Source organism: Mariniphaga anaerophila (assembly GCF_900129025.1).
GTDB classification, from domain to species: domain Bacteria; phylum Bacteroidota; class Bacteroidia; order Bacteroidales; family Prolixibacteraceae; genus Mariniphaga; species Mariniphaga anaerophila.
In genome coordinates, this window is the sequence record NZ_FQUM01000002.1 from 403,700 (window position 1) to 461,370 (window position 57,671).

The 57,671-nt window shown below is 42.8% G+C and carries 53 protein-coding genes and 2 tRNA genes (2 of these 55 running past the window's edge); 29 read left to right on the plus strand and 26 right to left on the minus strand.

Annotated elements, in window-relative coordinates; genetic code table 11:
* The 7 genes from BUB08_RS04805 to BUB08_RS04835 all read right to left on the minus strand — a co-directional run.
* Nucleotides 1-1,104, minus strand: partial view of a hypothetical protein gene (locus BUB08_RS04805; protein ID WP_072999421.1) — the 5' portion only. The gene continues 69 nt to the left of window position 1, outside the view; 1,104 of the gene's 1,173 nt are visible here — the first part of the coding sequence; it begins with the start codon at nt 1,102-1,104; its stop codon lies off the left edge, out of view.
* Between the two features lie 3 nt (nt 1,105-1,107).
* Complete coding sequence (locus BUB08_RS04810) at nt 1,108-1,791, minus strand: CAP domain-containing protein (protein WP_072999423.1); 684 nt, start codon at nt 1,789-1,791, stop codon at nt 1,108-1,110.
* 4 nt (nt 1,792-1,795) lie between these two features.
* Nucleotides 1,796-2,482, minus strand: a complete 687-nt coding sequence (locus BUB08_RS04815; protein ID WP_072999424.1) for an ABC transporter ATP-binding protein — start codon at nt 2,480-2,482, stop codon at nt 1,796-1,798.
* Nucleotides 2,483-2,519: 37 nt separating this feature from the next.
* Complete coding sequence (locus BUB08_RS04820) at nt 2,520-3,740, minus strand: ABC transporter permease (RefSeq protein WP_072999426.1); 1,221 nt, start codon at nt 3,738-3,740, stop codon at nt 2,520-2,522.
* Between the two features lie 140 nt (nt 3,741-3,880).
* The gene (locus tag BUB08_RS04825; protein WP_072999428.1) at nt 3,881-5,101 is read right to left on the minus strand and encodes an ABC transporter permease; all 1,221 of its coding nucleotides are present in this window, start codon (nt 5,099-5,101) and stop codon (nt 3,881-3,883) included.
* 60 nt (nt 5,102-5,161) lie between these two features.
* Nucleotides 5,162-5,905: an outer membrane lipoprotein-sorting protein gene (locus BUB08_RS04830; protein WP_072999430.1), complete on the minus strand. Its 744-nt coding sequence runs from the start codon at nt 5,903-5,905 to the stop codon at nt 5,162-5,164.
* A 10-nt stretch (nt 5,906-5,915) separates the two neighbouring features.
* Entirely contained in the window at nt 5,916-6,503 is a 588-nt protein-coding gene (locus tag BUB08_RS04835) for a TetR/AcrR family transcriptional regulator (RefSeq protein WP_072999432.1), read from the minus strand.
* A 223-nt stretch (nt 6,504-6,726) separates the two neighbouring features.
* Here BUB08_RS04835 and BUB08_RS04840 point away from each other — a divergent pair, with 223 nt between their 5' ends.
* From BUB08_RS04840 to BUB08_RS04880, 8 genes are all read left to right on the plus strand, one after another.
* Nucleotides 6,727-8,040, plus strand: a complete 1,314-nt coding sequence (locus BUB08_RS04840) for a Gfo/Idh/MocA family protein (protein ID WP_072999434.1) — start codon at nt 6,727-6,729, stop codon at nt 8,038-8,040.
* A 255-nt stretch (nt 8,041-8,295) separates the two neighbouring features.
* Nucleotides 8,296-8,367 (plus strand) — tRNA-Gly (locus BUB08_RS04850).
* A gap of 264 nt (nt 8,368-8,631) precedes the next feature.
* Nucleotides 8,632-9,429 carry a toxin-antitoxin system YwqK family antitoxin gene (locus tag BUB08_RS04855; RefSeq protein ID WP_072999438.1) on the plus strand — a complete coding sequence of 266 codons (798 nt, stop codon included), beginning with the start codon at nt 8,632-8,634 and terminating at the stop codon, nt 9,427-9,429.
* 68 nt (nt 9,430-9,497) lie between these two features.
* Nucleotides 9,498-11,147, plus strand: coding sequence for a S8 family serine peptidase (locus BUB08_RS04860; protein WP_072999439.1), 1,650 nt, complete (start codon nt 9,498-9,500; stop codon nt 11,145-11,147).
* Nucleotides 11,148-11,151: 4 nt separating this feature from the next.
* The gene (xseA, locus tag BUB08_RS04865) at nt 11,152-12,585 is read left to right on the plus strand and encodes an exodeoxyribonuclease VII large subunit (protein WP_072999441.1); all 1,434 of its coding nucleotides are present in this window, start codon (nt 11,152-11,154) and stop codon (nt 12,583-12,585) included.
* Between the two features lies 1 nt (nt 12,586).
* Nucleotides 12,587-12,787 carry an exodeoxyribonuclease VII small subunit gene (xseB, locus tag BUB08_RS04870; protein WP_072999874.1) on the plus strand — a complete coding sequence of 67 codons (201 nt, stop codon included), beginning with the start codon at nt 12,587-12,589 and terminating at the stop codon, nt 12,785-12,787.
* 11 nt (nt 12,788-12,798) lie between these two features.
* Nucleotides 12,799-13,476, plus strand: coding sequence for a deoxyribose-phosphate aldolase (gene deoC / locus BUB08_RS04875; protein WP_072999442.1), 678 nt, complete (start codon nt 12,799-12,801; stop codon nt 13,474-13,476).
* 57 nt (nt 13,477-13,533) lie between these two features.
* Nucleotides 13,534-14,664, plus strand: coding sequence for a chorismate transformation FkbO/Hyg5 family protein (locus tag BUB08_RS04880; RefSeq protein ID WP_072999443.1), 1,131 nt, complete (start codon nt 13,534-13,536; stop codon nt 14,662-14,664).
* 163 nt (nt 14,665-14,827) lie between these two features.
* On the opposite strand, the gene BUB08_RS04885 is transcribed toward BUB08_RS04880, so the two are convergent.
* Complete coding sequence (locus tag BUB08_RS04885; RefSeq protein WP_072999444.1) at nt 14,828-15,196, minus strand: hypothetical protein; 369 nt, start codon at nt 15,194-15,196, stop codon at nt 14,828-14,830.
* A 484-nt stretch (nt 15,197-15,680) separates the two neighbouring features.
* Here BUB08_RS04885 and BUB08_RS04890 point away from each other — a divergent pair, with 484 nt between their 5' ends.
* From BUB08_RS04890 to BUB08_RS04900, 3 genes are all read left to right on the plus strand, one after another.
* Entirely contained in the window at nt 15,681-16,382 is a 702-nt protein-coding gene (locus BUB08_RS04890) for an ABC transporter ATP-binding protein (protein WP_072999446.1), read from the plus strand.
* Nucleotides 16,383-16,392: 10 nt separating this feature from the next.
* Complete coding sequence (locus BUB08_RS04895; protein WP_072999447.1) at nt 16,393-16,953, plus strand: cob(I)yrinic acid a,c-diamide adenosyltransferase; 561 nt, start codon at nt 16,393-16,395, stop codon at nt 16,951-16,953.
* 88 nt (nt 16,954-17,041) lie between these two features.
* Nucleotides 17,042-17,263: a DUF2795 domain-containing protein gene (locus BUB08_RS04900; protein WP_053183863.1), complete on the plus strand. Its 222-nt coding sequence runs from the start codon at nt 17,042-17,044 to the stop codon at nt 17,261-17,263.
* A gap of 58 nt (nt 17,264-17,321) precedes the next feature.
* Here BUB08_RS04900 and BUB08_RS04905 read toward each other — a convergent pair whose 3' ends face one another.
* Both BUB08_RS04905 and BUB08_RS04910 read right to left on the minus strand, forming a co-directional pair.
* Nucleotides 17,322-18,092 (minus strand): SDR family oxidoreductase, encoded by a 771-nt coding sequence (locus tag BUB08_RS04905; protein ID WP_072999449.1) that lies wholly within the window; start codon nt 18,090-18,092, stop codon nt 17,322-17,324.
* Nucleotides 18,093-18,101: 9 nt separating this feature from the next.
* On the minus strand, nt 18,102-18,632 hold the full coding sequence (locus tag BUB08_RS04910; RefSeq protein ID WP_072999451.1) for a YkgJ family cysteine cluster protein: 531 nt from the start codon (nt 18,630-18,632) through the stop codon (nt 18,102-18,104).
* 112 nt (nt 18,633-18,744) lie between these two features.
* On the opposite strand from BUB08_RS04910, the gene BUB08_RS04915 reads away from it, so the two are divergent.
* Nucleotides 18,745-21,357 (plus strand): glycoside hydrolase family 3 C-terminal domain-containing protein, encoded by a 2,613-nt coding sequence (locus BUB08_RS04915; RefSeq protein ID WP_072999876.1) that lies wholly within the window; start codon nt 18,745-18,747, stop codon nt 21,355-21,357.
* A gap of 36 nt (nt 21,358-21,393) precedes the next feature.
* Here BUB08_RS04915 and BUB08_RS04920 read toward each other — a convergent pair whose 3' ends face one another.
* Nucleotides 21,394-23,484: a TonB-dependent receptor gene (locus BUB08_RS04920; protein ID WP_072999453.1), complete on the minus strand. Its 2,091-nt coding sequence runs from the start codon at nt 23,482-23,484 to the stop codon at nt 21,394-21,396.
* A gap of 184 nt (nt 23,485-23,668) precedes the next feature.
* Nucleotides 23,669-24,367 (minus strand): SGNH/GDSL hydrolase family protein, encoded by a 699-nt coding sequence (locus tag BUB08_RS04925; protein WP_072999455.1) that lies wholly within the window; start codon nt 24,365-24,367, stop codon nt 23,669-23,671.
* Between the two features lie 153 nt (nt 24,368-24,520).
* Between BUB08_RS04925 and BUB08_RS04930 the strand changes: the two genes are divergently transcribed.
* The 6 genes from BUB08_RS04930 to BUB08_RS04955 all read left to right on the plus strand — a co-directional run bounded on the left by BUB08_RS04930 (nt 24,521) and on the right by BUB08_RS04955 (nt 31,835).
* Complete coding sequence (locus BUB08_RS04930) at nt 24,521-27,145, plus strand: glycosyl hydrolase (RefSeq protein ID WP_072999457.1); 2,625 nt, start codon at nt 24,521-24,523, stop codon at nt 27,143-27,145.
* 87 nt (nt 27,146-27,232) lie between these two features.
* On the plus strand, nt 27,233-28,534 hold the full coding sequence (gene fucP, locus BUB08_RS04935; RefSeq protein WP_072999459.1) for an L-fucose:H+ symporter permease: 1,302 nt from the start codon (nt 27,233-27,235) through the stop codon (nt 28,532-28,534).
* A 33-nt stretch (nt 28,535-28,567) separates the two neighbouring features.
* Nucleotides 28,568-28,915, plus strand: coding sequence for an L-rhamnose mutarotase (locus tag BUB08_RS04940; RefSeq protein ID WP_072999461.1), 348 nt, complete (start codon nt 28,568-28,570; stop codon nt 28,913-28,915).
* 140 nt (nt 28,916-29,055) lie between these two features.
* On the plus strand, nt 29,056-29,457 hold the full coding sequence (locus tag BUB08_RS04945) for a putative signal transducing protein (protein ID WP_072999463.1): 402 nt from the start codon (nt 29,056-29,058) through the stop codon (nt 29,455-29,457).
* A 131-nt stretch (nt 29,458-29,588) separates the two neighbouring features.
* The gene (dinB, locus tag BUB08_RS04950) at nt 29,589-30,668 is read left to right on the plus strand and encodes a DNA polymerase IV (protein ID WP_072999877.1); all 1,080 of its coding nucleotides are present in this window, start codon (nt 29,589-29,591) and stop codon (nt 30,666-30,668) included.
* Between the two features lie 159 nt (nt 30,669-30,827).
* Nucleotides 30,828-31,835: an alpha/beta hydrolase gene (locus BUB08_RS04955; RefSeq protein WP_072999464.1), complete on the plus strand. Its 1,008-nt coding sequence runs from the start codon at nt 30,828-30,830 to the stop codon at nt 31,833-31,835.
* On the opposite strand, the gene pgl is transcribed toward BUB08_RS04955, so the two are convergent.
* From pgl to mutY, 6 genes are all read right to left on the minus strand, one after another.
* On the minus strand, nt 31,828-32,559 hold the full coding sequence (pgl, locus tag BUB08_RS04960) for a 6-phosphogluconolactonase (RefSeq protein WP_072999466.1): 732 nt from the start codon (nt 32,557-32,559) through the stop codon (nt 31,828-31,830). The two genes, BUB08_RS04955 and pgl, sit on opposite strands and share 8 nt — an antisense overlap.
* 43 nt (nt 32,560-32,602) lie before the next feature.
* Nucleotides 32,603-34,102: a glucose-6-phosphate dehydrogenase gene (gene zwf / locus BUB08_RS04965; protein ID WP_072999468.1), complete on the minus strand. Its 1,500-nt coding sequence runs from the start codon at nt 34,100-34,102 to the stop codon at nt 32,603-32,605.
* Nucleotides 34,099-34,758 (minus strand): 4'-phosphopantetheinyl transferase family protein, encoded by a 660-nt coding sequence (locus BUB08_RS04970; protein ID WP_072999470.1) that lies wholly within the window; start codon nt 34,756-34,758, stop codon nt 34,099-34,101. Before BUB08_RS04970 ends, zwf begins: the two co-directional genes overlap by 4 nt.
* Entirely contained in the window at nt 34,749-35,336 is a 588-nt protein-coding gene (gene gldD, locus BUB08_RS04975) for a gliding motility lipoprotein GldD (RefSeq protein WP_083570591.1), read from the minus strand. Before gldD ends, BUB08_RS04970 begins: the two co-directional genes overlap by 10 nt.
* 299 nt (nt 35,337-35,635) lie before the next feature.
* Nucleotides 35,636-36,094, minus strand: a complete 459-nt coding sequence (locus BUB08_RS04980) for a single-stranded DNA-binding protein (protein ID WP_072999473.1) — start codon at nt 36,092-36,094, stop codon at nt 35,636-35,638.
* Nucleotides 36,095-36,167: 73 nt separating this feature from the next.
* A complete protein-coding gene (gene mutY / locus BUB08_RS04985; protein WP_217651561.1) occupies nt 36,168-37,220 on the minus strand; it encodes an A/G-specific adenine glycosylase in 1,053 nt (350 codons plus the stop codon).
* Nucleotides 37,221-37,344: 124 nt separating this feature from the next.
* Here mutY and BUB08_RS04990 point away from each other — a divergent pair, with 124 nt between their 5' ends.
* From BUB08_RS04990 to BUB08_RS05005, 4 genes are all read left to right on the plus strand, one after another.
* Complete coding sequence (locus BUB08_RS04990) at nt 37,345-37,629, plus strand: HU family DNA-binding protein (protein WP_072999475.1); 285 nt, start codon at nt 37,345-37,347, stop codon at nt 37,627-37,629.
* A 211-nt stretch (nt 37,630-37,840) separates the two neighbouring features.
* Nucleotides 37,841-39,391, plus strand: a complete 1,551-nt coding sequence (locus BUB08_RS04995) for an Rne/Rng family ribonuclease (RefSeq protein ID WP_072999477.1) — start codon at nt 37,841-37,843, stop codon at nt 39,389-39,391.
* A gap of 162 nt (nt 39,392-39,553) precedes the next feature.
* Entirely contained in the window at nt 39,554-41,494 is a 1,941-nt protein-coding gene (locus BUB08_RS05000) for a protein-disulfide reductase DsbD family protein (RefSeq protein ID WP_072999479.1), read from the plus strand.
* Nucleotides 41,495-41,630: 136 nt separating this feature from the next.
* Complete coding sequence (locus BUB08_RS05005; RefSeq protein ID WP_072999481.1) at nt 41,631-42,272, plus strand: cysteine hydrolase family protein; 642 nt, start codon at nt 41,631-41,633, stop codon at nt 42,270-42,272.
* Here BUB08_RS05005 and BUB08_RS05010 read toward each other — a convergent pair.
* Both BUB08_RS05010 and BUB08_RS05015 read right to left on the minus strand, forming a co-directional pair.
* On the minus strand, nt 42,269-42,964 hold the full coding sequence (locus BUB08_RS05010; RefSeq protein WP_072999483.1) for a TrmH family RNA methyltransferase: 696 nt from the start codon (nt 42,962-42,964) through the stop codon (nt 42,269-42,271). The two genes, BUB08_RS05005 and BUB08_RS05010, sit on opposite strands and share 4 nt — an antisense overlap.
* Before the next feature lie 78 nt (nt 42,965-43,042).
* A complete protein-coding gene (locus BUB08_RS05015) occupies nt 43,043-43,315 on the minus strand; it encodes an HU family DNA-binding protein (RefSeq protein ID WP_072999485.1) in 273 nt (90 codons plus the stop codon).
* A 272-nt stretch (nt 43,316-43,587) separates the two neighbouring features.
* Here BUB08_RS05015 and BUB08_RS05020 point away from each other — a divergent pair.
* A tRNA-Ser gene (locus BUB08_RS05020) sits at nt 43,588-43,672 on the plus strand.
* Nucleotides 43,673-44,587: 915 nt separating this feature from the next.
* Here BUB08_RS05020 and floA read toward each other — a convergent pair.
* The 4 genes from floA to BUB08_RS05040 are packed head-to-tail and all read right to left on the minus strand — an operon-like array spanning nt 44,588 to nt 47,820.
* The gene (gene floA / locus BUB08_RS05025) at nt 44,588-45,565 is read right to left on the minus strand and encodes a flotillin-like protein FloA (protein ID WP_072999486.1); all 978 of its coding nucleotides are present in this window, start codon (nt 45,563-45,565) and stop codon (nt 44,588-44,590) included.
* Between the two features lie 5 nt (nt 45,566-45,570).
* The gene (locus BUB08_RS05030; RefSeq protein WP_072999488.1) at nt 45,571-46,038 is read right to left on the minus strand and encodes an NfeD family protein; all 468 of its coding nucleotides are present in this window, start codon (nt 46,036-46,038) and stop codon (nt 45,571-45,573) included.
* A complete protein-coding gene (locus BUB08_RS05035; RefSeq protein ID WP_072999490.1) occupies nt 46,035-46,322 on the minus strand; it encodes an ATP-dependent Clp protease adaptor ClpS in 288 nt (95 codons plus the stop codon). The genes BUB08_RS05030 and BUB08_RS05035 overlap by 4 nt, the downstream gene beginning before the upstream one ends.
* Nucleotides 46,312-47,820, minus strand: a complete 1,509-nt coding sequence (locus BUB08_RS05040; protein WP_139249620.1) for an SPOR domain-containing protein — start codon at nt 47,818-47,820, stop codon at nt 46,312-46,314. The genes BUB08_RS05035 and BUB08_RS05040 overlap by 11 nt, the downstream gene beginning before the upstream one ends.
* 165 nt (nt 47,821-47,985) lie before the next feature.
* On the opposite strand from BUB08_RS05040, the gene bcp reads away from it, so the two are divergent.
* The 4 genes from bcp (at nt 47,986) to BUB08_RS05060 (ending at nt 53,218) form a co-directional block, all read left to right on the plus strand.
* Complete coding sequence (gene bcp, locus BUB08_RS05045) at nt 47,986-48,450, plus strand: thioredoxin-dependent thiol peroxidase (RefSeq protein ID WP_072999493.1); 465 nt, start codon at nt 47,986-47,988, stop codon at nt 48,448-48,450.
* Between the two features lie 12 nt (nt 48,451-48,462).
* The gene (gene recA, locus BUB08_RS05050; RefSeq protein ID WP_072999495.1) at nt 48,463-49,491 is read left to right on the plus strand and encodes a recombinase RecA; all 1,029 of its coding nucleotides are present in this window, start codon (nt 48,463-48,465) and stop codon (nt 49,489-49,491) included.
* A gap of 83 nt (nt 49,492-49,574) precedes the next feature.
* Nucleotides 49,575-51,998: a bifunctional aspartate kinase/homoserine dehydrogenase I gene (gene thrA, locus BUB08_RS05055; protein ID WP_072999497.1), complete on the plus strand. Its 2,424-nt coding sequence runs from the start codon at nt 49,575-49,577 to the stop codon at nt 51,996-51,998.
* An 11-nt stretch (nt 51,999-52,009) separates the two neighbouring features.
* Nucleotides 52,010-53,218 (plus strand): cofactor-independent phosphoglycerate mutase, encoded by a 1,209-nt coding sequence (locus tag BUB08_RS05060; RefSeq protein WP_072999499.1) that lies wholly within the window; start codon nt 52,010-52,012, stop codon nt 53,216-53,218.
* Between the two features lie 180 nt (nt 53,219-53,398).
* On the opposite strand, the gene BUB08_RS05065 is transcribed toward BUB08_RS05060, so the two are convergent.
* Complete coding sequence (locus BUB08_RS05065) at nt 53,399-53,971, minus strand: DUF3575 domain-containing protein (RefSeq protein ID WP_072999501.1); 573 nt, start codon at nt 53,969-53,971, stop codon at nt 53,399-53,401.
* Nucleotides 53,972-54,099: 128 nt separating this feature from the next.
* Nucleotides 54,100-54,981 carry a TIGR01777 family oxidoreductase gene (locus BUB08_RS05070; protein ID WP_072999503.1) on the minus strand — a complete coding sequence of 294 codons (882 nt, stop codon included), beginning with the start codon at nt 54,979-54,981 and terminating at the stop codon, nt 54,100-54,102.
* A gap of 701 nt (nt 54,982-55,682) precedes the next feature.
* On the opposite strand from BUB08_RS05070, the gene BUB08_RS05080 reads away from it, so the two are divergent.
* Nucleotides 55,683-57,488: a chloride channel protein gene (locus BUB08_RS05080; protein WP_072999506.1), complete on the plus strand. Its 1,806-nt coding sequence runs from the start codon at nt 55,683-55,685 to the stop codon at nt 57,486-57,488.
* 41 nt (nt 57,489-57,529) lie between these two features.
* Nucleotides 57,530-57,671, plus strand: the start of a protein-coding gene (locus BUB08_RS05085) for a glycosylasparaginase (RefSeq protein WP_072999508.1). The gene runs 857 nt beyond the window's last position; only the first 142 of its 999 coding nucleotides appear in the window; the start codon lies at nt 57,530-57,532; its stop codon lies off the right edge, out of view.

Genomic DNA, 57,671 nt, shown 5'->3' on the forward strand with positions numbered 1-57,671 from the left:
CAGAAATAGCTGGCTGGTGAGCATTAATTCCAGGTTATTCCCCAGCGAGTAGGTAAGCGAAGGACTCATAAACGACGAACCGTCAAACGGATTTAACATGCCGGCGAAACCGCCCGAAAACAGCGGCGTAAAAGGGTAGGAGAGTTGTCCGAATACATTACAACGACCGAGCGAAAGCATTTTTGCCGAAATGTCAAGGTCGAAAAAACTGCGCCCACCGGCATTTCCGGTTACACCCAGGCTATTGTACAACACAGCAGCGTGGGCGTATAAACTGTTTTTAAACGTATAATCGCCCGAAACAGCCGCTACCAAAGCTTCCTGACTGTCGCTGTTTTTTGGAATAAACCACGAGAGTTCTCCCCTGAAACCACCGCCTTTGATATCTCCCATCCATCCACCGCCAATAACGTAGTCTTTGGGCATCCATCCACCAATAAACTGAAAGTCGTATTTGAATTTTGAAAAACGGTATCTCCCGGCAAACGTGGACTGTGTTTCATCTTTAGGATTGTTCCGGTCTACTTTTAAAACCATTTCTGCCGAAGAAGTAACGCCTGTGTAATACATTACTTTTAGCGCATCGGAGCCGGGCCGCTCCTCGTAATCGAAATCGAAATAATCGAACGTGTTGAAAATATCGTTGGGATTCCACACCAGGTTGATTCCCCAGTTTACACGTTGCCGACCTGCAACAATCTGCCATTTCCCTTTGGTGAAATCCAGCCACGCCCGGTCAATCATCGAATGCAGGAACCACCCACTGCCCGACATAACCACTTCCGATAAATTGAAATATCCGGGGTCTGCATCAACAAAATTTTTATAAAGAGGGAATTTTCGCACCAGTTGTCCGCAGAATATTCGGTTTCTGGCTTCAATGCCAAGTGTAAGTTCATCTGTTGCGTACCATCTGAAATTAAGCCGGTTGTGGATGAGGTTGGAAGAGAGGTGGCTGACGTCGAGTCCTTCAATCGGCTTTCCTGTATTGTAATACATGTACATGTCTTTTACATAGCCATTTATCGTGACTTTTTCCAGTTGGGCACTCCCTTCAAACCAGAGCAGAAGGAAAAGCGGTAAAACGTATTTTAATCGGTTCATTTTTTAATTGTTTTTGAATCCTCCGGCAAAGTCCATTACGCTCATAATGCCGTATTCGGGATGGTCTCCGGTTGCTACCCCGACCATTCTGAAATCGGGGTTCAGAAAATTAATACGGTGGCCGCGGTTTCGCACTCCGTCGTCAATGAGCAGGTAAACCACAATTTGTTGTGCGGTAACTCCTCCGTAAGCAATATTCTCTGCAATGCGTACTTCCCATTTTCCGTAGCGTTCAATACGATCGCGCATGCTGCTTTTATCGCCGCCCACATGGCCGGTGCGACCGGATTTCGACTGGTCTTTTACATGGTCGCGGGCAGCCAGCGTAAGCCCCGGGCTGGGGTGGACAATTGAAAGTGGTTGTTGCCTTTTTAAATCGCGAACACATTCGTACAGCGCATTAACACCTTCTTTTGTGAGCAATGGTTTATCGCCGGGATAATAGAGCAGACGGCGATTGTAGCGTTTTGCCAGGGGCGAAATATAAGCTTCGGCGTAACCTTTCGGGTTTGTTCGCAGCTTATTAATTTCCAGAATAATTTCTTTCTCTAACGACGAAAGGTAACTTGCTTCGGCTGCTGTGTCAAGCGCAGATATTTCCCATTTGGGAGCTGTTTTTTCCACCGGTAAATTTGCAGAAATGGCTTGAAAAAGCAGGATGAATGTAATCGTTACCTTTGTTATCATGTAATTAGCTTTTTGTGATGTCGCTTTTTATTTTTCCGTCTTCCAGCGTAACCACACGCCTTGCCTTGTTAACCACGCGCTGGTCGTGCGTCGAAAATATAAACGTAATTTTTTCTTCTTTATTAAGTTGCTCCATAATATCCAACAGATTTTCTGTTGATTTGGAGTCGAGGTTGGCAGTTGGTTCATCGGCCAGCACAAATTTGGGTTTCGATGCCAGCGCTCTGGCAACAGCTACGCGCTGCTGCTGTCCTCCCGAAAGTTTCGATGGCCGGCGGTCCATCATTTCTCCCAATCCAACGGCTTTTAGTAACTCCGTTGCCCGGGCTTCGCGATGCTCTTTTTTTGCGCCCTGCAAGTGCATCACAAATTCTACATTTTCTTTTGCCGTAAAAACAGGAATCAGGTTGTAGGCCTGAAAAACAAAACCGATGTTATTCATTCTGAAATCGGTGAGTTTTCGGGATGAAAGCCGGTTGATTTCTACCCCGTTAATGGTAACCGTTCCTTCGGAGGCGTCATCCAACCCGCCGATAATATTCAGCAGCGTGGTTTTTCCCGATCCCGAAGGCCCGACAATAGCTGTAAATTCGCCTTCTTCGATGGATAAACTAACCCCGTTAACAGCATGTACCGGGATGGAATTGTCCTCGTATGTTTTCTTTAGATTTTTGATTTCTATTATTTTCATCTGTTTTAATTTTTTGTTTTTTCAGTTTTATTTTTTTTTATTCTGCCCGCGTTGCTTCTGCCGGGTTTAGTTTTAACGCTTTCCGGGCAGGCCACAGTGCCGAGAGTAATCCGGTTATTACCACCAGAATGGCGATGGTTACGAGGGTGTCGCCACGCAGCGAAGTGTAGATTTGTGATGCAAATCCGTAACTCTCCAGCCCTTCTGAAAACATGGTGAGGTTTATGGGGCGGGTTTCAAAGAATTTTGTAACCGCCGATCCGAGCAGAATTCCCAACGCGCCTCCGGTAACAGTAAGCATTACCGATTCGAGAATAATCATAAAAAATATCCTGCGCTTGTTCATTCCCACTGCCATTAGCATCCCGATTTCTTTTACCCGCTCCAGAACCGACATCAGCATGGTGTTGATAATTCCGAAACAGAGCGCCAGAAGAATAATCAGGATAAAAACATACATGTACTGGTCCATTGAATCGGTGAGTAGCGACATTTCAGGACTGAGCTCTTTCCAGGTTTGGACTTTGTATCCGGCGGCCAGCTTTTCGACCGAAGGTTTAACAGCGGTTGCTTCGTTTCCGTTGTCGAGCAAAACAGCAATTTCGTGAGCTGTGTTGTCTTCCATTCCCAGTTGCGCTTTTAAATCGTCGAATTTTACAAACAGCGTTGATTCGTCGTAGGCAGTATTGGTTGTGCGGTAAATTCCGCTCACGCGATATCCTTTCATGGAAAGGTCGCCGCTGCGATCAATCATTTGCACATTAATTCGTGTTCCTACTTTCAGCCGCAATCGTTTAGCCAGTTTTTCCCCGATAACTACGGGAGGCATCCGGCTTTCGTGTTCCAGATATTCCCCGTCGATTATCTTTTCCCAAATGTCTGTTACCTTTTTTTCCTGTTGGGGAACAACCCCAATTAGTTTGCCGCCGCCTGTTCCGTGTGCTGCCATAATAAAAGGCTCCGCAATCAACCGTTCGCTTGCTGCAACAACCGAATCGAGCGCCTCAATATTGCGAACCATTTCGTTGGCCTTTTCAATTTTTAATGCGATGTCGTTATTTGCCAGAAAATCTGGTGCATGAACCTGCAAATGTGCCAGTTCTGTTTTTGTGGCCGACTGAATTCGGGCATCAACCGCACCCTGCATAAAAGCCATGGTAAACACCCCGGCAAACAAACCGAGCGCAATGGCCGCTATCATAATAATGCTGCGAAGTTTATTGCGCCAAACGTTTCTCCATGCAATTGACCAAATCATATTTTAAAGTTTTAGTTGGAAGCCGGAAAACCTGAAGTAGTACTGCCTATTAACTTCTGCTTTATCCATGCTTTTTTGTTTTTATTCTTTGTTTTCAATACCTCGTCTTTATCAGATTTTTTGCAAAAACGAATGCTGTTTCAGGCTCTTAAAGCGGAGGTTATTTTCAATCGGAAAATGCTAATAACCGGGAAAATGGCAATAAAGAGGCTGATGAAGAATACCAGAATCATCTGGTTATAAAACAGCGAAGGCTGGATGGAGAAAAACATGAAAGGTTCCATCCCGTATTGTATGGTGGCAGTAGCCATTTCTCCGGTTAGCGGGATGGGATGGAAATAGAACCAGAGGCAAAACAGATAGCTCACAATCAGCCCCACACTGCACCCGATTATTCCGATAAAAAGTGTTTCGAATAAAACTACGACAGCCATTTTCCGTTTCCTCATTCCCACGGCATGAATAACTCCGAATTCGCGCCTGCGTTCTTTCACCATCATCATAATTACGCTAAACATACCAAAGGCAATTACAAGGTAAAGTATGCCCAGCATAATAATTCCGCTTCCTCTGTCGCTTTGTATCAGTTGCTCAATTTCTGGTTGCATCTCGGCCCAGGTGAGAACTGTATTTTTTGGAGAAAGTAAGTTTCCAATGTCTGTTTTCAGGTGATTTACCTGGTAGTGGTCACCTGTCATTACCACAAGTGCCGTGGATAATCCGTATGCCGAATAGAAATCCCGAGCCGCATTAATGTCCATAAGAACCAGCCGCTTGTCGAAATCCTGGTTGGGGTGCTTTATTATTCCTTTAACAGGAAACAGTCCGTTTGCACTAACTCCGTGGTACCCCTGCCCAATCATCACCAGGGTGTCGCCAACCGAAAGCCCGAGGAAGTTAGCCAGCTCTCTTCCCAAAACCACGCTGTTGTCTCCGGTTTTAAGAAATTCGCCCTCTTTTATTTTTTTTGAAATTGCAGTAATCTGGTCTTCTGCTTCGGGCTCAATGCCAAGTACCATAGCGGGTTTACTGTGTTGGTGATTGGCAGCAAGAGCAAACGATTCCAGCCGATCCGAAACAAGGGTAACATCTTTTATCCCTTTTATTTGCTGCTTGAGTTCGGGCGGAACTTCCATGCTGTTTTCAAGCGTCCGCTCTTCCCAGTACGCGGTGTCCTGCACCTGTAAATAGCCCGAGTAGAATTTTACTACGTTTCCGATCATGCTGTCGTAAGACCCTTCCTGCATCGAACGCATCCAGGAAGCCAGCAGCACACTGAAAATAATGGATGAGATAGCAATGAGTGTTCGTCTTTTATTTCTCCAGAGGTTTCTCCATGCCAGTTTGATGTCTGTTTTCATCCTTGTCAGCCGTTTGTTATTTATTTGTACTTACAAAATCGACAATTTAACCGGGCGCAATTACCTCACCCTTCTCATGTTTTGCTGCGAAAAGAAAGATTCGTCCTGAGCGACATTGAACTTAATTTCGTCGAAAATCAGAGTGGTCTTGTGTCCGTCTTTGTCTGCCGGAATCATTTCAAGCCGGGTTGGCATTTCCCGGTCGTCCATTTTTTTGATGTCCGACAGAATCTCAATATTGACCAACTTTTCGTCTTCATCGTAGTATTCAGCTCTTAGCCAGTGGTATTCTTTTTTTGAAACCCACATCAATATTTTCCCCCAAACCACCGGTGCATCGGGTTTTGGAATGAGCTCAACTTTGTAGCAGTTGTACCCTTCTATGGTTTCTTCTCCCAACAATTTGTGGTTGTAGTCTTTCTCCAGCGAAGATTCCCGAACCAGGTCGTCGTTGGTAAAATCAGACCCCATCCACGATTGCATCATCATTGATGGCGGAATTTTTATCATTCGTTCAATGGTGGGCACCCAGTTCCACATTTCGTTTTCCCGTTTCAGAAAAACCTGTCCTTTTTCTTTGGCCGGAGCAGTAATGTAGATTAGTGAGTAATCATTGCCCAGCGTCCAGCTCTTCATTGAAATTTCACGACTCCAGTTCGGGCGCTCAATAATCATGGTCGTTTGGCCGCGGCTCGATTCGCCTCTGAGCTTTTCGTCGGCTTTTCTGATTATTTCTGCAATATCCTGGCTCAGCGCATTGAAGGTTAAAAAACTAAGGATGGAAAATGCGAAGATTGTTTTCATGAGATATTTTTTAAGTTGAAATTAACCTGAAACAGGCTTCTATTGTCTTGTCTTCAAGTTGTTTGAGCGAGAAAAAGTCCGGTGCAGAAATAACAATAAGCAATGCCCCCTTTACCAGCGAACTTATTACAAGTAAATCTCCCTCGGGATCTTTACTGCCCATTGAAGTGGTGAACCGATTAAGCATTTGCATTATTTTAGGAAATTTGTCTCCGTATTCATCCATTAATGAGTCGGTAAGGTTGGACTGCATTACAATGGCAGAATAGAGTTTCCAGAACCTTCGGTTTTCGCTTATTACATGAAAGCTTTTGCGGATAAACTGTTCAAATTCATCACGGGTTAAAATACCGTCGTGATTCAGGTCGAAATTGGAATAAATCGAGTCGAACCCTTCTTTTACTATTTCACTAAGAATTTCCTGTTTGCTTGCAAAGTAGTTGTACGCAAGTCCTTTGGATACTTTTGCCTGTTTGGCAACCTGGCTCATGGAAGTGGCGTGGAACCCTTTTTCTGCAAATAGTTCCAACGCCGTATCCAAAATTAATTGTTTTTTCTGTTTCCTTATTTTGTCAAATTGTTCCGGACTCCGAGGCATTATTTCAATTATTTAATTTTATTGACTGAACGGTTGGTCAAAGTTAAGACGCTTTTATAAAAAAGCTTCAATTTGTGTGTTAAAAAAATGTTAACTATGAATGACTGGTCAGTCAAACTTTTAGAACGGTGAGTTTACAAAAATTAGCGTAAAGCATTTCCGATTGATTTTCAGAACTTCTATATTTACGTTTTTCTATTACTTAAATCAATTTAACGATATTATGAATTCTGACAGAAGAAGATTTATAAGAAATTCAGCACTGGCTACTGCTGCTATTAGTACTTTCCCTACAATTATGAATGCTTGTGCCTCTCCGGCAGAGACGGTGCGAGTTGGATTAATCGGATGCAGAAGTATGGGATTTAGTGATTTGAAGAGTTTTTTGAAGGAAGGAAACAATGTGGATTGTGTGGCTCTTTGTGATGTGGATTCGAAAATTTTGGAATCCAGAGCCGCCGATGTGGAGAAGATGACCAATAAAAAGCCGGTTTTGTATGCTGACTTCAGAGAGATGCTCGATAGCCCCGATGTTGATGCGGTGATTGTGGGTACTCCCGACCACTGGCATGCTGACATGATGATAATGGCGCTGCAGGCCGGGAAACACGTGTATGTTGAAAAGCCTATGGGGCACAGCATTGAAGAGTGTAATGCCATGGTAAAAGCGGGCTCGAAATATCCGAAGTTGGCTGTTCAGGTGGGTATGTGGCAACGCAGTTCAAAACATTGGTTCGAAGCTTCAGATGTTGTTAAATCAGGAGTATTGGGAGATGTTCATCTTGTAAAAGCATGGATTTACAAAGGCTACGACGAGCCTTACCCGTCTCTGCCCGATTCAGAAGCTCCATCTTATGTAGATTACGATATGTGGTTAGGGCCGGCGCCAAAACGTCCGTTTAACCCCAACCGTTTTCATTATAATTTTCGCTGGTGGTGGGATTATGCTGGCGGCGCAATGACAGACTGGGGCGTGCATCTTTTGGATTTTGCAATGTATGCCATGGATGCAGATATGCCTCAGAAGATTGCTCCCGGCGGCGGAATTTTTTACCATGAACCCGGAGCTATTGAAACACCTGATATTCAGCAGGCCATTTACGGATATCCGAAGCATACCATGATTTGGGAATGTGGCTTGAATCCCGGAATGGGGCCTTACAGAAAAGGGCACGGGGTTGCATTTGTCGGTCAAAAAGGAACTTTGGTTGTCGATCGGAGTGGATACGAGTTAATTCCGGATAGAAGTGATGCGAAAAAAGGACCGTTTTTCGAAGGTTCAAAACAAGCAAATTACGGAGATGGGCTGGATGAGCATGTACAAAACTTTTTGAAATGTATTCGTGAAGGCGGTACACCAAATGCATCGGTGGAAATTGGAGCAAAAACAGCAATTGTTTCTGAAATGGGGAATATCGCTTATCGTGTTGGCGAAGTTATTCATTGGGATAATGAAAACAAGAAATTTAAGGAAGCAGCAGCTGATAATCTTACACGGTTGAATTACAACGAAAAATGGAAGCTCCCGGTTGTTTAGCTGAATTTGATTACGATATATTAAATGCGGGCAGGAAGATTTTTTCTGCCCGCATTCATTTTGGCCGGCATCAGAAAGACAAAACCGAAAACGATTAGTACACAGAGAATCTGGTGCAGGTTTATGGTTAGAATTTGTTGATTGATGCTTGAACCGGACTTTTGTGCATAATTGGAATCGTAGATTTTTAGCAGAAAAAAATCGTAAAAAGATTTACAGAACACAAAAATTTATAAATTTGCATGCCTGAAAAAAGCGGGAGTAGCTCAGTGGTAGAGCATCAGCTTCCCAAGCTGAGGGTCGCGGGTTCGATCCCCGTTTCCCGCTCAATTGGAAAAGGAGTCAGATTAGCGTCTTACTCCTTTTTTGTTTTTCGGGAACAACGTGTCATGTTGAAATAAGGCGTGCCTCCCTTGAAAACGCAAGTGTGTTCGTGTGAATATAGAGCAAGTTGTTGATTTTGATTGTGTTGTTGATGAATGCAAATTATTCCTTCGGGCTAATTGTTAGCCAGCATTTCCTTCAAACGGGCAGCCCATTTGAATTTGGAATAATATGTATCTTTGACTTCAATAGTAAATAATGTAACGTATGCGAAGAGTGGTTTTGTTTTTGGCGTTGTTTGTTCCTGTTGTTGTGCTGGCCCAGGTAAACCATGCAGACTCCAATGGATTGCGTCAGGGGAAATGGGAGAAATTTTATTCCAACGGACAAAAAATGTACGAAGGGCAGTTCCTAAACGGAAAGCCGGTGGGAGAGTGGACCCGTTTTCATGAAGGCGGACAGGTGAAAGCAAAAATGAATTATGTCGAAAATTCGGACTCTGCAAATACTCAGCTTTTCGATGTATGGGGGAAAAAAGTTGCAGAAGGTGTTTACCTGAACGAAAAAAGAGAAGGCCGGTGGATTTACTATGCAGACGGGGTGAAAGTTGCCGAGGAAGAATTTGCTCATGGTGTTAAACATGGCGGCTCCAAAACCTATTATCCCTCGGGCGAATTACTGGAAGAGTCGGAATGGCAAAATGGAGTGCAGCAGGGAAATTACAGCGTATTTTTTAAAAACGGTCGTCCGTATATGCAATGCAAATTTCAAAATGGCAAGCGAAATGGCTTGTGCCTTTCATACTTTCAGAACGGGAGAGTAGAGATGGAAGCGCATTATAAAAACAATTTGCGTAACGGTGAGTGGAAATTTAACAACGAGCAGGGTGCGTATTTGTATTCGCTTATTTACGAAGAAGGGCGGCTGCTAAACCCGGAAGTGCGTGACAGTATCGATAACAAGCAAATTCAGAACCTCGAAAACACGCGACATAACATTCCTGACCCGGAAAAATTCATGCAGGATCCCACACAATACATGATGGAAATGCAAAAAAACAGATGATAGTCAGGATATTTCACTAATTTGCGTTGTATTTTGGACGATAGAAAAACGCAAATTAACCAGTCGTTATGAAAGTGCCCTTTTTTCTGATCTTAATAGCTATTTTGTTTGGCGCCATGGAAATTGATGCCCAAAATTATTACTGGGTCGCTTTTCACGACAAGGATAATTCGCCATACTCTCTTTTATTTCCCGAAGAGTTTCTTTCTTCGAAGGCTCTTCAGCGGCGGAGAAATCAAAACATTGCTATCGATTCACTTGATTTGCCGGTAAATCCAAACTATGTGCAGCAGACTTTAGCGTTGGGCGCTACTCTGAAGCACTCGTCGAAATGGTTGAACGGGATTACCGTTAAAGCGTCAGCTGACAGTTTTGTGGAAGAAGCTTTGTTGCTGCCATTTGTTAAAGAAGTTCAGCTCACGAAACGGTCTACCCAAATGAAAAGTGCGTTTAATAAGTTTGCTGAACCTGAATGTTCCGGTAGTGATTTGGATATTGATACCGCTGTGTATGGCGAGTCTGTTCATCAGGTGGCTCAGCTCAACGGACAATTTTTGCATAACAACGGTTTCAGGGGAGAGGAGATGTACATCGCCGTTTTTGATGCAGGATTCTACAAGGCCGATCAGTACCCTGCTTTCGACAGTTTATGGATTAACCGACAGATTGCCGGAATTAAAGATTTTGTAGCTCCGAAAGAGAACTTTTTTGACGGGCATTACCATGGAATGAGCGTGCTTTCAATAATGGGCGGAAATATTGCCGGAAAAATACAGGGAACGGCTCCCAAGGCAACTTATTGGCTTGTCAGGTCGGAAGACCCGGGCTCTGAATTTTTAATTGAAGAGGATAACTGGGTGGCGGCTGCAGAGTTTGCAGACAGTGTGGGGGTAGATATTATTAACTCTTCGTTGGGCTACTTTACTTTCGATGATCCGGCAATGGATCATACCTACGACGATATGGACGGGAAAACAACACGTGTGGCAAAAGCGGCCAATATTGCTGTGGCAAAAGGAATGCTGGTATTTGCCAGTGCCGGAAATGAAGGACGGGAGAATAATCCCTGGAAATACATTATTTCTCCATCGGATGGCGACAGTGTAATTGCGGTGGGGGCAGTCAACAAAGACGGGATTCCGGCACCGTTTACTTCGCGTGGCCCGGCTTCCGATGGCGATGTAAAACCTAACGTATCTGCAATGGGATGGAACACCATTGTTCAACGTAGCAGCGGCACCATCGGAACAGGAAACGGCACGTCCTATTCTTCTCCGGTAATTGCAGGTGCCGCAGCCTGCTTGTGGCAGGCAAATCTTTTGGCCACCGCTTCGCAGGTAAAAAACGCCATTGAACGAAGCGCAAATTTATATTTAACTCCCGACACACTTTCGGGATATGGAATTCCGGATTTGAAAATTGCAGACAAGATTTTAAAAACGGCCATATTCGAAGACCGAGATACGTCTGAAACCTGGTTGGTGTATCCGAATCCGGCATCTGATTATATTGTTTTGCAAAAGCAGAAAATAACTTTGAATAAAAAGGTGCAAATAGCATTTTATTCACTCGACGGAAAACTATTGAAAAAAGAAGAAAAAAATGATGCCGCCCGGATAATGTTGAAAGATTTATATTCACTCCCGCGAGGATTGTTAATTTTACAGATTATTTCCGATGACGAAACGGAAACACTGAAAATTGCAATTAGTCCGTGAAACGATGGAGCAGAAACTGACCCTTTTCGAGTTAAACAGGCAAATAAAAGATGCCCTGAGCAGCGCCATTCCAAAAACTGTTTGGGTTGTTGCCGAAATAAGCGAGTTGAAAGAGAACCGCACCGGACATTGTTATCTGGAGTTGGTGGAGAAAGATGGACGCGAAACCATTGCCCGCGCCAGGGCAACCATTTGGTCGTACACTTATCGAATTTTAAAACCTTATTTCGAAACCACCACCGGGCAGCTTTTTACGCACGGAATTAAAGTGTTGGTTCAGGTTTCGGTGGAGTATCATCCGGCTTACGGTCTGAGCCTGAATATTAAAGATATTGACCCGGCTTATACCGTTGGCGACATGGCGCTGCAGCGAAAAGAAATTATAGAGAAGTTGCAAAGCGAGGGAGTTTTTGATATGAACAAACAGTTGGAACTTCCGTTGGTGCCTCAGAAAATTGCGGTTATTTCGTCGAAAACTGCAGCCGGATATCAGGATTTTATGAAACAGCTTGAATCCAATTCGTACGGCATTAAGTTTTACACTCAGATTTTCGAAGCTTTTATGCAGGGAAACGAAACAGTTCCGTCTGTGATTTCTGCGCTGGACAGGATTTTTGAGTACGAAGATTTTTTTGATGCCGTGGCTATCATCAGAGGAGGAGGTGCAACTGCCGACCTGAGTAGTTTCGATAATTTTGATTTGGCCTATTACGTTACTCAGTTTCCATTGGCGGTAGTTACCGGAATCGGGCACGAAAAAGATGATACTGTTATCGATTTGGTGGCTCACACCCGGCTGAAAACACCTACTGCAGTTGCCGAATTTTTTATTAGCGGCGCCGGACAGTTTTATGAGCATCTGACAGAACTTGAAACAGAGGTGGTTCAGCTTGCCCGCGAAGCTGTTGAAACAAAGCAGGAGCAACTTGGGAAATTTGCAGCCAACCTGCATCGTAATGTCGACGAGTTTATCGACGAAAAGAGTAAGCAGCTTCTTAAAACCGGAAACAGTTTGCAACAACAGGTTAACAGGTTTGCGTTCAATAAAAAATATGAATTGAATAACCTGAAACACAACCTTAATTCTGCCCTTTCCGTTTGGAAAGTGGAGCAAAAAAGCAGCATCGACCGGCAAAAACGTATTTTGAGGAGGGTGGTAATTGAATCATTATTAAAAGAAGAGGCAAATTTTGGCCGGTTGAAGGAGCAGGTGAAACATCGTTTTGTCAGCTTCCTGGCAAAAGAGAAAGAATGGATTTCCCGAAGTGAAAATACGGTTCGTCTGCTGAATCCTGAGAATGTGTTGAAACGCGGATACACTCTGACACTTAAAGGCGGAAAGATTGTTAAGTCGGCAAATTCGCTTCATTTGAATGATGAAATTGAAATCCGTTTTGCCAACGGTAGTGTTAAAAGTAAAATTACAAACAAGGAATAAAATGGCAACAAAAAAAGTAACCTATAGCGAGGCGATTTCTGAAATTGAAGAAATTTTAGAGAAAATTGAAAATGAGGAGCTTGATGTGGATGAACTGGCAGAAAAAGTAAAGCGGGTATCCACACTGCTGAAAATTTGTAAAGATAAACTGCTAAAAACAAACGAGCAGGTAGAACAAATATTAAAAGAAATGGAAGATTAACAAGGATAATTATGACAAAACAAGAATTGGCAAAAACAATAGACCACGCGGTTTTGAAACCCGAATTTACCGATGCGGATTTACGAAAACATGCAAAAATATGCATTGAAAATAAGGTTTTTAGCATGTGCGTAAAACCTTGCGACGTGAAAGCAACGAAGTCTCTTTTGGCAGATAGCGGTGTTAAAGTATCCTGTGTATTGAGTTTCCCTCACGGAGCAGATGCTACTCCGGTAAAAGCTTTTCAGGCTAAGCAGGCCATCGACGACGGTGTGGACGAAATCGATATGGTTATGAATATCGGGAAATTTCTGAGCGAAGATTATCGGTATGTTACAGACGACATCAGGGCAGTTGTAGATGTTGCTCACCAGCATAATGTGCCGGTTAAGGTAATTCAGGAAAGCGGTTTTTTAACGCTTGAACAGGTGAAAAAAGCGTGCCTGGTTGCGTTGGATGCCGGAGCCGATTTTGTAAAAACTTCTACCGGTTTTGGCCCGGGTAAAGCAACTCCCGAGGTTATTGATGTAATGGTAAAAACTGTTGGCGATAAAATGAAAGTGAAAGCATCGGGCGGAATACGTACATGGGACGATGCAGTCGCTTTTTTGGAACAAGGCGCCGACCGGCTCGGAATTGGTTCAACCGAAGCAGTTTTGAACGGGGCGAAGGCCGATGGAAACTATTAATTTTAATACTTCAAATAAAACCGGCATATTTGTAATCCTTGCTGAAAAGGAGAAAACATGTATTTTTTAAACGGGGATCGAGATTATATAAAGCCAAAAGGCACTTGCGCTTTGCTGGACGAGCAGGTGCAAGACATTTTTAGGCAACTGAAAAAAATCAATTCAGGGAAGAGAATATTCAAGTTGAATTTTTTTGCGGACACCACTTCTGCAGATGATTACAATAAACTGCAACGCGGGTTGAAGCAGTTGGTGGCTGAGCACTTTGAGCATTCTGTTATTTGTGCTTTAATTGCGCAACCTCCCTTAACCTGCCGCATTTTGGCAGAGGCTTTTTATTTTGATTTTTCTTTATGGGAAGCAGATTCAGTCCTTACTGAAAATGGTTCTGCAATGCTTTTCAAAAGAGACGATGTAAAGGTTTTGGTCGGAAATGCCCAGGCTGATTACGCTTCGGATTGCCACGGCAGTTCTGATGCGGCATTTTTAGCTTTTGGGGAACTGCTCCAAAAGTCAGGGATACCGCTTGACGCTGTTGTGAGGCAGTGGAATTACATCGAAAATATTACTGGTTTTGATGGCTCCAGCCAGCGTTATCAGGAATTTAATAATGTGCGAACCGATTTTTACGCAGGACATTTTAATGAAAACGGATATCCGGCAGCTACCGGAATTGGAATGAACAGGGGTGGGGTAATAATTGAGTTTGTAGCTGTGAGTGCCCCCAATGTATTGAGTTTACCTCTCGATAATCCGGAACAGGTTTCTGCGCACGAATACAGTGGAGAAGTTTTGGTCGGCATGGAAAATTCGTGCAAATCAACGCCAAAGTTTGAGCGTGCCCGCTACCTGGAGTTATTTGGGAAAAAGCAGGTGTTTATTTCCGGAACTGCCTCCATTCGGGGAGAGCTGACCGTTGGAATTGACGACCCGGTTGAACAAACCAAAGTTACAATTCAGAACATGCAGCGTTTGTACTCCCGCGATGTTTTGTCTGCCGTTCCCGGAAATTCGCTTCGCCCGGTGTACGGGCATGCACGTGTTTACGTTAAAAACCGGAAAGATTTTGCAGCCATCAAAAAAACATTTAAAAGTTATTATGGAAACTTGCCGGTGGTTTATATTGTTGCAGATATTTGCCGCGAAAATTTGTTGATGGAAATAGAAGGGAAAGTAATATTGAAGTAGAGCTTTTGTTTGGGAAAAATTGAACACGTGGATTTTTAGACGAAATACATCAATCAACAAAATAGAACTTTCAAAAATTATTACCGGAACGCTGGATATAATGAACAAAAAAAGCTGCCTTTAAATGAATAAAGACAGCTTCTTTTATTGGAATTCGTCGTTTTTACTTGTCGTTGCTTGCTGTTGCTGTTTTAGAACCGCTGCAGCATCCTTCAGCTTTTGCCGTGGTTTTCTTGTCTGCGCAACCTTCAGCTTTTGCTGCTGATTTAGTTCCTGAACATCCTTCAGCTTTTGCAGCAGATTTGGTCTCAGAACAACCTTCTGACTTGGCTTTTGCACAACCTTCAGCTTTTGCTTCGCTGCAGCCTTTAGTTGCTTTTGCCTTTGGAGTTTCTTCGTCCTGAACTGTTTCGTTTTTGTCAACAACCACAGTTACATTCTCTTTTTCATTGTTGTTTACAACTACACTTGCAGTAGAAACCGACAGTCCGTAAACCATAACTAATGCTAATACAAAAAATACTTTTTTCATCTTTTTCTAATTTTGGGATTTTACAATAAAATCTGTTTTAATAATCTCAGTTTCAATAATAATAACAAAGCATGTTAAATCCAAAAGAATATTAATATTTTTTTGTCTTTTATGCTTGATTATTCGGCAAGTTGTTGAATTATAGTCTTTTTTGTTTGTTTGTGCATTGCGGAAATACTGAACCTTTAACTGTTGTGTTCGAAAATGTTGCAAGAGTTATGCAGAAACCGAACCCGTTTTTTCCGGCTTTTTGTCTGCAATTGAAAATTTATTCGTACTCATTTTGAGGGACAATTGTCTGGAACGTAAATTTCTGGAAAATAGCAAAACGTTATTCATATAAATGTATGATTTTTGTTATACCCTTAATCCGCACAAAATGCAGTGAGTTAGGGTGCGGTTTATTTTTTTGAAATGTTACCTTTACGAGCACGGAATGTAACACAATGCACAGTTTGATTACCAATAATTAAAACTTGAATAGATGAAGAAAAAAATTATCCACTTAGATAATATTACAAAGAATTATAAGGTAGGCACGCAGGTTGTCAGAGCCCTTCGTACAATATCTCTCGATATTTATGAAGGTGAATATGTAGCCATAATGGGAGCTTCCGGTTCAGGAAAATCTACTTTGATGAATATTATTGGTTGCCTGGATACTCCGTCGGGAGGAACTTACATTTTGAACGAAAGAGATGTGAGCCGGCTGTCAGACAATCAGCTTGCCGAAATCCGGAATGCGGAAATCGGCTTTGTTTTTCAGGTTTTTAATCTGCTTCCCCGAAGTACTGCGCTGGAAAATGTGATGCTTCCGATGGTTTACGCGGGTGTTCGAAAACACGACCGAAAACAGCGTGCAACCGATACACTTAACGATGTTGGGCTTACTGACAGGATGCATCACCGGCCAAACGAACTCTCGGGCGGGCAGCGCCAGCGTGTTGCAATTGCCAGGGCGCTGGTTAATCGTCCTTCCATTTTACTGGCCGACGAGCCCACGGGAAACCTCGACTCTGTAATTTCTGAGGATATTATGAAGCTTTTTGCGGACATACATCGCAAGGGAAATACGTTGGTTATGGTTACCCACGAGTTGGATATTGCAAAACATGCGCACCGCATTATCAAATTGAAAGACGGGGAAGTTGAAACCGATGAAATAAATCCCAACCCGGTTTATTAAATGTTACGTTATGTCTAAAGAGTTTAAAATTTACACCAAAACCGGTGACGATGGTTCTACCGGGCTAGTGGGCGGTTCAAGGGTAAAAAAGTACGATATAAGGCTGGAAGCTTATGGAACGGTTGACGAGTTGAATGCGTTAATAGGGGTAATTCGTTCAGCTAAATTGCCGGAAAATCATGCTGCAACTCTGGTCGAAATACAGAATAAGCTTTTCAATATTGGTTCTCTTTTGGCTTCAGATGAAAGAGGAAGGGCTTTTACAGAGCGCCTTTCAATAACAGAGCAAAATATTTCTTTTTTGGAAAACGCCATAGATGAAATGGAAGAGGGATTGCCGGCTTTGAAGCATTTTATTTTGCCTGGCGGCGATTTTGCTGCAGCGCAGTGTCATGTGGCCAGAACAGTATGCCGGAGGGCAGAAAGACGAATACTTGAGTTCGCAGAAAAAGAGGAAGTACAACCCGAAATTGTAAAATATGTGAATCGCCTGTCAGATTTTTTATTTGTGTTGGCTCGTAAACTGGCCGTCAACAGCGGGATTGAGGAGAGTCCGTGGAAACAATCTTAAAAATAAACACATCAGGTGTTTTTCATATCATTTTTTTATTATATTCGCGGCATTGAAAAAACGAAAATAACCGCTTAAATCCATAAAAATGTATTGGACTCTGGAATTAGCTTCGAAATTGGAAGATGCGCCCTGGCCGGCAAGCAAAGACGAACTGATTGACTATGCCATTCGGTCTGGTGCTCCTCTTGAAGTAATTGAAAATCTGCAGGAAATTGAAGACGAAGGCGAAATTTACGAGAGTATCGAAGATATTTGGCCTGATTATCCGAGTAAGGATGATTTCTTTTTCAATGAAGATGAGTATTAAGTATTAACAGGAAAAAAATAGAGAAGAAGCAGGTTTTTTACAGCCTGCTTTTTTTTTGTTATACGCTGGCAAGCAATCCTCCGTCAACGCTCAAAATATTCCCGTTTACATAATTGCTGGCATCAGACGATAGAAATATTGCAGCGCCAATCAATTCTGCCGGTTGTCCCCAGCGTTTGGCAGGTGTTCTGTTGCACAGCCACTTGTCGAATTCCGGATCGTTTTTTAGCGGAAGGGTAAGTTCTGTTTCGAAATACCCGGGAGCAATTCCGTTTACCTGAATGTTGTTCCCGCCCCATTCTGTGGCAAGTGCCCTGGTGAGCATTTTTATTCCTCCTTTGGAAACGGTGTAAGGAACAATGGTGGGTCTGCCCAGCTCACTTTGCATCGAACAGATGTTGATGATTTTTCCGGCTGCTCGTTTTATCATATAACGACCCACAACCTGCGAAACAATCATTGCTCCGTTTACGTTTATATCCAGCACTGTTTTCCAGTCGCCTTCGTCAAAATCTTCAAAAGGTCCCCTGATGTTAATTCCTGCATTGTTTACAAGAATGTCGATTGAGCCGGTGTTGTTTTCGTACTCGCTAATTGCTTTGTTTACTGCATTAGAATCGGTCACGTCAAAAACCAGTTTGTCAACTGTAAAACCTTGTTTCTGAAGTTTGTCTTCTGCATCGGTTAACTTCGATTCATTACGGCCGTTCAGAATAATTCGGGCTCCTGCGCCCGCCAGTCCTTCGGCAATGGCCAGTCCAATTCCGCTTCCGGAGCCTGTTATCAACGCTGTTTTCCCTTTCAGGTTAAATAAGGATAGTGAATTCATTATGACAATTTAAAGTTTGCTTTTTAGTTTTTTCAAAGGTAGTAAATCGAATTCGCCAAAATGTATTTCTTCTTTGAATTCGGCAACGAATTTACGGTTTAATAAAAATAACTCGCTGTTGAATTTGTCCTGAGGATAAGTGTTTTCCGGCGTGAATTTTTCAAAATCGAACTGCGTAAAGTTCAGTTCGCAGGTCGAGAGCTCCCATTCATCATCGTCGTTGGTGTAAAGCAACGGAAGCCCGTGTGTGCGGCAAATCATTGGTCTCGATTCGTAAATTGCACAAACATGATTTTTCAGGAAAACGCAATCTCCTTCCTCCATATTTTCCTCTTCCGGTAGTTCTTCTGTATTTAAATTCCGGGTCTTTAATTCATCCAGAATCGAATAGAATTCCAGGGGCAAAATGCTGTAGTCCATGCAGCATAAGTCGCACCCTTTTTTGCATTGCATATTCCCGGCATGTTCTTTCAATAATTTGTCAGACGCATTGTCTATCTCTTTTCGTAGCTGTCTGTATGCGATAAAATGTTTTTCCATAATTTACGTTGGATTGTCTGGCAAAATTCGCGAAATTTTCGCAGAAAACAGGAACAAAGTAGTATCTTGTGCGCAACGAACCAGAACAGAACAGTTTAAAAAAAGGACAGCAATGAAAAAAATCTTACTTTACCTGGCTATTGTTTTAGCCGGAGTTCCTGCCGCGGCGCAATATGTGAATTTTGACTTTCTCGACTACAATCTTCCCCTGGATGAAAGAGTGGATATTTTGGTTTCGCAAATGACTTTGCAGGAAAAAGTGGATCAAATGGTGTACGATTCCAAGGAAATTCCGCGACTGGGCATTCCGGCGTACAACTGGTGGAACGAAAGCCTGCATGGCGTTGCAAGGGCAGGTTATGCAACTGTTTTTCCTCAGTCGATTACCATTGCTGCTTCCTGGGATAAAGATTTGATGTTGTGTGTTTCAACGGCTATTTCAGATGAGGCGCGTGCCAAGTACAACGATTTTATTCGCCGCGGAAAACGAGGTATTTACCAGGGATTGACTTTTTGGTCGCCCAACATTAATATTTTCAGGGATCCGCGTTGGGGGCGCGGGCACGAAACCTACGGAGAAGATCCGTTTCTTACCGGGCAAATGGGACTTCAATTTGTAAAAGGGTTGCAGGGAGATAATCCCAACTACCTGAAAACAATTGCCACTGCAAAACATTACGCGGTTCATTCGGGACCGGAACCATTGAGGCACGAGTTTAATGCGATGGTGAATGACCGTGATTTGCGGGAAACCTACTTGCCGGCGTTTCGTTCGCTGGTGGTTGATGGTGGTGTCTATTCAATAATGTGTGCATACAACCAGTATCGTGGGCTTCCATGTTGTGCAAACCGCTATCTCGATGATATCCTCCGGAAAGAGTGGGGATTTAACGGTTACGTGGTTTCCGATTGCTGGGCGATTTCCGATTTTTATACTTTTCAGGGGTTTTCTGCAGATGCTGCCGAGGCTTCGGCTGTTGCTGTGAAAGGAGGTACTGATCTGAATTGCGGCATTTCCTACGCGCAGCTGAAAAAGGCTGTTGAGCAAAATTTAATTGATGAAGAGTATATTGATGTTGCCGTAAAAAGGCTTTTTAAAGCACGTTTTAAATTGGGAATGTTCGATCCCGAAGAAATAGTGCCTTATTCGCAAATTCCGTTTTCGGTAAATGCATCTGGCAAACATGCAGAGCTGGCTTTGGAAGCTTCAAAAAAAAGCATTGTTTTACTAAAGAATGAAAACAAAGCCCTGCCGCTTTCAAAGAACATAAAAAAGCTCGCGGTAATTGGGCCCAATGCCGACAATTGGGAAGCTCTTTTGGGAAACTACAACGGAGTCCCCAAAAATCCGGTTACGGTTTTGGCGGGGCTGAGAAGCAAGCTCAAAAATACCGAAATTCTTTTTGCTGAAGGGAGTCATCTGGCTGAAGGAATTTCAAACCTGCATCCTGTTCCCGGCGAGTTTCTGGTAACAGAAAAAGGCGAACCGGGAGTTGTTGGTGAGTATTTTGGCAATGCCAATCTCGAAGGAAATCCGGTTTTTACACGGATTGATTCCAATATCGATTTTTATTGGGAATCGGAAGCACCGTCGCCAGTGTTGCCCGACGACGATTTTTCCGTCAGGTGGACTGGGTATCTCGCTCCTCCGGTTTCCGGAGAGTACAAAATTGGTTCGTGGGGAATGCCCACTCTCGAAATTTGGCTGGAAGGGGAAAGAATTTTGAGGTTTAACAGCGAACACCATTCTGCCCATCAGGAGACGGCTGTTGACCTGGAAGCAGGCAAAAAATATAAGTTTGTTTACGAGTATAAAAACTGGCATGGCGATGGCGACGCCCGGTTTTTGTGGGCTGTTCCTAATCCGAATATGGTACAGGAAGCTGTTGAAGCCGCCGAGAAAGCAGATGCCGTAGTTTTGGTTCTGGGACTGTCGCAACGCCTCGAAGGCGAAGAGATGAATGTGGAAGTGGACGGTTTTAAAGGTGGTGATCGTACAAAATTACTTTTGCCGCAATTGCAGCGGGATTTGATGGACGCCGTGCAAAAAACAGGGAAACCCGTTGTTTTGGTTTTGCTTAACGGAAGTGCGCTGGCCATTAACCGGGCCGATGAATATCTGGATGCCATCCTCTCTGCAGGATATCCCGGACAGGAAGGCGGCCACGCCGTTGCCGACGTGCTGTTTGGTGATTATAATCCTGCCGGTCGTTTGCCGGTTACCTATTACAAGTCGGTTAACCAGTTGCCTTCTTTCGAAGAATACAATATGAACGGCCGTACTTACCGCTATTTTAGTGGCGAACCGCTTTATCCGTTTGGGTACGGATTGAGTTACACTACATTCGAATATGAAAATTTGCAGGTGCCGGCCGAAATAAAAACCGGCGATTCGTTAATTGTAAAAGTGAAAGTAACAAACACTGGTTTGTTAGCCGGAGAGGAAGTAGTGCAATTGTACATTTCAGACGAAGAGGCTTCTACTCCGCGGCCCCGCCTGCAATTGGAAGGTTTTGAACGGGTGTTTCTTCAACCCGGTGAGTCGAAAGTAGTGGAAATGACATTGTCGCCGCGTCAGTTTTCTATGATTGGTACGGACGATGAGCGAATTATTGAACCGGGCTGGGTTACCGTTTCTGCCGGTGGAGGACAACCCGGGGCAAAAGGTGCTGTAACAGTTTCCGGCAGGGTAAATCTTACCGGAGATGTGGTGAGGCTGGATTAGAATGAAATCTGTTTTTGTTTCATTGAGAACGCCGGATTATAAACTGTGCCACTCCAAAAGAATCGACAAGAAGAAATTTCGTGGGTTCCCGGGATAATAATATCTGGGCGGGGTACTGCCAAATGAGGACGCATTTACAGCAAGCATTGCTGCATAACGAATATCGAGAATATTTTGCACACCGGTTTTTATTTCAATCCGAAATGCCTTTGTTTCGCCACTGTACCAAATTTCTGCATTGGTAAGTCCGTAGGCAGAAGAGAATGATGTGTTGGCGTCGTTTACGGGCATTTTTCCCACGAAGCGGTGCCAGGCTTTTGTGCCAATGTTTTTGGTCAATCGAAAATCTCCGGCAAGCAGCCAGTTGGTGCGAGCCGTACCCGGAAGCAAATTTCCCGAATAGTTTTGTTCTTCATCAACAAAATCCAGAAAGCGGTAGTTGGCGAGAGTCGCATTTCCGTTCAATGTTAACGAAGGGAATGAACCCGGGTTCAATGCTGCCCATTTTATTTCGGCTTCCAGTCCGGGATGCAGCGATTTCCCGGCATTCACTCCAACGTACGCATCGTCACCGGTGCGCCGGGCAACCAGTAAATTATTTATGTAAATGCGGTAATAACTAACGGTTGCGCTGAGTTTGTCGTTTCGGCTGGCTCGCACACCAACCTCCAGGTTCCAGCCGGTTTCCGGTTTTATTTCCGGATTAATTTGTCCTTCGGGCAGCAGTGTTTCTTCAAACGACGGAGTTGAAAAGCCATGGCTGGCATTTCCGAAAAAAGAAAAAGTGCTGGAAACATGGTAACTGGCCCCGATGCGTGGAGAAAGTACCGGTTTGTAGGAACGGTCTCCCGATTGATTTCCGTCGGCCAGAAAATTGTCGGAGTAATTGAAACGGGTCAGGTTGCCGTTAACGCCGGCAGAAAGGAAAACATTATCCCGAAAGTTTGCCTCCATTTGCACGAACAGGTTTTCGTAGGAACGCTTTTCGTGATTGTCGGAAAGCGCTTCTTGTGGAGCGTCATTCGACCAGGTTGACCAGAAATAGTTTTCCCGGAAAAATTCAAATCCGGAGGTAAAAGTAAATTTGTTTGTTGCACTGGCGATGGTTTTCTGGTAATAACTTCTCCATCCCAGGTACGTAGAATTTTCTTTCAGAAGGTTAAACGGGCGCAGTTCGTCGGCATTTCTGAAGCTTCCGAAAGCGGCAATCGACAGTTTGTTCTGTCTTTCTGATTTTACATCCAGCGAAAGTCCAAGCTGACCTTTGGTGTAGTCTTCGTTTCCCCGAATTTCTTTCCAGTTTGCAGCCGCTTTTTCCGGACTGTTCAGGAAAGTTTCCAAATCAATGGAGCTGGGAATGAAGGCTTTCATTTTTGTAATTTTTACCAACGCAGAGAGGTTCGTTTTTTCGGAAATGGCATATTGGGGATAAACAACAAAGCTTGCCCGGTTGGTTGCGTTGTTTTCTCTAAACCCCTCGCTGTTCAGTACTGAGCCGAGTGTAAATATGCTCAGGCTTTTTTGTTTGAATCCGGCGGTGAAGGTGTTTTTGTAGGAATTGAACGAAGCCACGGTTGCCTGATGTTTTGCAAAGTTCTTTTTTGTGTTTTTCGGATGGAAAAGAATTGTTCCGCCCAGCCCGGCTCCGAACAAACTCGAAGAAGGGCCTTTGATAATTTCGATGCGTTGAACAGCAGAGTTTTCAATGTCTTCAAGTGTTGTTTCTCCGTCGCCGCTGCTCAACGGAATTTCCCCGAAATAGGCTTTTATTTTGTTGGTTGCGTATGGCGTTCGCGACCCTATTCCACGAATGGTCAGCCGGTTTGTTGCCAAAGTTCCATGGTGCATAAATACGCCCGGAACCTGATTCAGCGCTTCAACGGGAGTAAATGCGCTTCCGGTTTCGAGCTGGGTGGGCGCAATTAAATGAATCGGAGCGGGAGTGTTGAAAAGATTGTATGGGCTGCGAAATGCTGTTACTGTAACTTCGTCGATTTTTTTGGAAAGTGCGGTGGTGTCTTTTTTCGCTATGGATTCAGAATTAAGTAAATCCTTTTCCTGCGCTCCAATCCAGGATGGGCGGAACACTATAAATGCAATTAAAATCAATAATCGAAGTATTTTCATTCCTGCTAAAACTCGTTTAATGCCTGCCGGCAATACAAAAGCTAATCTATTAAAATAGACAAACGGGCTGTTTTGTTCGCACTTTGTGGATTTTAATAAATGGTTAGCGCAGATAGATGATTATGCTGAAAGTATTTAAATGGTTCGTTTTATTGAAATAGGTTTTGTTGCCGATTGATTGAAACTACCTCATGTTGTCAAGCATTTCGTTTATTCTTTCTGTAACTTTTTGTGCAAGGGCGCGGCTTCCTTCTTCGGTGAAATGTACGTTGTTAGGCAGTTGTAAATCGTTCATCCGCGGAATCATAAAAGCATAAAGATTATTGATCGCTATTCCGTTTTTGTTCATGATTTTTACCGCAACCTTGTTGTATTTTTTCGGCATTCCCGGTTTCCGCGACCCGTTGACAACGTCCGGATAGGGCGTTGTTGTAGCAAAAATAAGTTTTGCTCCGGTTGTTTTCAGCTTTTCAACAATAATTTCGAGGTTCTTCTTGTACTGCCCCGGATCGGCCTGTTGCGGGTGTTTCGGGTTCTGACTGTTTTTTCCGGTAGCCGGGTCCACATGTTTTATATCGTGCAGCCCGAAATTAAAGTGAATAATATCCCATTTCTTCTGGCCAAGCCATCGGTCAATATTTTTAACACCGCTGGTTGTCCCCTGGCAATTTTCAGGTTTTCCGTTGTCCTTCATCGGGCGAAAAACATTGGCCTTTCCGTTTAGCAACTCCCGCACAAACGGAGTGTAGCCAATTGATATGGAATCGCCCAAAAGCAGAATGTTTGGGAGTTCGTTGTTAAAAAGAGTGACAAATGAATTTGGACTGGCCAGCAACGGCGATGCAAACAAGGTTTTTTGCAGAAACTCTCTTCTTGAATTCATATTTGCTGCGATTAGATTCAACCTGAAATTCAACCGGTTTATTTTGCTAATCTACTAAAACCGCGCGTGAAACGATTCAAAATGAGTTGATTTTTTGCATCTGTTGAAGCTGGCCTCCATAAATATTTTATTTTTACCTGAAATTCGTTTGAAATGAAAACTAAACCAATCATCCTTTTATTTTTTTCCATTCTTTTTATTGGTGCATGTAAACAGGAAAGTGCTGTTTGGCCCGAACCTACGCAGGAATCAAAACCCTGGACCCGTTGGTGGTGGCCGGGTAACGCGGTCGATCGTCAAAATATTCAGCGCGAACTGCAGGAGATGGCAGATGCCGGAATCGGGGGCGTTGAAATTACTTCAATTTACGGGGTTAAAGGCGAAGAGGATCGTTTCATCGAATACTTGTCGCCGCAATTTTCCGAAATGTTGAAGTTTACCATTGAACAGGCAGAAAGTTTGGGAATGGGCGTGGATCTTCCTCCGGGAAGCGGCTGGCGTTGCGGCGGGCCATTTGTTACTGAAGACAAAGGACTTTGGTCGTTGAAAATGCATGTTTTCGATGTGAACGCCGGAACGCAGTTTCAAATACCGGCAGAAATTGAGACGGCTGCTGCCTTGTCGTTTGTGAATGAAAAAGGCGATGTGGCGGTATTAAATCCAGACGAACCGTTTACCGCTCCTGCTAAAGGGAAAGTTTATGTGGCCGAGCGAAAGAAAAACCACGATATGGTGAAACGGGCTTCCGACGGCGGAAAAGGTTGGGCAATCGATACATTTAATGAAGATATTACCGAATGGTATTTAAATGAATTCTGGAACCGGTTGGGAATTGACAACGGAAAGCTTCGCTGTTTTTTTCATGATTCTTTTGAATATTCAGGCGATTTTACAACCAATTTTACCGATGAGTTTAAAAGACGGCGGGGATACAATTTGGCCGAGTACCTGCATGTTCTTGCAGGGGATTCTGAAGATAGTGAACTTGCGGCGCGAGTGAAGTCTGATTACCGGGAGACGCTGTCGGATTTGGTGCTGGAATCGTTTATTCAACCGATGACGTCGTGGGCCAACAGCCATCAAAGCCTGAACCGTAACCAGGCGCACGGTTCGCCCGGAAATATTCTCGATTTGTACGCCGCGTGCGACATTCCCGAAACGGAAATTTTCGGGACAGTAGCACCGGGGTCCGTCAATGTGCTCGTTAATAAATTTGCCTCTTCTTCTGCCCATGTAACCGGACAAAAACTGGTTTCTTCCGAAAGTTTTACCTGGCTGAACGAACACTGGACAGTAACGCCGGCAGACATGATGCGGGCCTCCAACCGGCTTTTTCTGGCAGGAGTGAATCACCTGTTTTTTCATGGCACTTGCTACTCGCCCGCTGACGCAGAATGGCCGGGATGGCTGTTTTATGCGTCAACGCAGATGAATAACCGCAATCCGTTGTGGCGCGAAATGCCCGCGCTGTTTAAATACATTGAACGTTCACAAACCATTTTGCAGCAGTCGTTGCCTCAAAACGATTTGCTGGTGTACTGGCCTTATTACGATGTTACAGCCAGCGATGGCCGGCTTTTTAACAGCCTGAATATTGATAAAGGCGATAGTTCGCACTGGCTCAGGAATACTCCGTTCAGTAATTTAGCAGGAGATTTGTTGCGTTCCGGTTTTACTTTCGACTATATTTCTGACAAGCAATTGGCTAATTGCGAATTGGTTAACGGAGAATTTGTTGCCGAAGGGAAAGCACGTTACAAAGCAATTTTACTTCCCGAAACCAAATATATTCCCCTGGAAACCATGAAGAAACTGGTTCGTTTTATTGAAAAAGGAGGTAAAGTATTTTTTGACAAACAGCTGCCGGAAAGCGTTCCCGGGATTTTTGGACTGGAAGAGCGGGAAGAAAAGCTGGATGCGTTAAAATCAGAAGTGGACAGACAAAAGCATGTAGGTAATGTTTTTGAATTGCTTCAGAATAACGGTGTTCGCGGAGAGGAAATGCTTGCGCAAAAAGGTTTTCATTATTTAAAAATGAAACTGGGAAACGAAGACTGGTACATGGTTCTGAACTGTGGCACCCAGACATTGGACGAGTGGGTGGAGCTTAATTCGGAATTGAAGTCCTGCTTTTTTTACTTCCCTGAAACCGGCGAGATTTCAAAAGCTGAAACAAATGGCAATTCTTTGCGCATTCAACTTGAGCCTGAAAGGGCGGTTTTTATTCGTTGTACGGATAAGAACGTAAACGCGCCGGGTTTTATCTATTTCGAAGAAAATGCAGAAAAGCGGGACGTAGAAGGTTCGTGGAAAATTAGCTTTGTTGAGGGCGGGCCGGTTTATCCGGGAAATATTACAACCTGGAACCTTGCTTCGTGGACAAGTATTGGCGATGAACAAACCACCCGGTTTGCAGGTACGGCAAAGTATTCGGTAGAATTTGACTGGGACGACAATGTGAAATTTGGGATGCTGAATTTGGGCGAGGTAAAAGACTGTGCCCGTTTAAAACTGAACGGGAAAAATTTTGGCACACTGTTGGGGCCTTCTTTTGTAGTTAAAGTAGATAACCTGCAGCAGGGCAAAAACTCGCTGGAAATTGAGGTTACTAATGTGGCTGCTAATCGTGTCAGGGATTTGGATATCCGCGGCGTAAACTGGAGAAAATTTTACGACATCAATTTTGTGAGTATTGAGTACACGCCATTTGATGCATCGGGGTGGGAAGTAAAAGAGGCCGGTTTGTTGGGTGACGTTTCTATTGTACCGATAAATTGAAATGCATACAGGAAACCACAGGTTAATGGTGAATAAATATTTTTACAACTTTAACCGGAAAATAAAACTTTATCAATCCATAGAACTATGAAAAACCAGAAAAATGTTGTGGTTTCCAAAGAAGTGTTGGTGCCGTTCATTTTAATAACCAGTTTGTTTGCCATGTGGGGGTTTGCCAATGACATTACCAACCCGATGGTGGCAGCATTTCAAACCGTAATGGAAATTTCGAATGCAAAAGCAGCGCTGGTTCAGTTTGCCTTTTACGGGGGGTACGCAACTATGGCCATTCCGGCTGCGCTGATAATAAAACGCTATTCGTATAAATTGGGAATCATCATTGGTTTGGCGTTGTACGCTGTTGGCGCTTTGCTGTTTTTTCCGGCTGCGCAGTACGAGATTTTCGGTTTCTTTTTGGTTTCGCTCTACATATTAACTTTTGGCCTGGCTTTTTTAGAAACCACGGCCAATCCGTACATTTTGTCGATGGGGTCACCTGAAACGGCAACACGGAGATTGAACCTGGCGCAGTCCTTCAATCCAATGGGGTCGCTTTTGGGAATGACAGTGGCTTCGCAGGTTATTCTTCCATCGTTGCAATCCGATAAAAGGGATGCAGCAGGCAACCTTATTTTCGGAACGCTGGGGGCTGCAGAAAAAGCGGCAATCCGCACGCACGATCTTGCCGAAATTCGCGATCCGTATGTAATTCTGGGTTTTGTGGTAATTGCAATGCTAGTTGTAATTGCCATGGCAAAAATGCCGCAGCGGGGAGGTGCCGACCATTCTGTTCATGCCGGCGATTCGTTTAAGCGGCTTATTAAAAATGTCAGGTACCGCGAGGGGGTTATTGCGCAGGTGTTTTATGTGGGAGCACAAATTATGTGCTGGACGTTCATTATTCATTATGCCGATAATCTGGGTATCCCGAAATCAACTGCACAGAAATACAATATTGTGGCAATGGTCATTTTCCTTTCGAGCCGGTTTATCAGCACTGCTCTCATGAAATACCTCAATTCGAGGTTTATGTTGATGCTGTTTGCCTTTGGTGGAATCTTAACTACTTCGGGAGTTATTTTAATCGGCGGAACAACAGGTCTTTATTTGCTGGTAGCCACTTCTGCTTTTATGTCGCTCATGTTTCCCACCATTTACGGAATTGCGTTGGAAGGAATTGGAGACGATGCCACGCTGGGGGCAGCAGGTTTGGTAATGGCAATTGTGGGTGGTGCACTAATGCCTCCGTTGCAGGGGTTTATTATCGACCAGGGAACAGTGGGTTGGTTGCCGGCGGTGAATTTTTCTTTTATTTTGCCGTTTATTTGTTTTGTGGTTATTGCTTTGTATGGCTACCGAACGTGGAAGGTACATCCGGAAAAGGCATAACTAATTTCTAAATCTGAAAAAAATTCTAAACAGATGGAACAGGTTAAAAGATATTGTAAAGCGTTGAAACTGGAAGATGATCCGCAGCTAATTGAAATGTATAAAAAGGTGCATTCTCCGGAAAGTTTCTGGCCGGAAATTGCTCAGGGCATGAAGGAAGTGGGTATTCTCGATATGGAAATCTACCTGCTGGGAACCCAATTGTTCATGATTATGGATACTGTTCCGGACTTTGACCACGGGAAAGCAATGGCAGAACTGGCAAAGAAACCGAGGCAGTCTGAATGGGAAGCTTTTGTTTCCCGGTTTCAGAAAACATCGGCAGATGCTACTGCCGATGAAAAATGGCAGTTGATGGAGCGGATTTTTAAGCTGGATTAGTTCTTCTTTTCGGTAATTGCTGTTACAACAAGTAAATGATGTTTAACTGCATTATTCGTCCTTTTTTTGAAAGGCAGGTGAATTGTAGTGGCTAATTTTGTTAATTTGGCTTTCGAAGTTAACGATTAACCGAATTGAGTATGAAATTCATAACTATCAAAGAATCACACTATGTTTCCGACCTGGCCGTTTTGAAGTCACGATTGGAATCTGAGGGGATTCAGTGCCGTTTGAAAAATGAGCTGACAACTCAGGTGATAAATTACATTCCTTCAATGCAGGTTGAGCTGCAGGTAGCAGAGTCGGATCTCGACAGGGTTAAACAAATTCTTGTTGAAACAGGAGAGCTTCCTGAAAGTGCAGGCAAAACCGTTTGCCCCAAATGTGGCTCCGAAAAAGTAAAAATGAAACTGAGTTTCAAAAAGAGAGTGCAAGTGCTTTTTTCAGTAATTGCAGCAGCACTTTTTATTACCAGTCTGCCGATGGACAAAATTTTTGCAAACGCCCGCTTCAAATGCCTCGAATGCGGGAATGAATTCTGACTTTCTTTTTTTGTTGATTCATTGTTAATCTGCTGGTTTTTAATTGCTGAGTAACTGTTTGCAGTGTTCGCCTGGCCGGTTTGTAAAATTGCTGCAATAAAATGTATTTTTGGCCGGTAGAATCTGTGCAAATGAGTTGGGAGAACATCCGAAAAATAATTCATGTTGACATGGATGCATTTTATGCATCGGTAGAGCAGTTCGATAATCCCGAACTGAAAGGGAAGCCTGTTGCTGTTGGTGGTTCGCGCGAAAGGGGAGTGGTGGCCGCTGCCAGCTACGAAGCCCGTAGATTTGGGGTGCGGTCGGCTATGTCGTCGAAGGTAGCCAAACGCAAATGCGAAGCCCTCATTTTTGTGAAACCGCGGTTTGCCCGGTACAAAGAAATATCGCAGCAGATTCGTAATATTTTTCTCGAATATACTGATTTGGTAGAACCCCTCTCGCTGGATGAGGCCTACCTCGATGTTACGTTTTCAAAAAAAGGAAGACCGTCGGCCACGCTCATTGCACAGGAAATACGAAAACGGATTTTAAAGGACACGGGACTCACTGCATCTGCCGGAGTTTCGTACAACAAATTTTTGGCGAAGGTGGCGTCTGACGTAAATAAGCCAAACGGTATTTTTGTGGTAACTCCTGAAAATGCGCAGAATTTTATTGATGAGCTTGAAGTACGTAAGTTTTTCGGGATTGGAAAAGTGACCGCTGAAAAGCTAAACAAAATGGGCATCTGGTTTGGGCGCGATCTCAAACAGGTGGAGCGTTTTGAGCTGGTCAGGTCTTTTGGCAAGTCGGGCAATTATTACTACGAAATTTGTCGCGGAGTTGATAATCGTCCAGTAGAACCTTTGCGCGAAAGAAAGTCGGTTGGTGCCGAACAAACCTTTTCTGCCGACCTTTTTCAAATGGAAGAACTGGAGTCGAAAACAGAAGAGATTGCCACGGTTTTGTGGGAGCGTTACGAGCACACCAAAGCCAAGGCGAAAACCCTCACGTTAAAATACAAGTATGCCGATTTTGAACAACACACCCGGAGCAAAACTTTTTTGGGCTGGTTTACCACACACGATGAGCTGGTGGCAGAATCGAATGCGTTGCTGCATGCAGAAAAATTTGAAAAAGGAATTCGCCTGCTGGGATTAACGCTTTCCAATTTTCAACACGACGAGGACAGAAGTGAGCCGGTTCAGCTGACCATCGAATTTTAGCAGTTGATTTGCAAAATTTATTGAAACGTGAAAATTGCACCCCGAAAACGAAATATGTTTTAATTTGTTTGAAGAAATTAATTGTTAAGCATATTTTTAATGAGAATAAATTTGATCTGTTCTCATGAATTCCCTAAGTCAAAAAAATAATTTTGCAGCATGAAAAAATTAAAACGTTTTGTTTTTGTTCTGTTCCTGGTTTTGGTAGCCGGTTATTTTTTAGGTCCCAAACCCCCCAAGCCGGAATTGGATAAAAATCTTCCTTCGCTGCCCGCCAGCGTACGAACCCTTGATGAGTATATTGAAAGAGAAGAAGCGAAATTTAATATAAAACCCGACAATGAATCGCGCGTTGTCTGGGCAAACGATTCATTAAAAGAGCGCACCGATTATTGCCTGCTCTACCTGCACGGTTTCTCTGCATCGTGGTACGAAGGCTACCCTGCCAATGTTGATTTTGCCAAACACTTCGGGTTAAATGCTTATTTGCCAAGGCTGGCCTCGCACGGGCTGGAAACAGATGATGCATTGCTGGACATGACTCCGGATAATTTGTGGGAGTCGGCCAAAGAAGCCCTGATGATTGCACGCAGCCTGGGGAAAAAGGTGATAATAATGAGCACTTCTACCGGCGGAACGCTCAGCTTGCAACTTGCTGCAGATTTTCCTGAATATGTAGATGGGTTGATAATGTTTTCTCCCAATATCCGAATTAATAACAACGCCGCATTTCTTCTGTCAAAACCCTGGGGGTTGCAAATCGGACGAAAGTCGGAAGGTGGAAAGTACCGGATTACAAGCGAAGATTTCAATTCGAAAGATTGCCAGTACTGGAATTGCAAATACCGGATGGAAGCTGTGGTTTATTTGCAGCAGTTGGTTGATGCCACCATGAAAAAGGAAACCTTTAGAAATGTAACGGCGCCGGTTTTTCTGGGTTATTATTACAAAGACGAGCAGCATCAGGACGAAACCGTAAAAGTAAGCGCCATGCTAAAAATGTATAACCTGCTGGGGACTTCTCCCGACAGAAAAATGAAGGTGGCATTTCCCGACGCCGGAGAGCATGTTATTGCCTGCGAATTGACTTCTGGCTCAGTAGATGAAGTAATTCGGGAGACAATTCGGTTTGGAGAAAATGTTCTGGGGTTAGAACCCGTTAAGTGATTTTTGACGCGGCTGGTTCATCTATAAACCAGATGAGCGAACCATTCTGTGGTTCAATGTAGTAGGCGGGGAGTAATTTCGCTGCCTCGTCATTGTTCATTATTTCAGAAACGCGCATCGCTTTGTTTTCGCCTGTTACCAGAAAAAATATTCGGCTGGCATTGTTCAGTACTTTCCCTGTAAGCGTAACCCTGTTTTGTCCGCTAGCCGGGTGTTGAGCCACCACACAATTTCTTTTTTCCTCGAAGAGTTCCAATCGGTTCGGAAAAATTGATGCTGTGTGTCCGTCGTCGCCAAGCCCCAGTATTATTAAGTCGAAAACAGGAACTTCTCCCCGGTGCGTCAGGCTGCTGTCAATTTCTTCGGCATAACGCTTTGCTTCTTCTTCCGGCGGGTTTTCTCCCTTCACCCGGTGAATGTTTTGAGGAGGAACCGGCACCTGGGTGAACAGAAAGTCGTTTGCCATTTTAAAGTTGCTTTCTTCACTGGTTGGCGGAACGCAACGTTCGTCTCCCCACCAAAAATGGATGCGATCCCACGGAATTGTGTCCTTATGTTTTTTCTCCAGAATTTTAAACAGTTTTTTTGGCGTATTTCCTCCCGAAAGAGCAATATCAAAACGTTGTTGCGGCGAGTCTTGCGTAAGTTTCAGAATTTCGCGCGCCACAGCTTTGCACACCTTTTTGGGTTTCGGATAAATTTTTACCTCTGTTGAAGCTGTCATAATTTTAGAATTTGGTAGCTAAATATATGATATTTATTTGTTTTTACAATTCGCAGTAGGTGCCATCGTTCGACAGGTTTTTGCAAGGATATCGCCATTGTCCGTTATTAATTAATTTGTCTGAACTCTCTGGTCCCCAAGTTCCTGCCGGATATCCGAAAACCGGAATGTCCGGATTGAATTCCCACGCGTTTAAAATAGGCTGAACAAATTTCCAGGCTTCTTCCACGGCATCGCCTCTCGAATAGAGTGTCGCATCGCCCTGCATGCAGTCCAGTAAAAGGCGTTCGTAGGCCGACGGCAGACGAACTTCGGCCATATCCGAATAGTGGAAATCCATGTTTACCGTTTGCACCTGGAATCCGGCGCCCGGTGTTTTCATCCTGAATTTTAGCAAAACGCCCTCGTCTGGCTGAATACGGATAACCAGTTGATTGTTTTCTGCCCCGGGAATTCCAACCTGGTTGAACAAGTGATGCGGTACCTGTTTAAAATGAATTACAACTTCTGTTACCCGCGCCGGAAGTTTTTTGCCTGTTCTGATGAAAAACGGCACGCCGCCCCAGCGCCAGTTGTCAATAAAAAATTTCATGGCCACAAAAGTTTCGGTGCGCGAGTTCTGATCAACTCCGGGCTCTTCGCGGTAGCCTTTTACTTTTTCGCCTTTTATGGTAGAAGAGGTGTACTGTCCCCTGATTACAAATTCGCACACCTGGTTTTCTTTGATGGGACGTAACGACTGAAAAACTTTTACAATTTCGTTTCGGATAGCATCGGCTTCAATAACAACAGGAGGTTCCATCGCCACAAAACCAACCAGTTGAAGCAGGTGGTTCTGAAGCATGTCGCGCAAAGCACCTGAATGATCGTAGTAACCTCCGCGGCTTTCCACCCCAAGGCTTTCGGCCGATGTAACTTCCACCCTTTCAATGAAATTTCGATTCCAGAGCGGTTCGAAAATTCCATTTCCAAAGCGTGTTACCAACATATTTTGTACGCTCTCTTTTCCGAGGTAATGATCGATTCGGTAAACCTGGTTTTCGTTGAAAAAACTGAGCAGGTCGATATTTAATTGTTGAGCCGATTTTAAATCGGTGCCAAAAGGTTTTTCTACAATCAGGCGCCGGAAGTATTTTTCGGATTTGCTGAGTCCTTTTTCTGCCAGGTTTTTCGCAATAATTTCGTAAACCGATGGCGGAGTAGAAAGGTAGAAAATGTAGTTGGGTGTGATGTTTTTCTTTTTCTCTAAATCTTCGAGCCTGTCTTTTAGTTTTTTGTAATCCAGTTGCTCTGTGGGCGATACTGATTCGTAAAACAACAGTTTTTTGAAGTTCTCTGCATCCTGATCTGCAGGCAAAAACTCTCCTGCTTTTTCTCTGAATTCATCATCTGACAACCGGGTGCGCGAAGCTCCCAAAACTGCGAAGTTTTCAGGAATTAATCCTTGCCGGAATAAATCGAAAAGGGCAGGTACAAGTTTGCGTTTTGTTAAATCGCCCGATGCCCCAAATATGACTAAAATATGGCTTTTTGGTTTTTTCATTTTTCAATTTTTTCTTTTTCAACACAATAAACAACCACATTGTTTTCTAAAAAAATATAAGTGAAAGTTAAATCTGTATATGGTTTTGTCTTTTGCAGTTCTCCGGTAAATTTTCCTTTATTAGGTGTCGAATTAACCGGATGAACAATAATTTGCGTTTTGAATTCAATCTCAGGTGTTTTCGAAAATTTAAAAGCAGCCTCTTTTGCACACCAATAAATAATTCGCAACAGGTCGGGGTTTTCCGATGCTTCAATATTTTGCTGCTCTTGTTCTGACAGAAAGCGGTTGGCCACCTGCTCTGTTTTTCGAAAAATATTTTCCGTGTCAACCCCGATGTTTTTATCAGACAGTACAACCACTGCCAAATCAGCAGAATGCGAAATGCTAATATTTACTAACCCGTCTTGTAATTCCGGTCTTCCGCTGGCGTTGTATGTAATCTCGGTCTTTTCGCCAAGCATTTCGTTCAACAGTAACCGTACAGCAAGGTATTCTCTTTTCCTTTTTTCGTGTTTAAGCCTCTGGAATTCTTCTTTCTCGTTTTTCGAAAATCGAAAACTGTTCAAAAGCTCGTCATCTGATTCCTTAAACTTCCAGATTCCAAGCTTTCCCTCGTCAATATCGAAAATATTAATAGCGGACATTATTTCCATTTTGTGGTTTCGATAAGGCGAATAACGTCGTGTTCCAGAAATCGAATTACCGGTTTTAGTGAGTCAATGTCGGGTGTTGCTCTGATGTAGAGTGCCCCACGTAAAAAGTGTTGTGTACTGTCGGTCAGGAAAAATTGCATGGGAGATGCAGCATTTCCTTCGATGCGGTAAACCGTTCCGAAGACTTTATTTTGAGGATTTTCGTAGATGCTTTCTTCTATTGCATTGGCTTTTATGGAATGTTTGTAGGCCAGCTCGCGGGTTTCTTCCATGAATTTGGCCAGCAATTCCCGTGGCGATTTCTGGTTGTCTTGCAGGTTATAATACGAAATATGCACTGCCGCTTTGTTTGCTGGAAATTCGAGGTTGATCCACGACGGATGCTCCGGGTTCTGCCTATCCGGAGATATTCTAGTGTAGTCGGCAACCTCAAACTGATAAGGATACTCACCGGAAAGAGAATGGTATTCCTTCGCAGGCAAATCGATGCGGAAAAATCCGCGCGGCCTGGGTGTGTGTTTCTCTTTGCACCCGGCAACCAGAAGAACAACAATAAAAGTAAGCAGCTTGTAATTCATATTTTGTATTGCCTTATTACAACGCAAAAATAAGGGCTTTATTGAATATTGGCAGTACCAGAAGTGGATAATTTGAATAAAGGAGGTGCCGCCGCCTGTCGGGAATATGGTTTTTTTAGAAAGATGCCGATTGTCGAATTTGTATCTGTCTGCTCTGGAAAGTACCTGCCGGTTATGAAAAGACGGTTGTTTTCAGTGCAACGAACGCGGGATAACTTAACACAGGCGAACAAAAAAAATCACCAACCGATACGCAGCTGGTGAACTTTTTAATAAGATTCTGTTACGCCGTATCTCAGTTAGAACGGCAAATCATCGTCGTCTGCCGGCTCTGCAATGTCCGGTTCACCTGCGCTTTGAAATCCAGATGGTTCTGATTGCGGGGTGTTGTACGACGATGACTTTTGACTATCGCCTTGTTGATTGTCGGTGCGTGAGCCCAGTAACTGCAAAACGTCGGCAACTATTTCTGTAGTGTAGCGTTTGTTGCCGTCTTTGTCGTCCCACGACCTGGTTTTTATTTTTCCTTCGATGTATAACTGCCGGCCTTTATTAACGTAGCGTTCGGTAACTTCGGCAAGGCCACGCCATGCTACAATGTTGTGCCATTCGGTTGTAGACACTTTGTCGCCGTTTTTTGCGGTGTAGCTTTCCGAGGTAGCCAGGGGAAAACTTGCAACAGCAACTCCTGAGTCTAAATGCCTGATTTCAGGGTCTTTTCCTACATTTCCTACTAAAATAACTTTGTTTACTGCCATTTTCTTAATTTTTTAGGTTAACCTTTTTTTAAAATACGAATTTAAATTCAGGATTCCTTCTTTTTGATTGATTTTATAGCCATTCGGTTTGTTTTATCAAGTTCTCAACAAGCCGAGGTACCGCAAAGGTATGAATATCTTTTGTTGAAATTTGGACAAACCTGTCATTTCGTTGATAACTTTTGTCCAGTTCTATATGAATTAACCGGGCATAAATTACCTGGTGGCTGAGTATATGTTTTTGAGTAGCCGATATGGATTTTATTTTGAAAGGCTGCCCGTTAAGAAAATCCGGTTCGAGATGAATTAGTTCTTCCTCAGGTAGTTGCTTGCTTTTTTCAATCAGTGGAAATTGGTAGAGGTTTTTCCAGATGTCGTTTTCAGTGCGCTTTTCCAGCCATGTGTCATCTCCTTTTTCCATTAAATAATAGTAGAAAAAACGTTCTCGCTGTTTTGTTTTTTTTGTTTTTACAGGAAGCTCGGCTACCTTTTTGTTTTCGGCTGCAAAGCACGATGCTACAACCGGACAGGCGGCACAGTTGGGCGACTTCGGAACACATTGCAATGCCCCGAATTCCATAAGTGCCTGATTGTGGAATCCCGGATTTTTGTCGGGTATTAACTCTTTTGCAACCGATGCAAAAACGTTCTTCCCCTTGGTTGAATCTGTTGCATTTGAAATGCCAAAATACCTGGCCAGTACCCGGTAAATGTTGCCGTCAATTGCAGGGTAGGGGAGTCCGAAAGCAATAGAAGCAATGGCTGCAGCAGTATACGGGCCAACGCCCTTTAATTTTATGATATTCTGGTAATTATTTGGAAATACACCACCATAATTCTTGATGATAGTTTTTGCTGTTTCGTGCATGTTGCGTGCCCGAGAGTAGTATCCAAGTCCCTGCCATAATTTTAGTATTTCGTCTTCGTTTGCATTTGCCAGGTCAGATACCGTAGGAAACCTTTTTATGAACTTATGGTAATAAGACATTCCCTGATCAACCCTTGTTTGTTGAAGGATAATTTCAGATATCCAGATTTTGTATGGGTCGTTAGTTTCCCTCCAAGGCAGTTGACGACAGTTTTTTGTATACCATATATATATAGATTCTATAAAGTCATTCATCATTTGTTACCCCCTTTTAAAAAAACAAAAATAATTTATTTGAAAAGCTTTCGGGTTATTAAATTATTTATATTTTTGCAGACCGTATTAACCCGATTAATTTGTTGATATTTAAATATTTTAAGACATGACAAAGGCAGATATTGTAAACGAAATCTCTAAAAACACAGGTATTGAAAAGGTAACTGTTCAAAAAACAGTTGAAGCCTTTATGGAGACAGTTAAAGATTCGCTGGCCGACGGTAAAAATGTGTACTGTCGTGGTTTTGGTAGCTTTGTAGTAAAAAGAAGGGCAGAGAAAACAGCGAGGAATATTTCAAAAAATACCACTATTATTATCCCGGCACATAATATACCGTCGTTCAAACCCGCGAAAACATTTGTGTCGAAAGTTAAAAACAATGTAAAATAATAAATTATGCCAAGCGGAAAGAAGAGAAAAAGACATAAGATGGCAACGCATAAGCGTAAAAAAAGATTACGCAAGAATCGCCACAAAAAGAAAAAATAATTTTTTAAGATTATTTAGCGAAATCAGATTAAACCTAGGGTATTTACACCTTAGGTTTAGTCTGTTTTATAACAGTGTATTTAATTAATTTAACAGTATTAAAATTTAGGTTGTGAGTAGTGATTTAATAATAGATGTCACTCCTTCCGAAATTGTTATTGCATTACAGGAAAATAAGAAACTCGTTGAATTAACGCGAGAAAAGAGCGGCGCTAAATTTGCCGTTGGTGATATTTACCTTGGGAAGGTAAAGAAAATTATGCCCTCCTTAAATGCGGCGTTTGTTGATGTAGGTTATGAAAAAGACGCTTTCTTGCACTACCTCGACATGGGACCGCAATTTGCTACGTTGAATAAGTTTTTGCGAATTGTTTCTTCACGCAAGAGCAAAGTCACCTCCATTTCAAAAATTCAGTCTGAACCGGATATAAATAAAGAAGGCCGGGTAACAGAGCTTTTAAAGGTCGGACAGAGTGTTTTGGTTCAGGTAGCAAAAGAGCCCATTTCAACCAAAGGGCCGAGGTTAACATCAGAAATTTCCATCGCAGGTCGTTTTATGGTTTTGATGCCGTTTAGCGACAAGGTTTCAGTTTCACAGAAAATTAAGTCGAGCGAAGAGAAAAGCCGTTTGAAAAAGCTTGTGCAAAGCATCAAACCCCGAAAATACGGCGTAATCGTGCGTACTGCCGCCGAAGGCAAAAAAGTAGCCGATCTCGATCAGGAACTTCGTGGACTTGTTGACAAGTGGGAAACTACTTTTCATAAACTGAAACGTGCTCAGGCGCCTTCCCTTATTATTGGTGAAATGGACAGAGCAACAGCGCTTCTCCGTGATATTTATACGCCGAATTTCAACAGTATTATTGTAAATGACCAATCGGTATGTAACGAAATAACCGATTACATAGGTAGTATACAAGCCGACAAGAAAAAGATTGTTAAGCTTTATAAAGGGCGCAGCCCTATTTTCGAGCATTACAGCATCGAAAAACAGATAAAAGCTTCATTCGGAAAAACGGTTTCTTTTAAAAATGGTGCCTATTTAATCGTAGAACATACCGAAGCATTTCATGTAATTGATGTTAATAGCGGTAACCGTGCAAAAACTGCCGGAGATCAGGAGTCAAGTGCTCTTGACGTAAACCTGGCAGCCTGTGATGAAATTGCAAGACAACTGAGGTTGAGAGACATGGGTGGCATTATTGTCATCGATTTTATTGATATGCATGTGCAGGCCAATAGACAAAAGGTCTATGATCACATGAAAGAGATAATGGCCGACGATCGTACAAAACATAATATTTTGCCGTTGAGTAAATTTTGCCTCATGCAAATTACCCGGCAAAGGGTTCGTCCCGAAGAAATTATTGAAACGGCCGAGAAATGTCCAACATGTAATGGCAGTGGTAAAATAATGCCAACGGTTTTATTTGCCGACGAATTGGAAGGAAAGGTAAAATATATTCTGAAAGACCTGAACAAGAAAAAGTTATATATAGCAGTTCACCCTTATATTGCTGCTTATTTAACAAAAGGTTTTAAAAGTTATCGGAATAGGTGGTTTTACCAATATTTAAAGTGGGTTCGCATCGAGTCGAACAGCGCTCTCTCCTTTCTGGAGTATCACTTCTTCGATGAAAACATGGAAGAAATAATATTATAAAAACGAAGCCGGTTATTTAGCCGGCTTTTTTTCTTCTCCGTTTTTCTTTTTCTTTGTTTGTTCAAAAACACATTTAGCGTATCAAAACATTAAAAAGTAAGGTTTGTTGTATTGAAATATTTACATTTGTAGATGTTTTTAAAGAATAAATAATAAAAAAATATGAAGAGACTGACATTGACTACTTTATTGGTTCTGGCGGTGTTTTCTGTGTTTTCGCAGATAATAGAACCGATTAAATGGACATTTGATTCCAGGCAAGATGGAAGAGATGTAGAGTTAATTTTTGAGGCTGCCATCGAAGAAAACTGGCATTTGTACGATACTTACCTGCCGGAAGGCGGTCCAATTGCCACACAACTTGTTTTTGAAGATTCAACATTATTCGATTTTGCGGGAGATCTCACGAAGAACCCACAGCCCGTAGAAAAGTTCGACAATACTTTTCAGATGAACCTTCGGTTTTTTAGCAATGAAGCCACTTTAACACAGAAAATCAGATTAAAAAGCGATGAGCCGGTTGAAATTAGCGGCTATGTATTGTTTATGGGATGCGACGATGAAATGTGTCTACCTCCCAACGAAGCCGAGTTTTCGTTTAAGTTTAACGGAAGCGCTCCGGCAAAGCAGGATGCACCTGCTGTTAGCGAAAGTAGTCCTTCGGGCATTACGTCAGGTTCTTCAAGCGGGCAAACGCTTTGGTTGTTCATTTTAATATCTGCTTTAGCCGGCTTTGCCGCTATTTTAACTCCCTGCGTTTTTCCGATGATTCCCATGACCGTTTCGTTTTTTATGCGGGGAAGTGAAAACCGTGGAAGAGCAGTTCGTACCGGTCTTTTTTTCGGAGTATCCATTGTTCTGATTTTTTCATTGCTGGGCGCTCTGTTTACATTTGGCTTATTTGGCCCGAATGTGGGAAATATATTAAGTACACACTGGATTCCTAACCTGATATTTTTTCTGTTGTTTTTGGTGTTTGCCGTTTCCTTTTTTGGTGCGTTTGAAATTGTTTTGCCCAGCAGCCTGGTTAACAAAACCGACTCCAAGGCTGAAAAAGGCGGGATGATTGGAGCTTTTTTTATGGCGCTTACAACAGTTATTGTCTCTTTTTCGTGTACCGGCCCGTTTATCGGGGCACTTATTATCGAGGCCGTGCAGGATGGGGGAATGCGTCCGTTAATTGGCATGTTCTTTTTCGGATTAGCATTTGCCGCGCCGTTTACCCTGCTTGCTATTTTCCCTTCAGCATTGAATAAACTGCCAAAATCAGGAGGTTGGCTCAACTCAATTAAAGTGGTTTTCGCATTTGTTTTGCTTGCTTTTGGATTGAAATTTTTGAGCAATATCGACCAGGTTTATGGATTGAATTTTATCAGCAGGGAAATTTATCTTGCAATATGGATAGTTTTGTTTTTCCTTTTGGGGATGTATTTCCTCGGAAAAATTAAGTTTTCGCATGATAGCGATGTGCCTTTTATTGGAACAGGACGATTGTTTTTATCGGTTGCAACTTTCACTTTTGTAATTTACCTGTTCACGGGTTTATTTGGTGCACCGTTAACTTCAATTTCGGCGTTGCTGCCTCCGCCGAGCCAGGTTCATTCTTTTGTTGGAGGTGGACAGTCAGCCGTTCAAAATACCCAAAACGAATTGTGCGGGCCGGCAAAATATGCAGATAAGTTGCATTTGCCCCACGGATTAAATGGCTATTTCGACTACGAACAGGGGATGGCTTGCGCCGAAGAACAGAACAAACCGGTGTTTCTTGTTTTTAAGGGACACGCCTGTGCAAACTGCAAAAAAATGGAAAATGGCGTTTGGGCTGATTCCCGGGCACTGAAACTTTTGTCGGAAAAATATGTAATTGTTGCGCTATACACCGACGATAGAACTACGCTTTCTGAAGATGAATGGATAACTTCAAAAGTGGATGGAAAAGTAAAGAAAACCATGGGAAAAAAGAATCTGGATTTTCAGATTGAAAAATATGAAACCAACAGCATTCCATTTCATGTTGTTATTGAACCCGACGGAACAGAACGTAAACTTGGGGTAACATTTGATGCGGATGAATTTGTTGATTTCCTTGAAAAAAGGTTATAGTTGATTGATTTGAGGTAAATTATTAAGCCCGGAGGTACTTGCCCCCGGGCTTTTTGTTATCATTTTTTAACATTCGAACCATGCCCTGCCGTGGTATATTGGATATCTTTAAGAGAAAATTTTAACAAATGCAGAAATGGACTTAACAAACTGGCTGTTTTGGAATGTTGATACTCAGATTGATTTTGTTTATCCACGAGGCAAGCTTTATGTTCAGGGAGCCGAAAAATTGCGCCCCCAATGGAAAGAACTTACCCGGCTGGCAAAAGAAAACTCAATCAAGGTGGTAAATACAGCCGATTATCATTATGCTAACTCCGCAGAGTTAGATTCGTCTCCTGATTTTGTAAATACTTTTCCGGAACATTGCATGGCAGGAACGCGGGGAGCTGATTACATCAGGGAGACAGACCCCGAAGACCCGGTTGTTTTTGACTGGGATAAAGAATATTTGATTACACCCGAGCTTTTTGAAAGCAAAGATTTGCGAAACCTGATTATCAGAAAAGATGCTTTCGATGTTTTTACCGGGAATCCGTTAACTGATACGATTTTGAAAGAGCTGAATCCCGAGACTGTGGTAGTTTACGGCGTAACAACAAATGTATGTGTTGACGCTGCTGTAAAAGGACTATCGCGAAAAGTAAAAAAAGTTTATGTGGTTGAAGATGCCATAAAGGAACTTCCGAATATTCCTTTGCCGTTTGATGGCTGGGAAAAAAAGGGAGTTGAACTGATTCGTTTAAAAGCTTTAAAAAAAATGATGGGAGAGCATTAACTGTTTCTCCCTTTTTTTATTCCTCTTTCTTTAAGAAAACGTTTTTCCAACAGACTGCTTTTTTTTATGGTTGATCGCAGCCAGGCAGTTTTTATTTCGTCCTGTTCCTGTTCGCTCAATTTCCAGTTAATTGAAGGGTGCTCCCGCAGTTTTTGTGATAGCTGGTACAAAACAATTGCGGCAGAGACCGAAATATTAAAGCTTTCGGTAAAACCATACATGGGTATTTTTAGAAATTCATCGGCTTCGTTCAGAATTGCCTCCGAGATCCCCGGTAGTTCAGAGCCAAAAACAATGGCTGCCTTTCCTGTAGTAAGGTCAAAATCAGGTAAAAGATGATCGTTTAAATGTGGCGAAGTGGCAACTATTCTGTACCCCTCTTTTTTTAGCTTTTTTATGGCGTCTAAGGAGTTTTGTGTTTTTCTGTTGTACTTGTGTAGGCTCAACCATTTTGAGGCGCCCATTGCAACTTCTGTGTCTACTGTAAACTCATTTCTGTTTTCGATGATATGCACATTCTGAATTCCGAAACAGTCGCAGGTTCTTAATACTGCGCTGGCATTTTGGGGTTGGAAAATATCTTCGAGCACCACAGTCAGGTAAGAAGTTCTTTGTTCCAACGTTTTCTCAAACAGCGTCAGCCGTTCCGGAGTAATAAATTCAGATAAATATTGAATAAGTTCTTTTTGCATTTTTTGTGGTTTAATTGGCAAAAATAAAAAAGGGAAGCGAATGCTTCCCCCTTTATTTTTTTTGTATCCGTCGTCCCCTTAGGATACTGCATCAGCTAAATCAGCACCTGCTTTAAATTTTACCACTTTTTTAGCAGGGATTTTAATTTCTTTTCCTGTTTGCGGGTTTCTACCGGTACGTGCACCACGTTCGCTTACTGAAAAAGTTCCAAATCCAATCAAAGCTACTCTGTCACCACCTTTAAGGGCGTCTGTTGTTGCGCCGATAAAAGCGTCCAGAGCTTTTTTAGCGTCAGCTTTCGTCAAGCCGGCTCCTGCGGCAATTGCATCAATTAATTGTGCTTTGTTCATAAGTTAAAAAATTTAAATGAAAAACTAAATTGTTGTAAATAAGTAATTTGTGTTTATTTCTAATTGTTATTGTTGCCGGCTTTTCCTTAAAGTCAAACTCCGGAAAGCCAGTAAAATCAACTGTTTCAGAGAACATTTTACAATAGTGTAGCTAAATTCAGAAATAACTTTCAAAAATGCAACCCTATTCCTTCTTTTTTTTTCAGCATTTCTAAATTTTTTTTGCCTTTAGGTTTTTTAAGATCAAAAAAAATTCTACTTTTGTCGCGCCTGGAGAGATGGCAGAGTGGTCGAATGCGGCGGTCTTGAAAACCGTTGAACCGCGAGGTTCCGGGGGTTCGAATCCCTCTCTCTCCGCAACAAAAATCCATTAGTTTTCTGATGGATTTTTTTGTTTTATAACCTGTTGATAACTTTTTGAGTTAATTCCTTTATTTTCAGTATGAACGGCGTGTCGTCGTCTGTCTCGTTGAATTTCCGAAAGAGTAAAATAAGTTGATTTTTGGGGAGTTTGTTTTGATGTAGATTCATTTTTTGGATCAAGGTTGAAATATGACTTTGGCTGATATGCTTGTCAAAGGAGTTATTTGGTCTGTGAAATAACTGATGTTTGTTCAAAATTTCACTGCATGTTGGATTGGCAGATCAAATAATCTTCATGTGTTACGTTGAATTGTAAAGCTGATATACTAAAGTTTTCTGGCTGCTGTACCAATTCAGAATTTACTGAATTAATATGAGGGCACTTTTTGAAATTGAAATTCCAGCGAATTTAAAAAACCAGGTATTAGGTTTTGGCTAATTTAATCAGAAACTGTTTTCAGTTATTATTTCCTTTTAGCGCCGCTCAGAAAGTTTTGGGTGCGCTTTAGTAGATTCTGTTGAAGCGACGAGGTTTCGTTTGTCTGAGTCGATGAAAGCTCCTTGCAATTGGACTGTGTAATTGAAATATTGTGTTAACCAGCTAAAGTCTGAATTTGACAATGCGATTGTGTTGTTGTTTAATCTTTCCTTTTTGCAGAAATTGTAGTATTCAGAAAAGAGTCCCTTTTATTTTGTGTGGTGTTTTGAGCTGTTCCGCCCAGTTTCGATTTGTTATAAAAAAAAGGACGGGTCAACACCCATCCTTTTCATCTAACTAAACCAATAAAACTAATCAAACCTAAACCTATGAACTAAAACTATGCTGCAAAGATAAGGTCGGATTTTGGATTTTGAGTTAAGCGAATGTTAAAAAATATGTTGTTAAACATTTCTTAACAATGTGTTTTTTTAATCTTCTTTGGCTTTTTTGTCTTCTCCGGCTATGGAATCACGCATAGAAGTATCTGCCATTATGTTCTTGTATTTCATGTAATCCATAACTCCAAGGTTGCCGTTTTTAAAGGCTTCTGCAATGGCCAGCGGAACTTTAACTTCGGCCTCAATAACTTTTGCACGGGCTTCCTGAGCCTTGGCTTTCATTTCCTGTTCCAGTGCGATTGCCATGGCCCGACGTTCTTCTGCTTTTGCCTGTGCAATATTTTTATCGGCTTCGGCCTGATCGATTTGCAATCCTGCTCCTATGTTTTTACCGATGTCGATGTCTGCAATATCAATAGAAAGAATTTCGAAGGCTGTACCGGCGTCTAATCCTTTTTCTAGCACGACGCGCGAAATAAAATCAGGATTTTCTAAAACAGCTTTGTGCGAGTGCGACGAGCCTATTGAAGAAACGATGCCCTCGCCAACACGGGCAAGAACGGTGTCTTCTCCGGCGCCACCCACCAACTGTTTAATGCTGGCACGAACGGTTACTCTTGCTTTTGCGATAAGCTGGATGCCGTCTTTTGCAACTGCCGTAACAGGAGGCGTGTTGATTACTTTAGGATTTACCGACATTTGGACAGCTTCAAATACATCTCGCCCGGCCAGGTCAATTGCAGTGGCCATTTTGAATGGCAGTTCGATGTTCGCTTTTGAGGCCGAAACCAGTGCATGTACTACATTGGCAACATGCCCTCCGGCAAGGTAGTGGGCTTCCAAATCGTTTCGGTTTAAAGGAACTCCCGCTTTAGTGCCTTCAATCAGAGCGCGCACGATAACTCCCGGAGGAACTTTCCTGAAACGCATGAGGAAGAGTTGAAGCAACGAAATTTTTACTCCGGACACCAGTGCCGAAAACCATAGTCCGATGGGAATGAAATAAAGGATAATGAAAAGTAGTATAACAACACCAATCACTAGTCCAAATGTACCTATTGATTCCATTTTTTTTATTTTACAGGTTCTACAATAATTTTATTCGTCAGTATTTTAACAACTTTAATTTCTGTGCTTTGGTCGATAAATCCGCCAACCGATTGGGCTTCCACTACTTCGCCGTTTACTTTTACTTTTCCGGATGGAGCCAAACGGCCAATGGTTTTTCCAGTGTCTCCAATGTGTATTTTTTCGTTGTTAACGGTTTCTACTTTCCCGTCGATGCTGGATTCAAGCACCATTTTTTTCCCGGCTTTCGATTTGAAAAAATAGTAAATAAGTAACGGCGACGCAATCAATACAAAGGTAAGCGTCAGAAAACCAATTCCGGTTCCGTAGTTTGTAAAAGCCAGGTAAACACTAAATCCGAGTAAAAAGAATCCGCCAATTCCGGCGATGGTAACGCCGGGAATTACCGCGAACTCAATGAGCAATAGTAAAAGCCCCAGAAAAATGAGCAGTATAATGGTAAATGCTGTCATGTTAGAATATCAATGGTGGAGTTTAATTCCCTTTGTTGCAAAGCGTCTTTCATTTGTTTCAGTGTTTCAAATTTTCCTTTTCTGATGTCGCAGCTGCCTTTGTGGTGCGTAATAAGCGTACACTGAATGGCTTGTTCGTAATCGTGATCGCAAATATCAACCAACGCTTCAATTACGTAATCGAAGTTGTGCACGTCATCGTTATGAAGAATCAGCGAATAACCGCCGCATGCTTCATTTTGTTTGCCGGAATCCGGTTTGCGTTTTGTCTCTTTAGATGTCATCGCCTGCTTCAATTTTTTTTGCCTGCTCCAAAGTTATTCTTTTTCCGTTAAAATACGGCACAACAAGCGCATCTTCTATCCCTTCCTGTTTAACCTGATTACGCATTTTCTCAGCATCTTCAAAGTTGGTAAGATTACCCGTTGTGTAAACTACTACTCCCTGCTCATCGGTGTAATTGTCAATTTTTCGAATAAGCGAAAGTTTGTTGTACAATCGCTTTCTGTATGCCGGAACTGCGCGGCTGTATGCGCCGATTTGTATTTTGTAAACCAACTGGTCCGCCGGCTGCGTGGCGTTGTTTGGGCTGGGTTCGTACAATTCGGAACCCGCCATGGGAAGCAGAACAATTGAATTGTTTTCTGGCGTAGGTTCCGCCTCGGGAGAGTTGCCACTCAGTGCAGATTCTATTTTTTCATTTTCTACCTGAAAATTGTAAATGGCAACTGAACCGGCATTTTCCCAGAATTTTTTTTCTGCGGTTCTGGCAGCCCTAAATTTTTCTTTTATTTCGTCCTGAAGATTGTAGGAGTCTGTTTCCATGGCCAGGATTTTTTCGCCCAGGGTTGCTTTTATTTCCGGATTGGGTTCTTTTTTGTAGTCTTCGCGCAACTTATCAGCTTGGCGGAGTTTTTTATCAAGAGTCTGCTCCAGTTCCCGTCCCTGTTCAAAAAGCTTTTTCCCATCATCTGTTTTAAATTGCGACGAAAAAAGGTAGGTAATCTGATTGTTTACCTGAAAATTTATTTGTTCGCCGGTAGGAAGCCCGTGCGTTGGTTTCACGCCGGGAAGGTCGGGGAGGGCTCTTCTTTCAACGGCAAACTCTTCTGGGTTTTCTGCGGCGCTTTCCCCTGTTTTGTGTACTGTTTGGTTTTCCACTTCATAATCGGGGGCCGTTTCTTCTTCGTTTTTTTCTCCGGTGTTAACAGAAACATTGTTTGCAAAAGTGGAGTCCGGTTTCGGAATATCTGTAACTTCAGGTACTGTCAATTCTGCTTCCGGTATTTTTTCCTGCTTAATTTCGGGCTGTTTGGTTATTGAGTTTTCAAACGGGTTTACGTGGTCGAAACACTGCTGTATTTTTTCTGCAATTCCCATTTCCTGCTGCTCGTTTTCCGGGACACTCAACCTAAACTGGTTGTAAAATTTCAGGGCTTGCTCCCAGTTTTCTCGGGCGTGGTATTGCATTCCTTTGTAGTAGTTGAGTCGGTCGGGAGTTACATTCTCTCCGGCCAGAAGCAAACAATTTAAATCGCTGTCGCCAAAATGCCCTGTTTCTGTTCGCGAAGCACCGTAATAATAATTTAACATAGGATTTTGCGGGTCTTCATTTAGCAAATGTTTAAACAATGCTTCAGCTTCTGCAAAATTGCCTGCATCAAAAAGTTGCATGGCTTTTACTGCCGAAATGTTTTGGTGGCCGGCATAAATTCTTTCATTTACAGCAAACAAAAGAAAAATGAAAAATGTTAATCTGATAATATTTGTACGGTTCTGCATGGTTTCAAAATATATTGATTTCAACTGCAACGTAAAATTACAAAAAATGTGCAATGCGCTACAAATAGCAGATTACAAACCGTAGGAATCTGTTGAGAAGTAGCCTGACTTTTATCATTAAATAACGTATATTTGTAACTCTTCGAAAAAAAAGGAAAAAACAACATGACAAAATTGAAGGCAGGAGATAAAGCGCCTGATTTTACTGGAATTAATCAGGACGAAAAAGAAATTAAATTGACCGATTTTGCCGGGAAAAAACTGATACTTTATTTTTATCCGAAAGATAATACACCGGGTTGCACAGCCGAATCGTGTAACCTGAATGACAATTACAATCAGTGGCTCGAAAAAGGTTTTGAGGTGGTTGGGGTTAGTCCTGACAGTGTAGCGTCTCATCAGAAATTCAGAGAAAAATTTGGATTGAAATTCAATTTGATTGCCGATACAGAAAAGGAGATTTTGCAGGCCTACGGAGCGTGGGGCGAAAAAAGTATGTATGGCAGAAAATATATGGGAGTTATCAGAACTACTTTCGTGATTGACGAAAACGGAGTCATTCAGGAAGTTTTTGAAAAAGTAAAAACCAAAGATCATACAAACCAGATTTTTAAAAGTTTGAATATTTAACCTGTACTGAACATGACTAAAGAAGAAAAAGCAACAGTGAACAAGGAAAAGCTGAAAGCCCTTCAGCTTACCATGGATAAAATCGAAAAAAGTTACGGAAAAGGTTCAATCATGCGTTTAGGCGACAGGGTAGCCGAAGATGTTCCGGCCATTTCATCGGGCTCGGTAGCATTGGATGTTGCACTGGGTGTTGGTGGTTATCCGAGAGGTCGCGTGGTGGAAATCTACGGACCTGAATCATCGGGGAAAACAACGCTGGCCATTCATGCCATTGCCGAAGCACAAAAAGCAGGTGGCATTGCAGCCATTGTTGATGCTGAGCATGCATTTGACCCGTACTATGCACAGAAGTTGGGCGTAGATATTGAAGAATTGTTGATTTCGCAACCCGACAACGGGGAGCAGGCGCTGGAGATTGTTGACAACCTCGTCCGGTCAGGCGCTGTTGATATTGTTGTTATCGACTCGGTAGCAGCACTTACACCAAAGGCAGAGCTCGAAGGCGAAATGGGAGACTCAAAAATGGGGTTGCAGGCGCGGCTCATGTCTCAGGCTTTACGTAAGCTCACAGCCAATATCAATAAAACAAAAACCTGCTGTATTTTCATTAACCAGTTGCGCGAAAAAATTGGCGTGATGTTCGGTAATCCTGAAACTACAACCGGAGGTAATGCCCTGAAATTTTATGCTTCTGTACGTTTGGATATCCGTCGTATTGGACAGATTAAAGACGGTGATGAAGTGATGGGGAACAACGTGCGCGTGAAAGTGGTGAAGAATAAAGTGGCTCCGCCATTCCGCAAGGCAGAATTTGATATACTTTACGGAGAAGGCATTTCAAAATCCGGAGAAATTATTGATTTGGGTGTACAGTTTAATATTGTAAAGAAAAGTGGTTCATGGTTCAGTTATGGGGAAACGAAACTTGGTCAGGGGCGCGAAACGGTGCGTAAACTGATTATTGATAATCCGGAACTGGCACAGGAACTGGAAACAAAAATTCTGGAAGCTATTTCAGGAAAAACAGAAACAACAGCTTAAGATCGATCACAAATGGCAGATAATACCGGATGATCCGATTCTGTCGTTTCATCCGGTTTTTTTTTAATCTGAAAAACAAAAAAATGAAAGTATTAAAGTTTGGCGGCACTTCGGTGGGGTCGGCCGACAATATCAGGAAGGTAAGAGAAATTGTTCTGCAGCAAAAGGAAGATACTATTGTTGTGGTTTCTGCATTGGGTGGAGTTACCGACCTTATTTTAAACGCGGCGAAAATTGCTTCTGCGGGTTCCGGCGACTTTCAACCGGTTCTGGAAGAGATAAAAAGAAGGCACAAACAAACCATTGCCGACCTTTTTAACGGCTCGGGAGCCATGGTATATATTGCCGAAGAGTTGCTCGATGAACTGGAGCAGATTCTTACCGGAATTACTCTTGTGGGAGAACTGACCGCCAAAACCCTTGACCGGATTGCAGGAATTGGAGAACGTATTTCTTCGCACCTGGTAGCACAGGTTATCCCAGGTGCTGTTAGAGTTGATTCTGCCGAACTTATTCAAACCGATAGCAATTTCGGGAAGGCGCGGGTGAATTTTGATGCAACCAACCGGGCGCTTAAAGAGCAGTTTTGCGATTTTTCGGGAATTGCAGTTATGCCGGGGTTTATTGCTAAAAATGCAAAAGGCGAGTTTACAACGCTCGGAAGGGGAGGTTCTGATTATACCGCTGCCATTATAGCCGCTTCGCTGGAAGTGCATTCCCTGGAGATTTGGACTGATGTAGACGGTTTTATGACCGCAGATCCACGTATCATCAGCAAAGCGTACACCATTCCCGAACTCACCTATTCCGAGGCAATGGAGCTTTCTCACTTTGGTGCGAAAGTTATTTATCCGCCTACTATTTTGCCAGTTTATCAGAAAGGAATTCCGATTCGAATAAAAAATACATTTAAACCGAAAAGTGAAGGAACACTGATTTTAAGAACGGCAAAAACTCCAAAAGAAAGGCCAATTAAAGGTATTTCTTCTATTTCCGGAATTACGCTCGTTACGCTGCAGGGAATTGGTATGGTAGGTGTTACCGGTATTTCTATGCGTTTTTTTACCGCGCTGGCAAGCGTTAATGTGAACGTAATTTTAATTTCACAGGCTTCTTCAGAAAATTCGATTAGTGTTGCTATTGGCGAACAGTCTGTTGAATTGGCCGAAAGCGCTATTCGGGAGGAATTTGCAAAAGAAATTGATGCCGGCCTGGTTAGCAAAATAGATATTGAAAGCGACCTTTCGGTTGTGGCAATCGTGGGTGAAAATATGAAACAGACTACCGGTATTGCCGGCAAGTTGTTTTCTACCATGGGAAAAAACGGCGTTAATATTATCGCCATTGCGCAGGGTGCATCTGAACTGAATATTTCGTGGGTCGTAAAAACTTCTGAGCTGCGTAAAACACTGAACGTGGTGCACGAATCATTTTTCCTTTCGGAAAATGTGGAACTGAATGTTTTTCTGATGGGAATTGGTACAGTAGGCAGCAATTTATTGCAACAACTGCAAAAACAGCAACAAAAACTACTCGACGAAAAACATCTGAAAATTAAGCTCGCCGGCGTGGCCAATACAAAAAAAATGGCTTTTAAACGCGAGGGCATCAATTTAGTTTCTTTCCGAGAAGAACTGGACCAATCGGAAATTAAATCGAGCTTAAGCGGTTTTATTAATGAGATGAAATCCATGAATATTTACAATTCGGTGTTTGTGGATTGCACCGCTTCCGAACAGGTTTCAACTTTTTATAACGAGATTTTAGGCTCTAACGTGTCGGTTGTGGCAGCCAACAAAGTGGCCGCTTCTTCGGCCTACGATAACTATATCGGCTTAAAAAATATGGCCAAACAAAAAGGTGTTAAATTTTTGTTTGAAACCAATGTGGGCGCCGGATTGCCTATAATTAACACGTTGAATGATTTGGTAAATTCCGGCGACAAGGTTTTAAAAATTGAGGCCGTACTGTCCGGAACGCTGAACTTTATTTTCAATACAATTTCGCAGGAAACGCCGTTGAGCGAAACCATAAAAATGGCTAAAGATCAAGGTTTTTCGGAACCCGATCCGCGTGTGGATTTGAGTGGCGTGGATGTTGCCCGTAAAATTTTGATTCTTGCACGAGAATCCGGTTACCCGCTGGAAATGGAGGATATTGTAATCAATCGGTTTATTCCAAACGAGTTTTTTGAAGGCTCTTTGGACGATTTCTGGAAGAATATTTCGCAACTCGATGCGGGTTTTGAGGAAAAACGAAAAACGCTGGAAGCAGAGGATAAGAAATGGAGATTTGTTGCCCGGTTTGAAAACGGAAAAGCGAATGTCGGACTTCAGGAAGTCAGCTCTCATCATCCGTTTTATGATTTGGAAGGCAGCAATAATCTGGTAATGTACACCACCGAGCGGTATCATGAATCTCCCATGCTGATAAAAGGATACGGAGCTGGTGCTTCGGTAACCGCAGCCGGTGTATTTGCCGATTTAATCAGGGTGTCGAACATTTAATTTTGAAAACGATGAAACATTTAATTATACTTGGTGATGGAATGGCTGACGAGCCGTTGGCTGATTTTGGAGGGAAAACACCACTTCAAATGGCCAACAAACCAAACATCGACTGGCTGGCAGAAAACGGGCAGTCAGGGAGGTTGATTACTGTTCCGGCAGCAATGCATCCCGGTAGCGAAATTGCCAACATGGCTGTTCTCGGCTACGATGTGGAGAAGGTTTACGAGGGCCGCGGGGTGCTCGAAGCCGCCAGTATGGGGGTTGAGCTGCAACCCGGCGATTTGGCGTTGCGTTGCAACCTGCTCACCATCGAAAATGAGATTTTGTTGAACCACTCAGGCGGCCATATTTCCAGCGAGGAAGCTGCAGAATTAATTCATTTTCTGGATGAAAAGCTGGGAAACGATCAGGTGAAGTTCTACCCCGGAGTGTCGTACAGGCATTTGTTGGTAATAAAAAACGGAAACAAGCACCTCAACTGCACGCCGCCGCACGACGTTCCCGGAACTCCGTATAAAAACGTGTTGATAAAACCGGAATTGGACGCCGCCGAAAATACTGCGGAATTGTTAAACAGTCTGATTGAAAAATCCCAGGAGCTTTTAACAGACCATCCGGTAAATGTAAAAAGAAAACAGATGGGCAAGCCAGTGGCAAATAGTATTTGGCCATGGTCGCCCGGGTATAAACCCCAAATGCCAACTTTAAAAGAGATGTTTGGCATCGAAAAATCGGCGGTTATTTCTGCCGTCGATTTAATTCAGGGAATCGGGGTTTACGCCGGAATGGAAGTTATTCGTGTTGAGGGTGCAACCGGTTTGTACGATACCAATTACGAAGGAAAAGCTCAGGCTGCTGTGGATGCCCTGAAAACAAACGATTTTGTGTACCTGCACATTGAAGCCAGCGACGAAGCCGGCCACGAAGGCGATGTGGAACTCAAAACAAGAACCATTGAATACCTCGACCAGCGCGTGGTAAAATATATTCTGGAAGAAACCCGCAAAATGGAAGAGCCGGTGGCCATCGCAGTGTTGCCTGATCATCCTACTCCCTGCGCGCTGAAAACCCACACACACGAACCGGTTCCGTTTTTAATTTATAAACCCGGAATTGAACCCGACGCTGTGAATGTTTACGACGAGTTTGATGTTCAAAAAGGTTCTTTGGGCTTACTAAAAGGGGATGAATTTATTAAAAGCGTTTTGAAGGTCTGAAAAACTGACCGGCTTTTTTTCGATAGTTTACTAAAAGAATTGGAGGTTCAGCAGGTGTTTGTGTTGCCGGTTGAGCCTCTAATTATTTTATCATCAGTGAGCTACAGAGTGGGGAAGAGTAGTGTTCGCATTTGCTCTTCTTTTCGGTTTTTTGTTGTGTCTGTTTTTCGAGAATCGGTTTCAGAATAAAAAACCGATGGTCATTCCTCCGGTAAAGTTTAAATGATGAGTGGATTCGTTGATTATTTCTTCTCCTTCTTTGTGTGTAACATCGCAATATAAATTGTAGCCCAGTCCTAATCCGAAATCAAAAGTAATCCGCTTATCCAACACAAATTGATACCCTGGTTTCAACCCCACTCCGGCGGTTTTTACATCATCTCTCGAGTACACAGAACTGCTGCCTGACTCCATGTCTCTTGCAACCCGGTAATCTTTGTAGAACAGATAGCCTCCAAGATAAAAGCCTTCCGCCCATTTTTTATTTTTTGAAAAATAGTAGCGAAACTCAGGAGTAATCTGGAGGTTGTAATTATCCGGATTTGCCAGTCCTGCGTAACTGTAATGAATGGCTAGATTTACGCTGGTTTTGTTTCCGGTGCGATACTCATATTCGATACCTCCGGGTGCCACCCCAACTTTAATCACGTTACTGAAAACCGAACTGCCGGTAGCGTTTTTGTCTTGCTGAGCCTGTGCTTTTCCAAACAAAAAAGAAGCTGAGATTATTAGTAAAGTTAATATTCTTTCCATATTGGTTTTTTGATTTTTGGCAAAGCCGTAAATAGCTTGACATCGCGGGCTAAAAGTAGGTATTAGTTTTTGAATTGAAAGTAGAATGCCCGAATTTTCCAGCGTAAAATAAGAGCAATGAAAAGTCGCTACCCAAAGATTTCAGAAAGAGCCTTGTTGATGGTGGAATAGTTAAATTCAAAGCCGGCCTCTGTCAGTTTCTGAGGTAGTACAGCCGGACTTTGTGTGAGGATTTCGGCAGCCTTTCCAAATAATAGTTTAAGCGCAAATTCCGGCGTGGAAAAAGCAGTCGGACGTTTTAGCTTTTTTCCTAAGGCCTGGGTAAAATCAAGGTTTGTTATCTGCTGGGGAGCAACCAGATTGAATACTCCGCCAATATTATTTTTGCTTGTTGCCCACAGAAATGCATGTGCCACGTCTGTTTCGTGAACGAATGGGAAAGGTTGCTTGCCACTGCCTGTTTTTCCTCCAATGCCCAGTTTGAATGGCAGAAGCAGCTTTTTTATGGTTGCCGACCTTTTTCCAAGTACCACGGCAATGCGGAAAACAGTAAGTTGCATCTCGCCGGGAAGTCTGTTCCAGGCGTTTTCCCAGCTTTTAACTACTTCTCCTAAAAATCCGTTGTCGAAATTAACGCTTGCTTCGGTGTGCCGTTTTCCCGGTGCGTATATTCCGATTGCAGAGGCGGCTATTACTTTTGATGGGCGTTCTTCGGGAAATAATAGTTGGCATGCCCGGGCCAGATTTTTAGTTGTTTGAACACGGCTTTCGTATATAATTTTTTTGTTTTTGGTATTCCAGCGTTGCAACACCGGCGCACCTGCGAGGTTAATCAGTACGTCGCTTTTTTTTAGTTCGCCGGCAAGGTTTTCGGCGGGCCCGTAAAGCAGGTCGCGCCGGATGCCGGAAACATCGTAGCCTTCTTCTTGTAGTTTATTGGCAATTACTTTTCCGAGATATCCGGAAGCCCCGGCTATTTTAATTTTTGTGGTGCTGTTGTTTTGTGCCATTGTTCCCTTTTTTTTTGTGCAGATGCCTGTTGTTCTCCGCCTTTTATAATCTGTAGAATAAATAACAATTTAAAACTGATGAAGTTAATGCTCAATACATCTATTTATTTTTTGAAGATCTGTTGCATGTTTGAGTCCGGTGCCTTTTTTCTGAAAATGTTTCTCTTTTTCGACCTGCATGCCGAATGAGTTGTTTCAAGATTGCGAAGGACAAGATTTGTATGCTTTTTCAAAAAAAATTAACGTGGCAGGTTTAGCGGCCGTTGTAGTGGGTTGACTTGTTGTGTAAGTGCCAACTGCGTTGTTGCCGGTTGTTTTTCAATCTGATAATATTGGGTTGGTATGTAAACTTTTCGTTCTGTTCGCGATTGCTGCAACGGTTTCTTACATTATTATCCGTATTTTTACACTCAGTTAGAATTGTTGCATTTTCTGAAATAAAATTGTCGCCATAGCCGGTCAGAAAACCGGTGTTATACAATGCAGAAAATGCGCAGCCGGACAAAAAATTGTACGATAAAATAAAAATAGTGGATTTGTGTACAATGCCCGAATAATAATTGACCTGTGACAGAACGGAAATTGCGGCCAATAAACTACAGAGGCGGGCGTACCTCCCTGCTGTTATCGACAGGAATGTGAAAGATGAAGGATTTTTTTCCGGGCGAAGGTTTTTACCTGGTATCGCAAACTAATAAAAGATGTTTCGTACTTATAAAATAATTTTGGAGAGAAAATGGGAGGAATGGCTGAACAGGCTGGTGGCCTGGCGCATTGCCCGCATTTCGGAAAGACAGTTTTTATATGCTTTAAGCATAGTTGTTGGACTTTTAAGTGGCTTGGCTGCGTTTTTGCTGAAAAGCCTGATTCATTTTGTGGCGGAAAAATTAACGGGCTTAATTGATGTTGGATTTACCAACTACCTGTTTTTAGTGTATCCGCTGGTCGGAATATTTTTAACGGTTCTTTTTGTCCGCTACATAGTTAAAGACGATATCGGGCACGGGGTGTCCAAAATTCTATACTCCATTTCACGGCAAAGCAGCCGGATAAAACCTCACAATACATGGACGTCGATGGTGGCCAGTTCGTTAACCATCGGACTGGGGGGATCGGTAGGAGCCGAAGCCCCGATTGTACTCACCGGAGCTTCCATCGGTTCTAATCTGGCAAGCCTTTTTAAACTGAACTACAAATACGTTACGCTGATGGTTGGTTGCGGAGCCGCAGGAGCCATTGCCGGAATTTTTAATGCGCCCATTGCCGGAATCGTGTTTACACTGGAAGTGCTGATGCTCGATTTAACAATGGCATCGTTAATTCCGTTGCTTATTTCGGCAGTAACGGCAACTATGTTTTCCTACTTTTCTTTGGGCGAAGGCGTTTTGCTGAGGTTCATGCAAATTCATCATTTTTCGCTTGATACCGTTTGGTTTTACATTTTACTTGGCATCTTTACCGGGCTTGTCGGCATCTGGTTTACCCGAATGACGATGTTTCTGGAGCTGAAGTTCAAGAATATTAAAAAGTGGGGGCTTCGGCTTTTGATAGGCGGCCTGGTTATGGGATTTATGGTTTTTATTTTTCCTCCACTGTGGGGTGAAGGTTACCGCGAAATTGGGCTTATTTTTAGCGGAAAAGGTGCTGACTTACTCAATAATTCCTTGTTTGTAAACTGGAAAGGCAATGAATATCTGGTTTTGATATTTTTGGCGGGAATCCTCATTTTTAAGGTTATTGCCATGGTGGCTACTACTGGCTCTGGCGGGGTGGGAGGTATTTTTGCTCCAACACTTTTTATGGGCGCAATTGCAGGTTATTTTTTTGCATTGCTTACCACTATGGTTTCCGGAATTGAGTTGCCCGGCGATAATTTCGCTCTGGCCGGGATGGCGGGAATGATGGCGGCTGTTATGCACGCTCCTTTGACAGGTATTTTTCTGACCGCGGAAATGACTGGCGGATATAATTTGTTTATCCCGCTTATGATAACATCTACAGTGGCTTACGTTACAATCATGCGGTTTGAACCCTATTCGGTTTACACCAAACGGTTGGCCATGGCCGGCGATTTACTCACGCATCATAAAGATAAAGTTGCTCTTCATATGATGAAAGTGCGGAAATTGATTGAAACCGATTTCGAGGTTCTTCGTCCGGATGCCACTTTGCGCGACCTTGTGAAAGCCATTTCCGTGTCGCACAGAAATCTTTATCCGGTGGTTGACGAAAATGAGACGTTGTTGGGAATGGTTAAACTTGCGGACGTGCGTTCGTTGATTTTCGAGCAGGAACTCTACGATAAGGTATTTGTCAGAGACCTGATGTACATGCCTGAATATTTTATTTCTCCTGACGATAGCATGGAGAAAGTGGTAGAAAAGTTTGAAACTTCGGGCCGTTACAATCTGGCGGTTATTGAAGATGGAAAATATCTTGGTTTTATCTCGCGGGCAGTGGCCTTTTCGAAATACAGAAAAACGGTACAGGATTTTTCGCACGATTAAAATTTTGTTTCTTTGCAATAAACAACTAAAATATTGTTATTGTGGCTTTAACAACTCGTAGATTGTTTCTTGCAAAAGTTTCTTTGGGCGTTGCCGGACTCGGATTATCAAAATATGCCAATGCCGGTTTTTTGCTCCGAATCAATAATTTTCCGATTGTAATTTCCACCTGGAAACACGGCA

Excerpts from the sequence above, each read along its gene's own strand:
- BUB08_RS04940 (WP_072999461.1), top strand. The coding sequence starts at position 28,568 with ATGGAACAGGTTAAAAGATATTGTAAAGCGTTGAAACTGGAAGATGAT.
- BUB08_RS04860 (WP_072999439.1), top strand. The coding sequence starts at position 9,498 with ATGAAAGTGCCCTTTTTTCTGATCTTAATAGCTATTTTGTTTGGCGCC.
- BUB08_RS04830 (WP_072999430.1), bottom strand. The coding sequence starts at position 5,905 with ATGAAAACAATCTTCGCATTTTCCATCCTTAGTTTTTTAACCTTCAAT.
- BUB08_RS04895 (WP_072999447.1), top strand. The coding sequence starts at position 16,393 with ATGTCTAAAGAGTTTAAAATTTACACCAAAACCGGTGACGATGGTTCT.
- mutY (WP_217651561.1), bottom strand. The coding sequence starts at position 37,220 with ATGATGAATGACTTTATAGAATCTATATATATATGGTATACAAAAAAC.
- BUB08_RS05000 (WP_072999479.1), top strand. The coding sequence starts at position 39,554 with ATGAAGAGACTGACATTGACTACTTTATTGGTTCTGGCGGTGTTTTCT.
- BUB08_RS04890 (WP_072999446.1), top strand. The coding sequence starts at position 15,681 with ATGAAGAAAAAAATTATCCACTTAGATAATATTACAAAGAATTATAAG.
- recA (WP_072999495.1), top strand. The coding sequence starts at position 48,463 with ATGACTAAAGAAGAAAAAGCAACAGTGAACAAGGAAAAGCTGAAAGCC.
- floA (WP_072999486.1), bottom strand. The coding sequence starts at position 45,565 with ATGGAATCAATAGGTACATTTGGACTAGTGATTGGTGTTGTTATACTA.
- zwf (WP_072999468.1), bottom strand. The coding sequence starts at position 34,102 with ATGAAAAAACCAAAAAGCCATATTTTAGTCATATTTGGGGCATCGGGC.
- BUB08_RS05005 (WP_072999481.1), top strand. The coding sequence starts at position 41,631 with ATGGACTTAACAAACTGGCTGTTTTGGAATGTTGATACTCAGATTGAT.
- fucP (WP_072999459.1), top strand. The coding sequence starts at position 27,233 with ATGAAAAACCAGAAAAATGTTGTGGTTTCCAAAGAAGTGTTGGTGCCG.
- BUB08_RS04810 (WP_072999423.1), bottom strand. The coding sequence starts at position 1,791 with ATGATAACAAAGGTAACGATTACATTCATCCTGCTTTTTCAAGCCATT.
- BUB08_RS05060 (WP_072999499.1), top strand. The coding sequence starts at position 52,010 with ATGAAACATTTAATTATACTTGGTGATGGAATGGCTGACGAGCCGTTG.
- BUB08_RS05065 (WP_072999501.1), bottom strand. The coding sequence starts at position 53,971 with ATGGAAAGAATATTAACTTTACTAATAATCTCAGCTTCTTTTTTGTTT.
- thrA (WP_072999497.1), top strand. The coding sequence starts at position 49,575 with ATGAAAGTATTAAAGTTTGGCGGCACTTCGGTGGGGTCGGCCGACAAT.
- pgl (WP_072999466.1), bottom strand. The coding sequence starts at position 32,559 with ATGACAGCTTCAACAGAGGTAAAAATTTATCCGAAACCCAAAAAGGTG.
- dinB (WP_072999877.1), top strand. The coding sequence starts at position 29,589 with ATGAGTTGGGAGAACATCCGAAAAATAATTCATGTTGACATGGATGCA.
- BUB08_RS05015 (WP_072999485.1), bottom strand. The coding sequence starts at position 43,315 with ATGAACAAAGCACAATTAATTGATGCAATTGCCGCAGGAGCCGGCTTG.
- BUB08_RS04970 (WP_072999470.1), bottom strand. The coding sequence starts at position 34,758 with ATGGAAATAATGTCCGCTATTAATATTTTCGATATTGACGAGGGAAAG.
- BUB08_RS05035 (WP_072999490.1), bottom strand. The coding sequence starts at position 46,322 with ATGACATCTAAAGAGACAAAACGCAAACCGGATTCCGGCAAACAAAAT.
- BUB08_RS04885 (WP_072999444.1), bottom strand. The coding sequence starts at position 15,196 with ATGAAAAAAGTATTTTTTGTATTAGCATTAGTTATGGTTTACGGACTG.
- BUB08_RS05070 (WP_072999503.1), bottom strand. The coding sequence starts at position 54,981 with ATGGCACAAAACAACAGCACCACAAAAATTAAAATAGCCGGGGCTTCC.
- BUB08_RS04820 (WP_072999426.1), bottom strand. The coding sequence starts at position 3,740 with ATGATTTGGTCAATTGCATGGAGAAACGTTTGGCGCAATAAACTTCGC.
- BUB08_RS05040 (WP_139249620.1), bottom strand. The coding sequence starts at position 47,820 with ATGCAGAACCGTACAAATATTATCAGATTAACATTTTTCATTTTTCTT.
- BUB08_RS04925 (WP_072999455.1), bottom strand. The coding sequence starts at position 24,367 with ATGAATTCAAGAAGAGAGTTTCTGCAAAAAACCTTGTTTGCATCGCCG.
- gldD (WP_083570591.1), bottom strand. The coding sequence starts at position 35,336 with ATGAATTACAAGCTGCTTACTTTTATTGTTGTTCTTCTGGTTGCCGGG.
- BUB08_RS04910 (WP_072999451.1), bottom strand. The coding sequence starts at position 18,632 with ATGGAAAAACATTTTATCGCATACAGACAGCTACGAAAAGAGATAGAC.
- BUB08_RS05030 (WP_072999488.1), bottom strand. The coding sequence starts at position 46,038 with ATGACAGCATTTACCATTATACTGCTCATTTTTCTGGGGCTTTTACTA.
- BUB08_RS04840 (WP_072999434.1), top strand. The coding sequence starts at position 6,727 with ATGAATTCTGACAGAAGAAGATTTATAAGAAATTCAGCACTGGCTACT.
- BUB08_RS05080 (WP_072999506.1), top strand. The coding sequence starts at position 55,683 with ATGTTTCGTACTTATAAAATAATTTTGGAGAGAAAATGGGAGGAATGG.
- bcp (WP_072999493.1), top strand. The coding sequence starts at position 47,986 with ATGACAAAATTGAAGGCAGGAGATAAAGCGCCTGATTTTACTGGAATT.
- BUB08_RS04955 (WP_072999464.1), top strand. The coding sequence starts at position 30,828 with ATGAAAAAATTAAAACGTTTTGTTTTTGTTCTGTTCCTGGTTTTGGTA.
- deoC (WP_072999442.1), top strand. The coding sequence starts at position 12,799 with ATGACAAAACAAGAATTGGCAAAAACAATAGACCACGCGGTTTTGAAA.
- BUB08_RS04945 (WP_072999463.1), top strand. The coding sequence starts at position 29,056 with ATGAAATTCATAACTATCAAAGAATCACACTATGTTTCCGACCTGGCC.
- BUB08_RS04825 (WP_072999428.1), bottom strand. The coding sequence starts at position 5,101 with ATGAAAACAGACATCAAACTGGCATGGAGAAACCTCTGGAGAAATAAA.
- BUB08_RS04920 (WP_072999453.1), bottom strand. The coding sequence starts at position 23,484 with ATGAAAATACTTCGATTATTGATTTTAATTGCATTTATAGTGTTCCGC.
- xseA (WP_072999441.1), top strand. The coding sequence starts at position 11,152 with ATGGAGCAGAAACTGACCCTTTTCGAGTTAAACAGGCAAATAAAAGAT.
- BUB08_RS04915 (WP_072999876.1), top strand. The coding sequence starts at position 18,745 with ATGAAAAAAATCTTACTTTACCTGGCTATTGTTTTAGCCGGAGTTCCT.
- BUB08_RS04980 (WP_072999473.1), bottom strand. The coding sequence starts at position 36,094 with ATGGCAGTAAACAAAGTTATTTTAGTAGGAAATGTAGGAAAAGACCCT.
- BUB08_RS04835 (WP_072999432.1), bottom strand. The coding sequence starts at position 6,503 with ATGCCTCGGAGTCCGGAACAATTTGACAAAATAAGGAAACAGAAAAAA.
- BUB08_RS04900 (WP_053183863.1), top strand. The coding sequence starts at position 17,042 with ATGTATTGGACTCTGGAATTAGCTTCGAAATTGGAAGATGCGCCCTGG.
- BUB08_RS04880 (WP_072999443.1), top strand. The coding sequence starts at position 13,534 with ATGTATTTTTTAAACGGGGATCGAGATTATATAAAGCCAAAAGGCACT.
- BUB08_RS04930 (WP_072999457.1), top strand. The coding sequence starts at position 24,521 with ATGAAAACTAAACCAATCATCCTTTTATTTTTTTCCATTCTTTTTATT.
- BUB08_RS04815 (WP_072999424.1), bottom strand. The coding sequence starts at position 2,482 with ATGAAAATAATAGAAATCAAAAATCTAAAGAAAACATACGAGGACAAT.
- BUB08_RS04990 (WP_072999475.1), top strand. The coding sequence starts at position 37,345 with ATGACAAAGGCAGATATTGTAAACGAAATCTCTAAAAACACAGGTATT.
- BUB08_RS05010 (WP_072999483.1), bottom strand. The coding sequence starts at position 42,964 with ATGCAAAAAGAACTTATTCAATATTTATCTGAATTTATTACTCCGGAA.
- BUB08_RS04905 (WP_072999449.1), bottom strand. The coding sequence starts at position 18,092 with ATGAATTCACTATCCTTATTTAACCTGAAAGGGAAAACAGCGTTGATA.
- BUB08_RS04855 (WP_072999438.1), top strand. The coding sequence starts at position 8,632 with ATGCGAAGAGTGGTTTTGTTTTTGGCGTTGTTTGTTCCTGTTGTTGTG.
- xseB (WP_072999874.1), top strand. The coding sequence starts at position 12,587 with ATGGCAACAAAAAAAGTAACCTATAGCGAGGCGATTTCTGAAATTGAA.